The organism is Noviherbaspirillum suwonense, assembly GCF_900182955.1.
GTDB lineage: Bacteria > Pseudomonadota > Gammaproteobacteria > Burkholderiales > Burkholderiaceae_D > Noviherbaspirillum_A > Noviherbaspirillum_A suwonense.
This window is the reverse complement of sequence record NZ_FXUL01000021.1, coordinates 57,302-111,427: the sequence shown is the minus strand read 5'-3', so window position 1 is coordinate 111,427 and position 54,126 is coordinate 57,302. Positions and strand designations below refer to the sequence as shown.

At 65.5% G+C, this 54,126-nt stretch carries 53 protein-coding genes and 1 pseudogene (1 of these 54 running past the window's edge); 35 read left to right on the top strand and 19 right to left on the bottom strand.

What is annotated here, in order from left to right:
- Positions 1 to 1,249: 1,249 nt before the first annotated feature.
- From QOL82_RS22375 to fliP, 20 genes are all read left to right on the top strand, one after another.
- Positions 1,250 to 1,975 carry a flagellar hook-basal body protein gene (locus QOL82_RS22375; RefSeq protein ID WP_283444536.1) on the top strand — a complete coding sequence of 242 codons (726 nt, stop codon included), beginning with the start codon at positions 1,250 to 1,252 and terminating at the stop codon, positions 1,973 to 1,975.
- A 77-nt stretch (positions 1,976 to 2,052) separates the two neighbouring features.
- The gene (flgG, locus tag QOL82_RS22370) at positions 2,053 to 2,829 is read left to right on the top strand and encodes a flagellar basal-body rod protein FlgG (protein WP_283444535.1); all 777 of its coding nucleotides are present in this window, start codon (positions 2,053 to 2,055) and stop codon (positions 2,827 to 2,829) included.
- A 106-nt stretch (positions 2,830 to 2,935) separates the two neighbouring features.
- The gene (flgA, locus tag QOL82_RS22365) at positions 2,936 to 3,793 is read left to right on the top strand and encodes a flagellar basal body P-ring formation chaperone FlgA (RefSeq protein ID WP_283444534.1); all 858 of its coding nucleotides are present in this window, start codon (positions 2,936 to 2,938) and stop codon (positions 3,791 to 3,793) included.
- Between the two features lie 10 nt (positions 3,794 to 3,803).
- Positions 3,804 to 4,457, top strand: a complete 654-nt coding sequence (locus tag QOL82_RS22360; RefSeq protein ID WP_283444533.1) for a flagellar basal body L-ring protein FlgH — start codon at positions 3,804 to 3,806, stop codon at positions 4,455 to 4,457.
- Positions 4,454 to 5,617, top strand: coding sequence for a flagellar basal body P-ring protein FlgI (locus QOL82_RS22355; RefSeq protein ID WP_283444532.1), 1,164 nt, complete (start codon positions 4,454 to 4,456; stop codon positions 5,615 to 5,617). The genes QOL82_RS22360 and QOL82_RS22355 overlap by 4 nt, the downstream gene beginning before the upstream one ends.
- Positions 5,618 to 5,659: 42 nt before the next feature.
- Entirely contained in the window at positions 5,660 to 6,019 is a 360-nt protein-coding gene (locus QOL82_RS22350; protein WP_283444531.1) for a flagellar basal body protein, read from the top strand.
- Between the two features lie 2 nt (positions 6,020 to 6,021).
- Entirely contained in the window at positions 6,022 to 6,456 is a 435-nt protein-coding gene (flgC, locus tag QOL82_RS22345; protein WP_283444530.1) for a flagellar basal body rod protein FlgC, read from the top strand.
- Positions 6,453 to 6,785 carry a flagellar hook-basal body complex protein FliE gene (fliE, locus tag QOL82_RS22340; RefSeq protein WP_283444529.1) on the top strand — a complete coding sequence of 111 codons (333 nt, stop codon included), beginning with the start codon at positions 6,453 to 6,455 and terminating at the stop codon, positions 6,783 to 6,785. Before flgC ends, fliE begins: the two co-directional genes overlap by 4 nt.
- 10 nt (positions 6,786 to 6,795) lie before the next feature.
- Positions 6,796 to 8,277: a flagellar basal-body MS-ring/collar protein FliF gene (gene fliF / locus QOL82_RS22335; protein WP_283444528.1), complete on the top strand. Its 1,482-nt coding sequence runs from the start codon at positions 6,796 to 6,798 to the stop codon at positions 8,275 to 8,277.
- Complete coding sequence (locus tag QOL82_RS22330) at positions 8,274 to 8,801, top strand: hypothetical protein (protein WP_283444527.1); 528 nt, start codon at positions 8,274 to 8,276, stop codon at positions 8,799 to 8,801. The genes fliF and QOL82_RS22330 overlap by 4 nt, the downstream gene beginning before the upstream one ends.
- A complete protein-coding gene (locus QOL82_RS22325; protein WP_283444526.1) occupies positions 8,798 to 9,580 on the top strand; it encodes a FliH/SctL family protein in 783 nt (260 codons plus the stop codon). The genes QOL82_RS22330 and QOL82_RS22325 overlap by 4 nt, the downstream gene beginning before the upstream one ends.
- Positions 9,577 to 10,893: a FliI/YscN family ATPase gene (locus QOL82_RS22320; RefSeq protein WP_283444525.1), complete on the top strand. Its 1,317-nt coding sequence runs from the start codon at positions 9,577 to 9,579 to the stop codon at positions 10,891 to 10,893. The genes QOL82_RS22325 and QOL82_RS22320 overlap by 4 nt, the downstream gene beginning before the upstream one ends.
- A 4-nt stretch (positions 10,894 to 10,897) precedes the next feature.
- Positions 10,898 to 11,356 (top strand): hypothetical protein, encoded by a 459-nt coding sequence (locus QOL82_RS22315; protein WP_283444524.1) that lies wholly within the window; start codon positions 10,898 to 10,900, stop codon positions 11,354 to 11,356.
- On the top strand, positions 11,353 to 12,021 hold the full coding sequence (locus tag QOL82_RS22310; RefSeq protein WP_283444523.1) for a hypothetical protein: 669 nt from the start codon (positions 11,353 to 11,355) through the stop codon (positions 12,019 to 12,021). Before QOL82_RS22315 ends, QOL82_RS22310 begins: the two co-directional genes overlap by 4 nt.
- Positions 12,022 to 12,032: 11 nt before the next feature.
- Positions 12,033 to 12,449, top strand: coding sequence for a flagellar hook assembly protein FlgD (locus QOL82_RS22305; RefSeq protein ID WP_283444522.1), 417 nt, complete (start codon positions 12,033 to 12,035; stop codon positions 12,447 to 12,449).
- 28 nt (positions 12,450 to 12,477) lie between these two features.
- Positions 12,478 to 13,686: a flagellar basal-body rod protein FlgF gene (gene flgF, locus QOL82_RS22300; RefSeq protein WP_283444521.1), complete on the top strand. Its 1,209-nt coding sequence runs from the start codon at positions 12,478 to 12,480 to the stop codon at positions 13,684 to 13,686.
- Positions 13,683 to 14,471, top strand: coding sequence for a FliM/FliN family flagellar motor switch protein (locus tag QOL82_RS22295; protein ID WP_283444520.1), 789 nt, complete (start codon positions 13,683 to 13,685; stop codon positions 14,469 to 14,471). Before flgF ends, QOL82_RS22295 begins: the two co-directional genes overlap by 4 nt.
- Positions 14,472 to 14,487: 16 nt before the next feature.
- Positions 14,488 to 14,838 (top strand): FliM/FliN family flagellar motor C-terminal domain-containing protein, encoded by a 351-nt coding sequence (locus QOL82_RS22290; protein WP_283444519.1) that lies wholly within the window; start codon positions 14,488 to 14,490, stop codon positions 14,836 to 14,838.
- Positions 14,825 to 15,205, top strand: coding sequence for a hypothetical protein (locus QOL82_RS22285; protein ID WP_283444518.1), 381 nt, complete (start codon positions 14,825 to 14,827; stop codon positions 15,203 to 15,205). Before QOL82_RS22290 ends, QOL82_RS22285 begins: the two co-directional genes overlap by 14 nt.
- On the top strand, positions 15,202 to 15,948 hold the full coding sequence (gene fliP, locus QOL82_RS22280) for a flagellar type III secretion system pore protein FliP (RefSeq protein WP_283444517.1): 747 nt from the start codon (positions 15,202 to 15,204) through the stop codon (positions 15,946 to 15,948). The genes QOL82_RS22285 and fliP overlap by 4 nt, the downstream gene beginning before the upstream one ends.
- Before the next feature lie 767 nt (positions 15,949 to 16,715).
- Here fliP and QOL82_RS22275 read toward each other — a convergent pair.
- Positions 16,716 to 17,270, bottom strand: coding sequence for a tetratricopeptide repeat protein (locus QOL82_RS22275; protein WP_283444516.1), 555 nt, complete (start codon positions 17,268 to 17,270; stop codon positions 16,716 to 16,718).
- Complete coding sequence (locus tag QOL82_RS22270; protein ID WP_283444515.1) at positions 17,267 to 18,457, bottom strand: tetratricopeptide repeat protein; 1,191 nt, start codon at positions 18,455 to 18,457, stop codon at positions 17,267 to 17,269. The genes QOL82_RS22275 and QOL82_RS22270 overlap by 4 nt, the downstream gene beginning before the upstream one ends.
- A 432-nt stretch (positions 18,458 to 18,889) precedes the next feature.
- Between QOL82_RS22270 and fliQ the strand changes: the two genes are divergently transcribed.
- From fliQ to QOL82_RS22240, 6 genes are all read left to right on the top strand, one after another.
- Complete coding sequence (gene fliQ, locus QOL82_RS22265) at positions 18,890 to 19,156, top strand: flagellar biosynthesis protein FliQ (protein WP_283444514.1); 267 nt, start codon at positions 18,890 to 18,892, stop codon at positions 19,154 to 19,156.
- Between the two features lie 10 nt (positions 19,157 to 19,166).
- The gene (locus QOL82_RS22260) at positions 19,167 to 19,937 is read left to right on the top strand and encodes a flagellar biosynthetic protein FliR (protein ID WP_283444513.1); all 771 of its coding nucleotides are present in this window, start codon (positions 19,167 to 19,169) and stop codon (positions 19,935 to 19,937) included.
- 1 nt (position 19,938) lies between these two features.
- The gene (locus tag QOL82_RS22255; protein WP_283444512.1) at positions 19,939 to 21,015 is read left to right on the top strand and encodes an EscU/YscU/HrcU family type III secretion system export apparatus switch protein; all 1,077 of its coding nucleotides are present in this window, start codon (positions 19,939 to 19,941) and stop codon (positions 21,013 to 21,015) included.
- Positions 21,012 to 23,048: a flagellar biosynthesis protein FlhA gene (locus QOL82_RS22250; RefSeq protein ID WP_283444511.1), complete on the top strand. Its 2,037-nt coding sequence runs from the start codon at positions 21,012 to 21,014 to the stop codon at positions 23,046 to 23,048. Before QOL82_RS22255 ends, QOL82_RS22250 begins: the two co-directional genes overlap by 4 nt.
- A 961-nt stretch (positions 23,049 to 24,009) precedes the next feature.
- A complete protein-coding gene (locus QOL82_RS22245) occupies positions 24,010 to 24,150 on the top strand; it encodes a hypothetical protein (protein WP_283444510.1) in 141 nt (46 codons plus the stop codon).
- Positions 24,147 to 24,437 carry a hypothetical protein gene (locus tag QOL82_RS22240; protein WP_283444509.1) on the top strand — a complete coding sequence of 97 codons (291 nt, stop codon included), beginning with the start codon at positions 24,147 to 24,149 and terminating at the stop codon, positions 24,435 to 24,437. The genes QOL82_RS22245 and QOL82_RS22240 overlap by 4 nt, the downstream gene beginning before the upstream one ends.
- Here QOL82_RS22240 and QOL82_RS22235 read toward each other — a convergent pair.
- Positions 24,434 to 25,072 (bottom strand): hypothetical protein, encoded by a 639-nt coding sequence (locus tag QOL82_RS22235; RefSeq protein WP_283444508.1) that lies wholly within the window; start codon positions 25,070 to 25,072, stop codon positions 24,434 to 24,436. The two genes, QOL82_RS22240 and QOL82_RS22235, sit on opposite strands and share 4 nt — an antisense overlap.
- A 326-nt stretch (positions 25,073 to 25,398) precedes the next feature.
- On the opposite strand from QOL82_RS22235, the gene QOL82_RS22230 reads away from it, so the two are divergent.
- Positions 25,399 to 25,878, top strand: a complete 480-nt coding sequence (locus QOL82_RS22230) for a cupin domain-containing protein (RefSeq protein WP_283444507.1) — start codon at positions 25,399 to 25,401, stop codon at positions 25,876 to 25,878.
- Positions 25,879 to 25,992: 114 nt separating this feature from the next.
- On the opposite strand, the gene QOL82_RS22225 is transcribed toward QOL82_RS22230, so the two are convergent.
- Together QOL82_RS22225 and QOL82_RS22220 are read right to left on the bottom strand one after the other, a co-directional pair.
- Positions 25,993 to 28,161 carry a carboxy terminal-processing peptidase gene (locus QOL82_RS22225; RefSeq protein WP_283444506.1) on the bottom strand — a complete coding sequence of 723 codons (2,169 nt, stop codon included), beginning with the start codon at positions 28,159 to 28,161 and terminating at the stop codon, positions 25,993 to 25,995.
- A 422-nt stretch (positions 28,162 to 28,583) separates the two neighbouring features.
- On the bottom strand, positions 28,584 to 28,862 hold the full coding sequence (locus QOL82_RS22220) for an H-NS histone family protein (RefSeq protein ID WP_283444505.1): 279 nt from the start codon (positions 28,860 to 28,862) through the stop codon (positions 28,584 to 28,586).
- Between the two features lie 672 nt (positions 28,863 to 29,534).
- Between QOL82_RS22220 and QOL82_RS22215 the strand changes: the two genes are divergently transcribed.
- The 4 genes and pseudogenes from QOL82_RS22215 (at position 29,535) to QOL82_RS22200 (ending at position 34,554) form a co-directional block, all read left to right on the top strand.
- Positions 29,535 to 30,965, top strand: a complete 1,431-nt coding sequence (locus QOL82_RS22215) for an NAD-dependent succinate-semialdehyde dehydrogenase (protein ID WP_283444504.1) — start codon at positions 29,535 to 29,537, stop codon at positions 30,963 to 30,965.
- Positions 30,966 to 31,095: 130 nt separating this feature from the next.
- Positions 31,096 to 31,902: pseudogene (locus QOL82_RS22210) on the top strand (alpha/beta hydrolase); the annotation flags it as partial.
- 45 nt (positions 31,903 to 31,947) lie between these two features.
- Positions 31,948 to 33,468: a flavin-containing monooxygenase gene (locus QOL82_RS22205; protein WP_283444537.1), complete on the top strand. Its 1,521-nt coding sequence runs from the start codon at positions 31,948 to 31,950 to the stop codon at positions 33,466 to 33,468.
- 171 nt (positions 33,469 to 33,639) lie between these two features.
- On the top strand, positions 33,640 to 34,554 hold the full coding sequence (locus QOL82_RS22200; protein WP_283444503.1) for a hypothetical protein: 915 nt from the start codon (positions 33,640 to 33,642) through the stop codon (positions 34,552 to 34,554).
- A 172-nt stretch (positions 34,555 to 34,726) separates the two neighbouring features.
- Here the strand turns inward: QOL82_RS22200 and QOL82_RS22195 are convergent, their stop codons facing one another.
- The 8 genes from QOL82_RS22195 to QOL82_RS22160 all read right to left on the bottom strand — a co-directional run bounded on the left by QOL82_RS22195 (position 34,727) and on the right by QOL82_RS22160 (position 43,019).
- Complete coding sequence (locus tag QOL82_RS22195) at positions 34,727 to 34,936, bottom strand: hypothetical protein (protein ID WP_283444502.1); 210 nt, start codon at positions 34,934 to 34,936, stop codon at positions 34,727 to 34,729.
- Positions 34,937 to 35,011: 75 nt separating this feature from the next.
- Complete coding sequence (locus QOL82_RS22190) at positions 35,012 to 35,473, bottom strand: DUF2501 domain-containing protein (RefSeq protein ID WP_283444501.1); 462 nt, start codon at positions 35,471 to 35,473, stop codon at positions 35,012 to 35,014.
- Between the two features lie 32 nt (positions 35,474 to 35,505).
- Positions 35,506 to 37,152, bottom strand: a complete 1,647-nt coding sequence (locus QOL82_RS22185) for an NYN domain-containing protein (RefSeq protein ID WP_283444500.1) — start codon at positions 37,150 to 37,152, stop codon at positions 35,506 to 35,508.
- Positions 37,153 to 37,453: 301 nt separating this feature from the next.
- Positions 37,454 to 39,181, bottom strand: a complete 1,728-nt coding sequence (locus QOL82_RS22180) for an SPOR domain-containing protein (RefSeq protein WP_283444499.1) — start codon at positions 39,179 to 39,181, stop codon at positions 37,454 to 37,456.
- Between the two features lie 157 nt (positions 39,182 to 39,338).
- Positions 39,339 to 40,559 carry an RNA helicase RhlE1 gene (rhlE1, locus tag QOL82_RS22175; protein ID WP_283444498.1) on the bottom strand — a complete coding sequence of 407 codons (1,221 nt, stop codon included), beginning with the start codon at positions 40,557 to 40,559 and terminating at the stop codon, positions 39,339 to 39,341.
- 120 nt (positions 40,560 to 40,679) lie between these two features.
- Positions 40,680 to 41,300 carry a class I SAM-dependent methyltransferase gene (locus tag QOL82_RS22170; protein WP_283444497.1) on the bottom strand — a complete coding sequence of 207 codons (621 nt, stop codon included), beginning with the start codon at positions 41,298 to 41,300 and terminating at the stop codon, positions 40,680 to 40,682.
- 136 nt (positions 41,301 to 41,436) lie between these two features.
- Entirely contained in the window at positions 41,437 to 42,507 is a 1,071-nt protein-coding gene (locus QOL82_RS22165) for an AI-2E family transporter (protein WP_283444496.1), read from the bottom strand.
- Positions 42,508 to 42,617: 110 nt separating this feature from the next.
- Positions 42,618 to 43,019 (bottom strand): FKBP-type peptidyl-prolyl cis-trans isomerase, encoded by a 402-nt coding sequence (locus tag QOL82_RS22160; protein WP_283444495.1) that lies wholly within the window; start codon positions 43,017 to 43,019, stop codon positions 42,618 to 42,620.
- 201 nt (positions 43,020 to 43,220) lie between these two features.
- Between QOL82_RS22160 and QOL82_RS22155 the strand changes: the two genes are divergently transcribed.
- Positions 43,221 to 45,644, top strand: coding sequence for a penicillin-binding protein 1A (locus tag QOL82_RS22155; RefSeq protein WP_283444494.1), 2,424 nt, complete (start codon positions 43,221 to 43,223; stop codon positions 45,642 to 45,644).
- A 234-nt stretch (positions 45,645 to 45,878) separates the two neighbouring features.
- Here QOL82_RS22155 and QOL82_RS22150 read toward each other — a convergent pair whose 3' ends face one another.
- On the bottom strand, positions 45,879 to 46,055 hold the full coding sequence (locus QOL82_RS22150; RefSeq protein WP_283444493.1) for a hypothetical protein: 177 nt from the start codon (positions 46,053 to 46,055) through the stop codon (positions 45,879 to 45,881).
- A 52-nt stretch (positions 46,056 to 46,107) separates the two neighbouring features.
- On the opposite strand from QOL82_RS22150, the gene QOL82_RS22145 reads away from it, so the two are divergent.
- Positions 46,108 to 47,658, top strand: a complete 1,551-nt coding sequence (locus QOL82_RS22145; protein ID WP_283444492.1) for a right-handed parallel beta-helix repeat-containing protein — start codon at positions 46,108 to 46,110, stop codon at positions 47,656 to 47,658.
- 102 nt (positions 47,659 to 47,760) lie between these two features.
- Here QOL82_RS22145 and QOL82_RS22140 read toward each other — a convergent pair whose 3' ends face one another.
- Together QOL82_RS22140 and QOL82_RS22135 are read right to left on the bottom strand one after the other, a co-directional pair.
- Entirely contained in the window at positions 47,761 to 48,561 is an 801-nt protein-coding gene (locus QOL82_RS22140; RefSeq protein ID WP_283444491.1) for a class I SAM-dependent methyltransferase, read from the bottom strand.
- A gap of 189 nt (positions 48,562 to 48,750) precedes the next feature.
- Positions 48,751 to 51,627 (bottom strand): bifunctional diguanylate cyclase/phosphodiesterase, encoded by a 2,877-nt coding sequence (locus QOL82_RS22135; RefSeq protein WP_283444490.1) that lies wholly within the window; start codon positions 51,625 to 51,627, stop codon positions 48,751 to 48,753.
- A 279-nt stretch (positions 51,628 to 51,906) separates the two neighbouring features.
- On the opposite strand from QOL82_RS22135, the gene hfq reads away from it, so the two are divergent.
- Entirely contained in the window at positions 51,907 to 52,197 is a 291-nt protein-coding gene (gene hfq, locus QOL82_RS22130) for an RNA chaperone Hfq (protein ID WP_283444489.1), read from the top strand.
- An 87-nt stretch (positions 52,198 to 52,284) separates the two neighbouring features.
- On the opposite strand, the gene QOL82_RS22125 is transcribed toward hfq, so the two are convergent.
- The 3 genes from QOL82_RS22125 to QOL82_RS22115 form a co-directional block, all read right to left on the bottom strand.
- Entirely contained in the window at positions 52,285 to 52,488 is a 204-nt protein-coding gene (locus tag QOL82_RS22125; protein WP_283444488.1) for a cold-shock protein, read from the bottom strand.
- A gap of 282 nt (positions 52,489 to 52,770) precedes the next feature.
- The gene (locus tag QOL82_RS22120) at positions 52,771 to 52,974 is read right to left on the bottom strand and encodes a hypothetical protein (RefSeq protein WP_283444487.1); all 204 of its coding nucleotides are present in this window, start codon (positions 52,972 to 52,974) and stop codon (positions 52,771 to 52,773) included.
- A gap of 74 nt (positions 52,975 to 53,048) precedes the next feature.
- Positions 53,049 to 53,330, bottom strand: coding sequence for a hypothetical protein (locus tag QOL82_RS22115; RefSeq protein WP_283444486.1), 282 nt, complete (start codon positions 53,328 to 53,330; stop codon positions 53,049 to 53,051).
- Positions 53,331 to 53,600: 270 nt separating this feature from the next.
- Here QOL82_RS22115 and glf point away from each other — a divergent pair, with 270 nt between their 5' ends.
- Positions 53,601 to 54,126, top strand: the 5' portion of a protein-coding gene (gene glf / locus QOL82_RS22110) for a UDP-galactopyranose mutase (protein ID WP_283444485.1). The gene runs 629 nt beyond the window's last position; the window shows 526 of its 1,155 coding nt (coding positions 1–526); its start codon is at positions 53,601 to 53,603; its stop codon lies beyond the right edge, outside the window.

Below are 54,126 nucleotides of genomic sequence, written 5' to 3'. Positions count from 1 at the left end.
AAGCCCGAAGCCCGAAGCCCGAAGCCCGAAGCCCGAAGCCCGAAGCCCAAAGCCCAAAGCCCAAAGCCCAAAGCCCAAAGCCCGAAGCCCGAAGCCCAAAGCCCAGCCCGAAGCACAAAGCCCAGCCTAGCCCAAAGCCCAAAGCCCAAAGCCCGAAACCCGAAACCCGAAACCCGAAACCCGAAACCCGAAACCCGAAACCCGAAACCCGAAACCCGAAACCCGAAACCCGAAACCCAAAGCAGGATGCCTTTCCGCATGCAGGCGCATGTCGTTGCCGAAGCGCGAAGCAGGTTTCGCGAAACTCCTATTGCACTTCTTTCAGCAAGCAATCCGCCTCGGACTCACCCAAACCTGTCAGGGCAAACGCGCCCCAGGCCAGTGCACGACCGATGCCAAAGATCGTGGGCGCGAATCTGCTTTCAGTTTCGTCAGCGACTTGCGCGTCGTTTTTCGACGTCCATCGAATACGCTGTCACTGCGACTTTTGCGTCTCGCAGTATCGGGACATGCGCTGCACATGCAGCGCATGTCCCGGGCATTTAGTATGGAGGAAAGAACTGCGTCCGTGATGTCCCATGGGCAGGGTGTCAAATTCATAGAAATATGCAGACGCCGGACGCGACTTCCAGCGCTCGCGGCATGAGCACATCGGTAAGCGCGATGAAAAGTGGTCGCTCCCATGATTGCTTGTAACGCGAATTATTTCGAAGTCCTTTCCATTTCAGGCCCGGGTTGCACGCGTCCGCACGACGCAATTTCAACGGTGTAAAAGGGTGGCTGGTCAGATCCTGGAATTCCATCGTCGTGGCTGCTGGAGTTTGGATAGGAAGTCAGCAAGGATGCTTCCTCGGCTCTGCGTGCACGTTTCGATCGCGCGCCAAAGCGGTCCTCGTAATTCCCATCTCCTGACTAAAAAAATTCTGGCATTGGTACTGCTCGTTCCGCGTTCGCCGGATGCTGGATGCTGGACTGTAAAGGAAGACAAGTGTGGATGGCATGTAAATCGCTGCTGCCCTCTACCAACCCAGTGAGTGCCAGTCCATTTCAGCTTTTCCGTTCGATTAAGGATCTCTCGTCCGCCATTCCGCTCACGCAAGACTAACGTTTGATTTGTGCCCCTAATAAAGAAGCAGATATCTTTATTAACTTTATAAACTCCAGGCATTGAAGTTCAACGCAGTCTGATTCAGACGGGCCAGTTCGTAATGGCGAACGCCAGCCCGGTCCGAGAATAGAGGAATAGCGTATGGCAGATGGCGCATCAATCGCAGCCGCGAGCATGAGTAGCGATATACAACGCATTAATATCATCAGCCAGAATCTGGCAAATGCATTGACGCCTGCCTACAAGCGCATGTTGCCCGTCTCGTCCGGTTTCGACACATTCATGACGCCAGCGGGCATGCATGAAGTGCAGGGTAATTCAGGGGGACTAGGCACCATCCGGGATTTTCGCGCCGCACCGCTTCGTCATACCGGGAACCCGCTGGATCTGGCGATAGAAGGGGATGCGTTTTTCGTGCTGCAGGATGCGGCGGGCGCGACTACTTACACTAGGCAAGGCAGCCTCGCCCTGGACGCAGGCGGCCGGCTGGTCGCCCCTGGCGGCGCCGCTGTAATGGGCATCAACAGCGATATCCGCCTGGAATCGGGCCAGGCCAGCATCGACCGCGCCGGGCGCGTAGTTGAAAAGGACACGGTCGTCGGCCAAATCAAGCTGGTGCGTTTCGACGACGCCCGCAAGCTTGAAGCGGCGGGAGTGGGCGTCTACAGGCAGGGTAGCGCGCTGCTGGAGCCAGCCGGCGAAACTGCCGCGCTCAGGCAGGGTCACGTCGAGGCGTCCAATGTTGTGCCGGCAGACGAGATGGTGCGCATGATCGAGACGATGCGCCATTTTGAAGGTGGACAAAAAGTCATCCGGTGGTACGACGACATGCTTGAACAGGCGTTATCGCGCCTGGGCCAGTACTAGCCGATGCCCCTAGCCTGCATGAACATCCGCGTACCTCTTCTCGCTTCTTCCACATGACCTACTATTAAAGACATTGCATGCAGAACTCCCTGTACGTGGGCGCCAACGGCATGGCGGCGCAGCAAACCTACATCAATACCATCTCCAACAACCTGGCCAACGTTAACACGCCGGCATACAAGAAGTCGCGCGTCAGCTTTCAGGACATGGTGCTGCAGCTCCAGGACCGCGCCGACGCCAGCGCCAGCAGCGACCTGCAGCGCAGCAGCGGCGCGGGCAGCGTCGCGCTGATGCTGGGCAAGCAGTTCACCGTAGGCCAGTTGAAGAAGACCGATGTCCCGACCGACCTGGCGATCAATGGCGATGGCCTGGTGGAGCTGGTCATGCCGGATGGCTCGACTGCCTACACCCGCAACCTGTCGCTGCAGGTGACGCGGGACGGCTTGCTGGCAAATGCCGACGGTTACCCCCTGCATCAGCAGATACAGGTGCCGCTGGAAGCGACTGCCATGCAGATCGATGCCACCGGCAAGGTCATGGTTACCGTTCCCAACGAGAAAGCCGCGGTGGAAGCAGGGCAGATCGAGTTGGTGCGCTTCGTCAATCCAGCAGGGTTGGCGCCCATGGGCGACAGCTTGTACGGCGGCAGCGAGAAAGCTGGAGACCCGCTGCGCGGCAAGCCTGGGGAAGCCGGCTTCGGCTTGCTGAGCCAGGGCTATGTCGAAGCCTCGAACGTGCAGCTCGTCGAAGAAATGGTAGGGCTGATGCTGGCCCAGCGCGCCTATGAAATCAACGGCAAGGTGATTCAGGCGTCGGACGAAATGCTTGGCATCGTCAATGGCCTGCGACGCTAGTTCCGCCATGCGCGCGGCGATCCTGCTAATGGCGATAGCTGCCGGCGTTTGCCGGGCAGCGCCGGTATCCGTGGACTTGCGCGATAGCGCGACGCTGGAAACGCGCATGGTTCGGCTGGCGGATATCGCCAGCGTGCAGTCCGACGACCAGGTCCTCGCCAGGCGCTTCGGCGATACGCAGATACTGATGCTGGGCCAGCGTGGACAGCCGGTGCGGCTCACCCGGGAGCGCATACGCCATGCGCTGGACAAGCGCCTGCCCGGCTTACAGGACGCTTACCAGCTTTCGGGGGCGCCCGCGGTCCATTTGATCTGGTCGGGACGCATGCTCGATAGCGGGGCGCTGCAGGCCTGGTCGGCATCGGCGCTAAGCGCTTTGCTGAGCGAGAGCGCGCCGCATGCCGACGTCAGCATCACACCCTATCCGCTGTCTTCGGCCACGCAGCTCTACGTCGCACCCGGCCGGATCGACTATGCGGCACGGCAGGTGCATCAGGGCTTGACTGAGCGCATGCATATGCTGGTCGATGTGCTGGTGGACGGCACGGTGGCGCTGTCGGTCCCGGTCTGGTTCAGAGTGCAGGGGACCCAGCTCGCGTGGCGTGTCCGGCAGGATGCGCAGGCGGGCGCCGCGCTGGACGCGTCCATGCTGGAGCCAGTGAGGGCGCCCCTGTCGCACCAGCAGCTCGCCGCGCATGAATCGCATGCGCTGGACAGCGCGCGTCTCAGGCGTGCAAAGCAAGCGGGCAGCCTGCTGCTTGCCGACGACATCGACCAGAAAAAGCCGGTGGAACGCGGCAGCGAAATACTCGTCCGGGTCGTGCGAGGCGGCATTGCGGTAGAGGACCGGGCGCTGGCTCTCAACGAGGCGGCGCACGGTGCGTCGGTGCGCGTTGTCAATCCCCGGACCCAGGCCAGCTATCTTGCGACCGTCGTTGGCGATGGCGTGGCCGAAGTCAGATGAGAGGGCAGCCATGACCGATCGCAATAAGCAACGTCAAGCCGGTTGGCCGCATACCTGCGCGGCGACGGTTTTCAATACGGTGCTGGCGGCTGCGTTAATCACGGCAATGGTAATGGCGCTGACGCCTGCCGCACCGGTCCGCGCCGCCAGCCTCTACCAGGGTGAAGGATCCTATCGTTCGCTGACGTCGGACAAGCGTGCCTACCGGGTTGGCGACATGCTCACTGTGCTGGTCGTCGAAAATTCCAGCGCCAGCGCAAATGCCAATACCAGCACCGAAAAGAGCGGCGGCCTGACCTTCGGAATGAAGACCAGCACCAGGGGCGAGACCGGCAGCCTGCAGCTCGGCGACACGTTCGGCGGCAAGGGCCAGATCCAGCGTTCCGGCCGGCTGCTCGCGCAGCTGAGCGTGATCGTGCGCGAGGTCGACGCGGCCAGCGGCACGCTCAGCGTGGCTGGCGAACAGCAGATACTGGTCAATGACGAAAAGCAGGAGATCAAGCTGTATGGCAAGGTGCGTCCGATCGATATCCTCGACAACAATACCGTGCTGTCGACCCGGCTGGCCGAAGCGCACATCAGCTACATCGGCGATGGCATCCTGAGCGAGAAGCAGCATCCGGGATTGCTGACCCGCCTGCTCGGCTGGCTGGGCATACTATGACCCGCTATCCGAAGAACATGGCGATGCTGCACCGTGCGCTTTCCGTGCTGCCGCTGCCGCTGCTGCTTCTGGTGCTGCTGCTCATGCCACCGATGGCCGGCGCCGCCGTCGACAGCGTACGGCTCAAGGATATTGGCCGCTTCGGCGGCTGGCGCGACAACATGCTGGTCGGCTACGGCGTGGCGACGGGCCTGGCGGGTACCGGCGACTCTGCGCGCAGCCGCACCGCCCGGCAGTCGATTGCGAATTTACTGAGCCAGTTCGACATCGTGGTGCCGGCCGACCAGATACAGAGCCGCAACGTGGCGACCGTGATGATTACCGCGACGCTGCCGCCATTCGCCCGCAGTGGCGACAAGCTCGACATTACCGTGACATCGATGGGCGACGCCCGCAGCCTGCTGGGCGGCATCCTGCTGATGACGCCGCTCAAGGGGCCGGACGGACGCACCTATGCGCTGGCGCAGGGCGCCTTGTCGGTCGGCGGGTACAAGTACGACCTCAATGGCAACGTGGTGCAGAAGAACCATCCGACCGTTGGCAGCATTCCGGGCGGGGCATCGGTCGAGGTGGCCGTCGGCAGCGACATGCTGCACGACGGCCGGCTGGAATTCGTGCTGTCCGACCCGGACTACACAACGGCAAGCCGTATCGCCAGCGCCATCAATGCCGGGCTCGGCAGCGCGCTGGCAGCCGCGGTGGACGCCGCCACCGTCAGCATCGTGGTCCCTCCCGACTATCGCAACAGCCTGGTCGGGTTCATGACGCTGGTGGAAGGCGTCAGCGTGCAGCCGGACAAGCGCGCGCGCGTCGTCGTCAACGAGCGCACCGGCACGGTCGTCTCCGGCGCCGACGTCACCATTTCGCGGGTCACGGTGAGCCATGGCGACCTGCGGGTTGCGGTCGTCACCGACTACCTGGTGTCGCAGCCCATGCCGGCGCGGATCAACGGACCGGGGGTGCGCACGGAGGTGGTGCCGCAGACGCGCATCGACGTCAGCGAACCGAGGGTCGAGGCGGTGCAGCTGGGCGTGGGCAGCACGGTAGCCGACCTGGTGCAGGCGCTGAACCGGATCAAGGCCAGCCCGCGCGACATGATATCCATCCTGCAGGGCATCAAGGCAGCGGGCGCACTGCGGGCCGAACTCATCATCCAGTAGCGCTTACCAAGGTCTCGCATCATTTTCCAGGAAGGCTGAAGCATGGCACCGATACTCCCCCTACCATCCGCGGCACTGCAGGTCGTCTCGCTGGCGCTGGACGCGGCCGGCCTGCGGCATCAGGCCATCGCCGCCAATATCGCCAACGCCGGCAACCCGACCTACCAGCGCCGCGGCGTCAGTTTCGAAGCCCGGCTGCGGGAGCTGGCGGACGGCGCGTCGCTGGCAGGCGCCAGCACCGCGTCGCTGCAGCCGCGCCTGGTCAACGACAATGGTGCGGCGGCGCTGGACCAGGACGTTGCCGCAATGGCCGCCAACGCGCTGCATTTCCAGACGCTGCTGAAGGCGCTCAATGCCGAACTCGAGCTGATGGGAATGGCAGCCAGCGACGGGAGGCGCTAGGCATGGATTACCAGGCTGCTTTCGCCATCGGCGCCGCCGGCATGGCTGTGGAAAAAATGCGCGCCGACCTGGCTTCCCTGAACCTCGCCAATGCCAATACCACGCGCACGGCCAATGGCGGCTATTACCGCGCCGGCCGGCTCGTGACGCAGTCCGCGCCCGGCTTCGATGCGCTGATGCAGGCCGGCGCCGCTGCGGCGCTGCCGCTGCCCCATGCCAGCGGCGTCGTCACCGTCGAGGCGCCGCCGCGCCTGCTGCTCGAACCCGGCCATCCTCACGCGGATAGCCGCGGTTTCGTCGCCTATCCGCAAATCGACACACTGGCCGAGATGGTCACCATCATGAATGCAACGCGTGCCTACCAGGCCAATATTGCATCGATCAGCGCTGCGCGCAGCATGGCGCAGGAAGCGCTGAAGATCGGCGGCGGGCGATGACGGCGCCGATCGCATTCATCCCGCCGGGCGCCGACCTGCAGGCGCTCGCAAGTGCCGGCATGGCGGCGCCGGGTGCTGCCGGGTCCGGCCTGCTGGATGGCCCCGGCGGCACCGCGTTCGGCAACGTGCTGCAGGCGCAGCTGGCCGAACTGGACCGCAGCCTGAAGTCCGCGGGAACGCAGTCAATCAGGCTGGCCGCCGGACAGGTCGACAGCCTGCACCAGCTGATGCTGGAGATCGAGCAGGCGCGCATTGCGTTTCAGCTTGCGCTGCAGGTGCGAAACCGCTTGATGGAAAGCTGGCAGGACGTCCAGCGTATGCAATTGTAAGGACATGAACATGCTGGAAAAAATCAGGCAGCAAACCCTTGCTCTCGGCGCACTCGCCCGCGTCGCCGTCGCCGCCATGCTCTTCCTGCTGCTTGCCGGCGCCGTTGCGCTCGCATGGCGCCTGATGGCGCCCGAGTACCAGGTGCTGTTCTCCGAACTCGACGCCCAGGACGCCAGCGCCATCATCAGCGAGCTGGAACGGATGAAAGTCATGCACCGGCTGCAGGACGAAGGCCGCACCATCCTGGTGGAGAGCCACGATGTCTACCCGGTCCGGCTCAAGCTGATGAGCAAGGGCGTCAACCTGCGCGGGACGGTCGGCTTCGAACTTTTCAGCGATTCGGACTTCGGCATGACCGAGTTTGCGCAGAAGATCAATTACCAGCGGGCGATGCAGGGCGAACTGGCGCGCACCATCATGGCGCTGGAAGAAGTGCGCGCAGCACGCGTGCATCTGGTCATACCGGACTCCGGCCTGCTGCGCCGGGGCGACAGCCATGGGAAAGCGTCAATCACCATCACCACCCGGCCCGGCAGGCAGTTGCAGCCGGCCCAGGTGCTGGGCATACAGCGCCTGGTCGCAGCCGCCGTGCCGCAGATCGAGCCGGCCGCGGTGACGATACTGGACAACCGCGGCGTGGCGCTCAACGCCGCGGCCGACGCGGACAGCGGCACTGCGCTGGCGGGCGGCGACGCCCGGCTCGACATCAAGCGCCAGACCGAGGCGTATTTCATCGAGAAGGCGGGCAAGGTGCTGGACCGCGCAGTCGGTCCCGGCCGGGCCATCGTCACGGTCGATGCGCTGCTCAATCACGAAGCCTTGAAAGTCACGCAGGAGCAGGTGCTGGTCGCGGCCGGTAATGGCGGCGAAGGCGCGGTGGTGCGCAGCAAGCAGACCAGCCAGAGCGAAGGCAGGCCGCGGGCGGCCGCTGGCGCGCAGACGTCGGATGCCGGCGCGGCGGCGCGCAGCGATTCCAGCATCAACGAAGTCGAGTTCCAGCATGGCAAGCGCATCGAGCAGATCGTCACCGCGCCCGGCGCGATCCGCCGCCTCAGCGTCGGCGTGGTGTTGCCCGAGACCTTGCCGCCGGCGCGTGCGCAGAAACTGACCGAGGTGGTGTCCATGGCGGTGGGCCTGAACCAGGCGCGCGGTGATGCCATTGCCGTCTACAGCCTGGAAACCCTCGCCGGTGCGCGGCATGAAAGTCAGGCGGCCGAGGCGCCGGCGACGGATGCGCCGCCGGCCGGCACAGACGCCTTCGCCCGCATCGCGAGGCCGGGAGGCGCAGGCGCGACGCCGGTCTCGCGCGATGAACTGGGCCATGCCTACGCGCTGCCGGCGGCCTTGCTGATCCTGGCCTTGTCGCTGGCCATGCTGTTCCTGCGGCGGCGCCGGGCGGACGCGGTCCGTCTGTCCGACAGCGAACGGGTCCGGATGCTGCATGAACTGCAGGAATGGCTGGCGCCGCGCTCTCCCGGGGGCATGCGATGACGGCGCCGGGGTCTGAACGCTTGCGCAAGGCCGCGCTGGCGTTGCATGCGCTGTCGCGCGATGACCGCAGCTGGCTGTTGCGGCGGTTGATGCCGTCGATGCGCATGCCCCTGCAGTCCCTGCTCAAGCAGCTGCAGGCACTGGGTATCGCGCCCGGCTTGCGGCCCGGGGAGTCGCTGCTGCCGCCGGTCGATGAGGACCCGGCGCTGGATGCTGACGAGGTGGTGCTGGTCGATACGGCCGACGTCCGGCAAATAGCGGAGGTGCTGGCGCTTCAGCCCGAGCAGTTGCGGGTGGCGCTGCTCGACATGCGACCGTGGCGTTGGCGTGCCGGCTACTGGGATTCACTGTCGGCCTTCCAGCGCAGCCGCCTGGCCGAACTGTCGGCTGCGGCTCCCGTGCTACGTGCGGCAATGCGCGCGGCGCTGCTCCACGGATTTTCAATGGCGCTGGCGCCAGCCGACAAGGCTGCCCGCGCTGGCGCCGGGTCGAAGCCGGCCGCAGCAACCGGGATGCGCGGATGACACCGGTCATCAAGGCGAGCCGCGTGGCCGCGACCGGCGTGCCGCTGCGGCAGCATCCGCGCGTCGCGCATGCTGCTGAACGCTTGCCGGCCCAGCAGCTTGCGGATGTGCCCGATCTGGCCGGCGGCCGCGCGCCGATGTCGGGACCGGAGTCGATGCCGGGAACGCCCGCCGCCGGTGCGGCCGTAGCCGCGGCCGCCCCCGGCGACGATGGCCGGTTCACCCAGGACGATCTGCACGCGCAGGCTTACGACGCCGGGTTTGCGGCCGGACGGCAGGAGGGCTGGGACGCAGGCCGCGAAATGGGCATGCTTGACGGCATGCAGCAAGGTCGCCAGGACGCCGACGCGGCGGCCACGGCCCAGGCCGCTGCGCTCGCCGCACTGGGCGCCGCTATCGCCGAAGCCTGCACCCGGCGCAGCGCCGCCATCGAAGCGATGGCGATCGAGATCGCGTTCGCCGCGCTGTCGAAATTGATCGGCCAGAGCGCAGGCGACCCTGCCGTCGTCACCGCCACCGTGCAGCGGGTGCTGGAACAGCTGCCTGACCGTGCATTGCGGGCCATCCGGGTGTCGCCCGCCCACCATGCGCTGCTGACGCAAAACGGCCATGCGCTCAAGTCCGGCAGCGCGATCCTGGTCGCGGACGAACGGGTGCTTATCGGCGGCTGCATCGTCGACACCGACGCCGGCAGCCTCGACGGCCGGCTTGAAACCCAGCTGCTCGAACTCAAGACCCTGCTGGTCGGCCTGCAGCGCGCGCATGGGGCACCGGCATGAGTGGCCAGCGCTACGCCGACGCGGTGGCCCAGGCCGAACTGGTGCGGCGCATCGGCCGCGTCACCCAATTCTATGGCCTGGTGCTGGAAGCGAGCGGTCCGGACGCGTTCCTCGGGGAAGTCTGTGAAGTGTATTCCCGCGGCCAGGCGGCGCCCGTGCTGGCCGAGGTGGTGGGCATACGCGACGGTCGGGTGCTGCTCATGCCTTACGGCGAATTGCGCGGCATCGGCATGGGCGGCGAAGTCATCGCGCGCGGCCGGCCCTTGCAGGTGCCGACCGGCTCCGGCTTCCTGGGACGTGTGGTGGATGCGTTCGGCCATCCGATCGACGGCATGCCCGCGCCGCCGGCGCATGCCATGGTCTCGCTGCGCAAGGACGCGATCAACCCGCTGGCCCGGCCGCCCATCAGGCAGGTGCTGGAGAGCGGGGTGCGGGCCATCGATGCGTTGCTGACCCTGGGGAAAGGCCAGCGGGTCGGTATTTTCTCGGGCAGCGGGGTGGGCAAGAGCACGCTGCTGGGCATGCTGGCGCGCAATGTGAAGGCGGATGTGAATGTGATCGCCATGGTCGGCGAACGCGGACGCGAGGTCCGGGAGTTCATCGACTGCAGTCTGGGTCCGGAGGGGCTGAAGCGGTCCATCGTGCTCGCCTCCACCTCCGACCAGCCGGCCCTGATGCGCTGCAACGCCGCTTACGCTGCCACGGCCATGGCCGAATACTTCCGGGAGCAGGGCGCCGACGTCGCGCTGATCATGGATTCGGTGTCGCGCTTCGCCATGGCGCAGCGCGAGATCGGCCTGGCGGTCGGCGAGCCGCCCACCGCGCGCGGCTACACGCCATCGGTGTTCGCAAGCCTGCCGCGCCTGCTCGAGCGCTGCGGCACCGGCCCCGAAGGCGGTTCCATCACGGCGTTTTATACGGTGCTGGCGGAGGGGGACGACCTGTCCGGCGACCCGGTGGTCGACGCCGTGCGTTCGGTGCTGGACGGGCACATCGTCCTTTCGCGCGCGCTGGCCGACCAGCGCCATTTCCCGGCGATCGACATCCTCAGGAGCATCAGCCGCCTGATGCCGGCCTTGATCGGCAAGGCGGAACAGGACCTGGCGCGGCGCACCGTGAGCCTGCTGCACCGGCTCGAACGCAGCCGCGACCTGATCGACATCGGCGCCTACAAGAGCGGCTCGAATCCCGAGCTGGACCGGGCGCTTGCGCTGGCTCCCGAGCTGGACCGCTTCTTAACGCAGGACGTCGCCGAGGCCGTGCCGCGCGCCCGGGCGCTGCAGGCGCTGCAGGCCATCGTCGAGGAGAACTGATCCGATGTCATCCGCCTACCGTTATCCGCTGCAGACCTTGCAGGACCTGCGCGAGGCCGAGCTCCTGCCCGCCCGCGCCGCGCTGGCGGCGGTCGAACAGCGCATCCGGCACATCGAGCACGAGACCGCGTGCTGCCGGGCCAGCATCGGCGACACGGAACAGTCGCTGCGGCGCAGCCAGGCCGACGGCATCCTGGACATCGAGCGGCAACGCGTCACCAGGCTCTACCTGGGCAGCCTGCAGCGGGACGCGGGCCGGCTGGCGGCCTGCGCTGCGTCGCTGCAGTCGGAACGGGCGCAGTGCATGGAATGCCTGGCAAGGGCCAGGAGCGCGCTGCGGATGCTGGAACTGCATCGCGCGCGCCTGGCCGGCGAACATGCGATCCGCACTGCGCGCCGCCAGCAGAGCGCGTTCGACGATGGCTGGCTCAGCCGCATGCGGCGACGCGGCGGGCAGGCATGAGCGCGATCGACGCGCTGCCGGCGCCGCATGCCGCACCGGCCCGTGACGGCAGGCGTGCGCCCGATAGCCTGTCTGCATGGCGCCAGGCGTTCGACCGGGAGCAAATGGCCGCGCTGGACAAGTTTCGGTCGGTGAAGGCGCCGGGCTTCGCGGCGGTATCGTCCCGCGGGGGCGCAGCGCCGGTCGCCGCCAGCGATGTCAATTCCTCCCTGGCGACGGCCGGGACCGCCGCTGCGAGCAGACCGGCTTCCGGGCCTGCCGCCAACAGCGTTCGCGGCCAACAAGCGCAGGCTGCGTGGCTGCCTGCGGCGCGCTCGTCGTCGCGGCAGTTGCCGCCGCCACCGTCCCAAGCGTTGTCCGGACGCTCTTCCGCCGGTCCCGCGCCGCTTGCCGTCCAGACGGAGTCGAAATCCGGCGTCGCCAATGACATCCGCACCGCGCTGCCTGCCGGCATGCTGGCGAGATGGCCGTGGCGCAAGCTCCACTGCATGGCTGACGCCGACGGCCTGCACCTGTGGCTGCGGGACGCCGACGCCACGCAGCATGACCCGGCGCTGCAGCGCTGGCTGCGGGAACTGGGCGGCGCGCTGGCCGCCGCCGGAACGCCGCTGCGCAGTTTTACCCTGAACGGCAGGGACTTCCCGCTTCCGTCCATCGTCTTGTAAAGGAAATGGCAATGGCAATCGAATCGATAGGCGGGCTGGCCGCTCCGAGCGCACCGGCGGCCCAGGCCAGCAGCCTGGGGCTGGAAGATTTCCTCAAGGTGCTGCTGACCCAGCTTACCTACCAGGACCCGCTGAAGCCGCTGGACAACCAGGAATTCATCGCCCAGCTGGCGCAATTCACCTCGCTGGAACAAAGCCGCCAGGTCAACGACAGGCTGCAGCTGCTGCTGACCATCCAGTCGGCGACGCAGTCCGTGGGCCTCCTGGGCCGCACGGTCGAGGTCCAGTCGGCCACCGGCGGCCCGACCACCACCGGCGAGGTCACCGCCCTGCGGTTCCAGCAGGGCGAGCCGCGCGTCACGATCAAGGCCGGCAATGGCGGCATCCTGACCGACCTGCCGCTGTCGCAGGTCATGCTGGTGCGCTGAACCGTTTAATTCCAGTACAGGACAAGCAATGTTCGAATCCATCTACACCGGGCTTACCGGCCTGTCGACATTCTCGCGGGGACTTTCCAATATCAGCAACAATGTCGCCAACCTCAACACGGTGGGCTACAAGCGCTCGGTGCTGCAGTTCCAGGACCTGATGCCGGCGCGGGACAGCGTCACCGGCCAGCGCGGCAATGGCGTCGCCGCCGGCCAGCCCCATGTCGTCTACAAGCAGGGCGAACTGCGCCAGACCGGCAACGTCCTCGACGCCGCGGTCGACGGCGCCGGCTATTTCGTGCTGCGCGACGGCGAGGGCCAGACCTTCTACACCCGCGCCGGCCAGTTCGAATTCGATCGCGAGGACAAGCTGGTCTCGCGCGACACCGGGCACGAGGTGATGCTGCTGGGCAGCGACGGCGCACTGTCGGCATTCAGCCTGGCGCCGTATCGGAGCATGGCGGGAAGCGCCACGGCCAGCATCAGCTTCGATGGGACGCTTTCCACCGGCGACGCCGACCGCAGCCACACGATCACCGATATCAGGGTCTACGACAGCGCAGGCGTCCTGCATGCGCTGACCATGCGCTTCACCGACCAGTCCGATCCGCAAATCGGCACTGCCGACCGTGCATGGCGCTACAGCCTCAGCGACGACCGGCAGAATGTGCTGGGTTCGGGCACGCTGCGCTTCGGCGCCGACGGTGCGCCGGCGCCCGACGCCGTGCCGGCCAGCTTCGCATTGACCCTGCCGGACGGTGCCACGCAGCAGGTAGCGCTGAACTTCGGCACGCCGGGCAGATTCGACGGCATCACCAGCTTCAGCCTGGGCAGCGACTCCACCGCCAGGGTGGCGGCTTCCGACGGCGCAGCCAGCGGCACGCTGACGGAGAGCAGCTTCGAAGCCGACGGCGCGATCCGCCTCCGGTACGGCAATGGCATCACGAAAACCGCCGGGAGCCTGGCGCTTGCCTGGTTCGGCCATCCGCAGGATCTCGAGGCGGAGGGCCGCAGCCTGTGGCGCGTGGCTGCCGGCGGCAAGCCGGTGCTCGGCGCCGCCCGGAGCACCCTGTTCGGCAGCATCGCGGGCGGACAGGTCGAGGCGTCCAATGTCGACCTGACCGCGCAGTTTTCCGAACTGATCGTCACCCAGCGCGGGTACCAGGCGTCGTCCCAGGTCATCAGCACCGCCAACGAAATGATGCAGCAGCTGTTCGACATGCGGGGCCGCCGTTGAAGGCCGTCCACGCGTGGCGGCTGCTGGGCGCTGCGGATATCGAGGCCATTGCGTGCAGCTTGCGGCCTTTGGTCCAGGCCTGGGCGGACGAATGGTTGCCGGAGGCGGCCGTCGCGCTCAGCGTGGCCGGGGCCGATGGCCATCCGCTGCTCCGTGTCGCGGACGGCGAGCAGGTCCTGGCAATGAGGGACGGGCAGGGCGAGCCTGGCGTCGCCGTCATCTACGGCAGCGGGCTGGTCGGCGCGCTGCAGCAGCAGGCACTGGCCATCCTGGGCGTGCCGCCCTGCGAGCGCGCTTCCAGCGGCGGCCTCCCGGCGGCGCTGGCGCATTACCAGTTGCGGGACCTGCCGGCGCGGCTGGCCCGGCTGCCAGCCGGCAGCGCGCGCCAGGAAGACCTCTACAGCCACGGTCATCGGCTGCATGCTCCCGCCCGCAAGGGCAGCGGCGCCGTGCTGCTGCGACTGGCATTCGACCAGCACGCGGTGCGCATCTGGCTGCCGCATGCCTCGGTGGCCCCCTGGTGCCGGCGCCCGGTCCGCGGCATGCAGGCGCCGCTGCGGGCACGCGCAGAGGCGCTGGCCGGATGCAGGTTGCCGGTCAGGGTGCAGGCCGGATCGGCGACGCTGGCGCTGGCCGACCTGCTCGCACTCCGGCCGGGCAACGTGATCCGGCTCGACACCCGGCCCGATCAGCCGCTGGCGCTGGTTTCGGGCAGCGGCCCTGGCTTTGGGCGCTGCTACCTGGGCCTGCAGGACGGCCGGCCGGTCATTCAACTTTGCAGCTGAACACGAAGGAAGCAACATGAACACAAGTAATCCGGCCAGCGAGTCCTTGCAGGATGCAACGGAAGTCAGCCCGATCGAACTGCCGGCGCTATCGGCGCTGCCGATGGAGGGGCCGCCCTTGTTTGGCGGCAGGCTCGACCTTGTCGGCGGGCTGAAGGTGCGCATCCGCGCGCTTGTCGGCGAAGGCGAAATCTCGGTGACCGAGCTGTTCGGCCTGAAAGACGGGTCGGTCGTGCCGCTGGCATGCGACGTCAACCCCTTGGTCGACGTACAGCTGGACGACCGGACCATTGCACGCGGTGAGCTCGTGGTCGTGGATGACATGCTCGGCGTACGCATCACGGAGCTGGGCCATGGACTGGCGTAAGGTCGTCTATCCGGCATTCGGTCTTGCCGGCCCGGCCAGCGCAGCGGATGGCGGCATTCCTTACCGCGCGGATGCAGCTGGAACGGGGCTGCAGGCAGGCCTCGCCTACGCCGCTGTGGTCATTCTGCTGGCGCTGACCGTGGCAGCACTGTTCATGCTGCGCAAGCGGCTGGCGGCGCGCCTGGCCGGCGGGCTGACGCCTGCCGCAGGCTTGCACAGCATCGCCACACTGCGGCTGCCGCAGCAGACAATGGTGCATGTGGTCGGCTACCGTGACCAGGAAATCCTGTTCGTGCAATCCGGCGACAAGCTGCTGCGGCTGGGCCAGTTCGCGCGCAGCGCCGATGCCGCGGAACGCGACGCATGAGGGCGCTGCTGCGCTGCCTGATCGCCCTCGGCCTGACCGGCGCCAGCGCCTGCGCCTGGGCGGCCGCGCCCGCGGCCATCGAACTGCGCCTGCCGGCAATCGCCGGGGACGGCGCCGACCTCGCCATGCCGATCCGGATCATGCTGCTGCTGACCCTGCTCAGCCTGGCCCCGGCGATGCTGGTGACAATGACCGCATTTACCCGGATCGTGGTCGTGCTGTCGATGCTGCGCCATGCGATCGGCATGCAGGAGACGCCGCCCAACCAGGTGCTGGTCAGCCTGGCGCTGTTCCTGTCGCTGTTTGCGATGATGCCGGTGATCACGCAAATCAACGAACAGGCATTCCAGCCCTATAGCACGGGCAAGATGGGCAGCGAGCAGGCAGTCTCCATTGCCGCAGGCCACCTGCGCGACTTCATGGTGCGCCAGACCCGGGAAGCCGACCTGGCCCTGATGGTCGAACTGTCCCATGCCGCGCCGCCGGCCCGCGTCGAGGACATCAGCCTGGTCCAGCTGACGCCGGCGTTCATGCTCAGCGAGCTGCGCTCGGCATTCCAGATCGGCTTCATGATCTTCCTGCCTTTCATCATGATCGACCTGGTCGTGTCCAGCGTGCTGATGTCGCTGGGGATGCTGATGGTGCCGCCGGTGATGATCGCGTTGCCGCTGAAGCTGCTGATGTTTATCCTGATCGATGGCTGGAATCTGGTGGCGCGTTCGCTCCTGGGGAGTTTTCACTGAGAAGTATCAGCCATACAGGCTGCGTGCCAGCTCAACCCCGGCGCATCCATCGCCGTCAGGTCATGCATGACATCGATCGATGCCCGCTCGCAGCACAGCGGGCCGCGCACTGAAGCCGCAAGCGGCCTCAACCGGAGCGCGCGTCCTTGCCTTGCCTTCGACGACGCCACGCGTGTCCGAGGGCTTATACCAATCCCAGGCTATGGCGTAACGGACGAGACCGACGGCGCCGATTCGTAGGGTGTAATAAGCAAAGCGCATTACACCATTGGTTGCGAACAGGCGACGGTCGTTGATTGGCCAGTGGTGTAATGCGCTTTCGCTTATTACACCCTACGGACTTGCATGGCTCCTTTGAACCGGGATTGATATCAAACCCTTGAAACCTGTGCCTGCCGCCTGCACGCCGGCCGGCATGCAAACGCCCTATGTGCGATCTGGCTGGTTCGCCGAGGCCATGGCGTTGTCGGGCATCTGCTGCAGTTCGCATGCGCGGGCGATGTAAAGATTGTCGGCAGGTGCGGTCTGCAGCAGCGCGTCGATGTGCCGGCTTGCATCGGCCGGGCGATTGCGGCTGGCCAGCAGCCGCGCCGCGTTGAACAGGGCCGGCGGCAGCAGCGGCTGGCATTCTAGGCGCTCCCGGCCAGGTCATGTGGATCAGGCATCTGGATGCATCAACCCGGCGGACAAACGCCATGCGGCGCAAGCTCGCCGCATGATGCCGCTTTCCGCAACCGGTCGGGCAGGCAGGCGAAGCATCGCGGTGGCTAGTTCGGGGCGTCGTCCTGCTTGTAGGCGGACAGCCAGACATTGCTGTCGGCGGACGCCGCATCCACCGCCGGGGCCGGCAGCGCATCCAGTATTTTCCGCATGTCGCCATTGAGCGCGTCATTTTGCGCCTTGAGCGCGATGCCTTGCGCGAGCGCTGCGCGGCACTCGGGGAAGCGGTCGTGCATCAGGTGCAGCAGGCCGAACGCGAAAGAACGGAAGCAGCTGCCTTCGTCCAATGCGCATAGCGGCTCGAGCGTCCTGCCGCTGGCATCCACGTTGGCCTGTGTCAGGTACAACAGGCCGAGCTGGAGGCGGGCGGCATGCAGGCCGGGCGCAAGCCTGAGCGCATGTTCCATTTCTTCCGCGGCACGGTCGTACATGCCCATTTGCGCATGTTCCGCAGCCATCAGGTAGTGGAGTTCGCCGTCCAGCGGCGCTTGCCCGATCGCCTGCTTCAGATAGCCCAGCGCACGCTCGGCCTGCCTGCCGCGGCTGGCCTCGATGGCCAGGAATTTCAGTTCCTGCGAGTCGAGCCCGATATTGGAATTCATGGCGATTCCCTGTCCGTGGTTGAAGCGGCGGAAGCGTCCTTCCTTGCCGCGGGATTGCGCAGCAGGTAGCGGCGCACGACGTCGGCCAGGTTGCCGCCGGCCGGCGCCTGGAAGCTGCCCATTGCCTGTTCCAGGAGCTGGCGCGCCTTGTCAGGCCGGCCGCGATGTTCGAGCACCAGCGTCTGCGCAAAGCGTCCGGCGAACGAGTCGGGCTGGAGCCGCACCGCGGTGTCGGCATGCTGCTTCGCTTCCGCCCAGCGTTGTTCGAATGCGCGCAGGACGGCAATGGTGCCGTGGGTTTCGCCGAAATTGTGGTTGATCCGCAGCGCGGCTTGCAGCATGGCCTCGGCAGCGGCATGGTCCTTCTGCAGCATCGCGATCCATGCCAGCGTATTCCATGAGCCGAGATGGGAAGGCATCAGCCTGACGGTGTTTTCAAATGCCGTGCGCGCAGCGGGGAAGTCCTGGCAGGACAGGCGCGCCAGCCCGATGCCCATCCACGCGCGGCCATTGTCGGCATGCGAGCGCATGGCGCGCTCGAAGTGCGGCAGCGCATCGCCGGCCTCTTCCATCGCCAGCGACACCGTGCCGGCGCTGATGAGCGCGTCGATGTTGTCCGGATGCGTTGCCAGCACGCCGGCAGCGAGCCGGCCGCCTTCCTCGAGCCTGTCGGCGTCCGTGTACAGCAGGCTCAGCATGCCCTGCGCAAGCGGCTCCGCGCCCAGGCCCTCGGCAATGCGGATCGCGTCCTCGATCCGCCCGGCGCCGTGCAGCGCCCGCACGTACAGGTGGTTGAATTCGGGCAGGTCGCCGGCACGCGGCAGCAAGCCCTCGAGCACGGGTTCCGCCTCGGCATGGCGGTTGGCAAGGATCAGCGCGCGCGCATGCTGGAACAGCACCGCATCCTGCTGCAGGCCCTCGTCCAGCAGCGCTTGAGTCAGCGCCAGGCTGCCGGCCGCATCGCCGTCCTGCGTCAGGATCACCGCCCGGCGGTAGCGGCTTACCGGGTCATGCGGCATCAGTGCGAGCATGCGGTCGACCAGGGCCCTGGCCTCGCCCCAACAGCCTTCCTGCAGCGCCAGGTCGGATGCATCGCGCAGCAGCGCAATGTTGTCCGGGTCATGTTCCAGGTAGCCCAGCAGGCGTGCAAGCCGGCTCGATTGGCAGGACGGTGACAAGCCATGCATCGAAAGTCCCTATGGTTGTTGGACGAAAGCGCGGCATGCCGCCGGACGGGGTGTTGGAGTAAACGGCATTGCAGACATGCGCGATGCGCCGAGCATAGCAGAGCAGATGACCGTCGCAACAGCTAAAACGCGTTAAACGGCAAGGCTTGCATGCTAATAAATCTCGCGATGTTCGAATACCAGTTAAGTGAAAACGATGTGTCACAAGTCCGCAAGAATTCGGTTTTTCCATGCCATTCAATGAACTGGAGAAACCTTGCAGGCACTCATGGCGCGAGGACGGACGGGGAGATGCGGTCCCTGCCCACGCCCCTGCCCATGCTTCGCGAGCAGTCCCTGCCATGCGGTTGAACGGCTGCGCGCTGCTGCCGGTGGCCCCTGCGCTGGCTGTCCTCTCACGGGCTTTTTTTGTCAAGGTTCTGGAAAGAGTTCATGTCGATCGATCTCGCGGTAATGCTTACCTCGAAAACCCTGTGGGCTGCCCTTCTCGTCGCCGCCCCGGTGCTGCTCGCGGCCTTGCTGGTGGGGCTGCTGGTCAGCGTGTTCCAGGTGGTCACCCAGATCCAGGAAATGTCGCTGAGCTTCGTGCCCAAGCTGCTGTCGGTCGTGGCGGTGCTGGTGATTGCCGGTTCATGGATGCTGCGCCAGATCGTGTCCTTCGCCGCATGGGTGTTCAACGCCATTCCTTCCTACCTGTAAAGCGCCGCCGATGACAGCATTGCATATCGATGCGCAAAGCCTGCTGGCCGGACTGCTGCTGTCGATACGGCTGGGCATGGTGCTGTTCATGACGCCGGTGCTGGGCGGTGCCGGCGTGCCCGCGCGCATCCGGGTGCTGGCGCTGCTTGCACTGACCTCCTGCCTGACGCTGGCGCTCGCGCCTTCAATCGCCGTCGACATGCGCTCGACACCCGCCGTGCTGATGGCCATGGTTCACGAGGCGCTATGGGGCGGCCTGATGGGCTTCGGCCTCAACACGGCTTTCGCGGCCTTCCTTGTGGGCGGGCGCCTGCTGGACCTGCAGATGGGATTCGGCGTGGCGACGCTGTTCGACCCGGGCACGCGCACCCAGGTGCCGCTGCTCGGACTGCTGCTGCAGATGACCGGCATCGCCGCCTTCCTCGGCGTCGACGGCCATCACATGGCATTGCGCGGGCTTGCCCTTTCGGTGCGGGCCGCACCGCTGGGCTCGAGTCCGCTGGGCGTTTCGCCGGCAGTGGTCCTGCAGCAGTTCGGGCTGATGTTCAGCCTGGGCATGATGCTGGTGAGCGCGGCGGTGTTGTGCGTGTTCCTGGCCGATGCCGGCATGAGCGTGGTTGCCCGCGTGCTGCCGCAGGCGAATGTCTTTCTGCTGTCGATACCGGTCAAGATCGTCGCCGGTCTGTCCGTGCTGGCAATGTCGGCGCCGCTGATGGGACCGGTGCTGTTACGCATTTTTGAATCGGTGTTCCGCTATTGGGACGCCTTGCCGGGGAGATGAGATGGCGGAAGAGGAACAGTCGCGCAGCGAGAAGGCCACGCCCTGGAAGCTGAGGCAGGCGCGCGCCAAGGGCTCGGTGCCCAAGGGCGTGGAGCTTGGTTCCTTCCTGGCGCTGACGGTGCTGGCCTGCATGCTCTACTGGAACGGGCCGGCGCTGTTCAGCGGCATGCTGCGGCTGTTCGCCGCCGGCCTCGGGCAATCCGGCGCGATGCTGTCGCCGCGCGCCGCCCAGGTGCTGGCAACGTCGATGCTGAGCGCCGGGCTGCGCCTATGGGCCGGCCTGGCGGTCCTGCTGATGCTGGCCGGGGCCGCCGGCTGCCTGATGCAGACGGGGCCGGTACTGAGCTTTACGCCGATCACGCCGGATTTCAAACGCCTGAACCCGGTGGATGGACTCAAGCGCTTCTTCAACAGCAAGCTGCTGTTCGACACGCTGCGGGCCGTGGCCAAGGCCTTGCTGCTGGCCGCGGCGATCTGGACTGTCCTCAGGCATTCGATCCCGCAGCTGCTTGCCCTGATCCAGAGCGATGTGCGGACCTACCCGATGGCTGCGCTGAGCCTGGTGCTGCGCCTGCTGGCCTGGTGCCTGCTCGCGCTGATACCCATCGTGCTCTTCGACATCGCCGCATCGCGCCGCCACTTCGGCAAGCAGATGATGATGAGCCGGCGCGAGGTGCGCGACGAGCACAAGCAGCAGGAAGGCGACCCGCGGATCCGTTCGCGCCGCCGGGCATTGCAGGGCGAGGCGCGCCAGCGCAGCGCGTCGCTTCGGCGTGTCAGGGATGCCGATGTGCTGATCACCAATCCGACTTGGCTGGCCGTGGCGCTGAAGTATGACGATGCCGGCATGCCGGCGCCCGTGGTGCTGGCGAAAGGCGCCGGCAAGCTCGCGTCGCTGATGCGCGAAATGGCCTGGCGCCATCGGGTGCCGGTGGTGCAGAACCGGCGCCTGGCGCGCGCGCTGTTTCGCGGCAGCGCGATCGACCAGCCGATTGCCGCTGACAGTTATGTCGACGTCGCGCGCGTGCTGATCTGGCTGCGCACGATGGCCAGGACCGGCGCCGGAGCGCGCGCATGAACCCGCTGCGCAAGGTGCTGGGCGAGCAGGCCGATGTCGCGCTGGTGCTGCTGACCATCGGCATCCTGGTGGTGTTGTTTACGCCCATCCCGTCGCGGCTGCTCGACTTCCTTATCCTCGCCAATGTCAGCCTGGCGCTGCTCGTGCTGCTGCTGACCTTCTACACCCGCACGCCGGTGCAGTTTTCGACGTTTCCCTCGCTGCTGCTGATCGCCACGCTGTTCCGGCTTTCGCTGAACATCGCCGCCACCCGGCTGATCCTGTCCAGCGCCGACGGCGGGCGGGTCATCGGCGCCATCGGCAGCTATGTCGTCGGCGGCAATTACGTGATCGGCCTGCTGGTGTTCCTGATCCTCATCATCGTGCAGTACGTGGTGATCACCAGCGGCGCGCAGCGCGTCGCAGAAGTCGCGGCCCGGTTCACGCTGGACAGCATGCCGGGCCAGCAGATGAGCATCGACGCCGACCTGAACATGGGCTTCATCGACCAGGCCGAGGCGCAGCAGCGGCGCAGGAACATCGAGAAGGAAGCGAGCTTCTACGGGGCGATGGACGGCGCGTCCAAGTTCGTGAAGGGCGACGCGATCGCGGGCATCGTGATCCTGCTTATCAACATCGTCGGCGGCTGGGCGATCGGCGTCATGCAGATGGGCATGAAGTGGGACGAGGCGCTGCGCACCTATACCTTGCTGACCATAGGCGACGGCATCGTCACCCAGGTGCCGGCGCTGGTGATTGCGCTGGGCACCGGCATCATCGTGACCCGTTCGGCGTCGGACGAGAACCTGAGCACGGAAGTGTACCGGCAACTGATGCTGTTTCCGAAGACGCTGGGCATCGTCGTCGTCGCGTTGACCGTCATGCTGCTGCTGCCGGGCTTGCCCATGCTGCCGCTGGCCTCGCTGATCATGCTGTTTGCGCTGGCCTGGTGGTTCGCGCGCCGCGCGGCGTCGAATCCGCCGGCGACAGCCACGGACACGGCCGCGGCGGCGAAGGAGGAAGACCTGTACGACCTGCTCGCGGTCGATGCGATCGAGGTCCGTATCGGGCAGGCGCTGGCGCCGCTGATCGGCGATGCCAATGCCGGGCTGATGGAACGCATCAGCGGTTTTCGCAGGAGTTTTGCGCTGGAGGACGGCTTCGTGCTGCCGAAGGTGCGCATCCGCGACGAACGCAAGCTGGCAGCCGGCGCCTATGACGTGCAGCTGTATGGCAACCGGGTCGCCGACGGTGAACTGATGCCGGACCATATCCTCGCGCTGCGGTCCGGCAGCGAGCCCCACGCGCTGCGCGGCATCGAGACCCGCGACCCGAGCTATGGCTTGCCGGCGGTCTGGGTGCTGGAGGCGCAGCGCAACGAGGCGCGGCAGGCCGGCTACACGCTGGTCGATCCGGCCACGGTTTTCCTGACCCACCTGGGCGAAGTGCTGCGCAAGCATGCGGCGCTGCTGCTGTCCCGCAGCGAGGTGGAACGGCTGGTCGGCACGGTGCGCAAGACCAATGCCGGCCTGGTCGAGGAACTGGTGCCCACCGTGCTGGCGCTGTCCGAAGTGCAGAAGGTCCTGCAGAACCTGCTGGAGGAGAAAGTATCGATCCGCAACCTGGCGCTGATCCTGGAAGTGCTGGCGGACGGCGCCCGCCAGACCCGCGACGCGGCGCAGCTGACCGAACTCGTGCGGCAGCGGCTGGGCGCCACCATTTGCCAGGCGCTGCTGAACAAGGGCAGCGAGCTGGCTGTGCTGACGCTGGACCCGTCGATCGAGCAGTCGATCGCCGCCAGCCTGCGCAGCGTCGACGACAAGGCCACGCTGATTCTCGAGCCGCGCTATGCGGAACAGGTGCTGGCCCGGCTGGCGGCGCAGGTGGAAAAAATGGTCAAGAGCAACCTGATGCCGGTGCTGGTCTGCGCGCCCCAGCTGCGCCGCCACCTGCGCATCCTGACCGAACGGGTATTGCCGCAATTGTCCATCGTGTCGATGGCCGAGGTGCCGCCGTACCTTGCGCTGCGCGCATTCGGCACGGTGACCTTGTGACGTTGCGCGGCATCGCCGGACGCGGTGTGTGGCTGGCGGGGTGCAGCGCGCAGGAGTGGCAAGCCGGCAGGCAGCACCGGGGGCCAGCGGGCAGGGGACGGGCAGGCATGATGCCCGGATGTGCGGCCTGCTTTTGCGTGGACATGGATTTTGATGCTGTGCCGACCGCACCTTATACCAATCCCAATCCATAACGGACCGGATGAAATCGATGGGTTTTTTCGCCTGGCAAGGCGTAGGAGGAATGAACAGCAGGCTATTAATAGCAGGCTGTTCACGACGGGTGCAACGCGGCCAGGCGGAAAAAAGACCCGATTTCCCGATGCGTTTATGGGTTGGGATTGGTATGACTGCACAATCCCGGTTCCGGCCTGTCCAACGTGGATTCATCCTGCCTGCGGGCCCAGCATCCCGAACCGATTACGGACATTCTAGGAGTTTTCAATGACTTCGCTGAAATTGCATCGAACGCCGGACGACCCGATCATTCCGGAAGGCATCCCGATACCGGGTCCCCGCCCCGGCCGCTCCGACCATCCTCCGGTCACGGAACCGGACAGGCCGCCACCGCCGCCAGCCCGGGAACCGCCGGCTCCCGCCAGACGGGACCAGCTGGCCCGCTGAATCTGCCGCCGATCTGCCCGGCAGCACAGGTTACGGCGCCCGTGCCGGTAGGTCATGCCGACGCATGGTTCGGCGGATCGTGCGCGGACTGTCGCTTCTTCCGGCGTTTATCCGCCGGATGCACACCGGGTATGCGTATTAGAGATTCCTGGCCGAACCGATGCGCGGCCCGGCGAAGCCTGCCGGGACAGTAGCGATTTCCGGGGCTCATTCACCGCATGGATAGCGGGTATCCGCAATGGAAATTGGTAGTCCAGCCCAGCCGCCCCATATCCTTACCATGAAAGAGCCATCGGGAAAGATGGCTGCGTTATCGGTCCAACTTCAAGGAGTCATCATGTTTGCATCAATCGATACATTGTTCGTCAGTCTCGGAATCGCCGCCTATGTGAGCGCCCACGCGTACGTGTTGCTGGTATTGAAAGCGCCAGCCGCCAGGCAGGCGTACGAACAATCCCGCCAGCGCGGCCAGGCTTGAACGGCTGGACGCCTGCGCATCACGCGACCAGGAATATTGAAATGCGTATTGCAGAAAAACCCAAGTCGCTGCCATGGCTGGCGCGCCGGGCCGGTGTGCCCGACCAATTGATCGATTCACTGTGGAACAAGGCGCTTGCGCTGGCTGGTCTCTGCAAGTCGCAGGCCGCCGATCCGCGCCGCCAGGCCGAGGCCATGCAGTACCTGTTGCTGATGTTTGGGCAGGCGAACGGTAGAACCGCTGGCGCCGCCAGCCGGTCCGCAGCGCCGCAGGCTGCCGTGCTCTAGTAGAAAATCAGGTAGCCCAGGCCTTTTTCACGGGCTTCGGCAAGCATCGGCTGCAGCCTTGCCGGCGCATCCGAAAGCGCTATGCCCAGATCCAGCACGAACCCGCCTGCCAGTGCTTCGGCGCCAGCCGCCTGCGCCAGTCCGCCATGGCGGCGCACCCATTCCCACTCCTCCCCATTGTTCTCCGGCTTTTGCTGACCGACCAGGTCGGAAAGCGGGAACGATGCCGACTTGCGTATTTCCGACGCCGGAAAGAAGCCGCCACTGATGCTGTTGTCATCCGGGTCGAGGCCCAGCAGGTCTTCGGCAATCTCGGCCTGCTCGGGCTCCAGGTTGTATATGACCTGGGGCAGCATGGCCATGACTTCATTCAGGCGCAGAAACTGGCGGATTTCATGGAGTGTCGTATCCTCGTCCAGAAACGGGTTGCCGTTTATTTCAATTCCCGCCCGCACAAGCAAATTAAGCATCGTTGAAATATGCGCGATCAACGGCTCGACTGCATGAATGGCTGCCAGTGTATTCTGGGCTTCCGTTCCTGGCAGCGTCGCCTGCAGCCGACTTTGTTCGAGGCAGGCATGCAGCAGGCTCAGCAGGGTATTGATCTGGACTTGCAGCGCATTTTTCTGGGTCATTGCCTGCTCGCCGCGGGATTGAAGCAAAATGCTGTCGAACAACTTTGAAACGTCGGAAATGCCATGGAAAACGTCGCTGGAACGGTTATTCATTTTACGATTTCTACATCAGGATTTTACTTTCGGGGTCAGTCCATCATGCACTTCTTTTGTTAAAGCTGCCAGAGGAAGCGAGGGAAAAATTGTCATTCCTGTCTCGTTTTTACCGCATGCAAGACAGGTCGAACGCCACACTTAATGTTTCCTTTACGAACCAGCCCGTACGGACGAGAAAAGATTCGGTAAGCTGATCATTCCGGCAACAGCACGCGACAGGAGGAAATGCGATGGACAGGGAAGAACCGCAGAAAGATTGGCGCAGCGATGGCGTCCGCGTGGTCAGGCACGATGCGCTCGACAGCAACACCGCGCAGACGCCCGGCATGAACCGCGCAGCGGCGATCGACCATGCCCGGGTCGGCGCCCAGAAAATATGGGCAGGGACCGTGACCATCCATCCGAACGCCAAGACAGGCGCGCATCATCACGGCGCGCTGGAAAGCGTCATCTACATAGTCAGGGGACATGCGCGGATGCGCTGGGGCGAGCGGCTGGAATTCGTGGCCGAAGCCGGGCCGGGGGATTTCATTTACGTGCCGCCGTATGTGCCGCACCAGGAGATCAACGCCAGCACCGACGAGCCGCTGGAATGCGTGCTGGTGCGCAGCGATAACGAGGCGGTGGTGGTGAATCTCGACATTGCCGCGGTCGAGGCGCCCGAGGAGGTGGCCTGGGTGGACCCGATACACCGGCATCCGCATTCCTGAAGCAGGCGGTAGCGCGCCCGCCCGGGCCGCTCAACGTGGTCCAGGCGGGCTTTCGCGGATAGGCCGGAAAGCGCAGCCGGCGTCAGGCCTCGGCGGCCGGCCGCCGGTGCAGCCCTAGCGCCGCGGTTCCGCCGGAACGGGCGCCGGGACCGGGCTGCTGCGTGCGGCCAGGCGCGGCTCCGACTTGCGCAGCGCCGCTTCGTCGCCGACGATGCGGGCCGCTTCGTCCAGCCAGATGTCCTTGGCTTCCTTTTGCGCCTTTTCTTCGGCCAGCTCTTCGCTCAGGCTGCGTTCGCCGGCTTGCAGGCCGGCGTCCTGCGGCACGATCTTGCGCGCTGCCGCGGCTTGCTTGTTCGGCTTCCCGCCCTTTGCGGCATCCGCTTCATTGCCGGCTTCCCGCTGCTTGAGGCGGGCTTCGCGCTGGTCGCGCTCGCGGCGGCGCTCGGCTTCGTTCAGCGACAGCTGGCGCTTCGCGCGCTGCTGCTGCACCTCGCGCAGGTCCTCCAGCAGGTACTGGAAATCCTTGTCCTTGGCGATGCGGCTCGCATGCCGGTCCTCGAGCAGCGGCAGCAGGCGCGTCAGGTCGTTCGACGGCATGAAGTTGGCCGCCTTGATCTGCGTCCACGGCAGCGCGTTGTCATAGCTGGATTCGCCGAACTGATCGGTGTCGGACACCGTCGGGAAGCGGATGTCCGGCACGACGCCGCGCAGCTGCGTGGTGCCGCCATTGATCCGGAAGAACTGCGCGATCGTCATCTTCAGTTCGCCGAACTGCGGCTTCTCGTTGCGCGCCATCTGGTCCAGGTTGATCACGGTTTGCACCGTGCCCTTGCCGAAGCTGGGTTCGCCGATGACCACGCCGCGCCCGTAGTCCTGTATGGCCGCGGCGAAGATCTCGGAGGCGGACGCCGACCCGCGGTTGATCAGCACGCCCAGCGTGCCGTTCCAGGTCGCACGCGGCGCCTTCGCGCTGTCGACCTTGACGTTCCCGCGCGAGTCGCGCTCCTGCAGCACCGGACCGGCGCCGGTGAAGATGCTGGTCAGTTCGATGGCCTCGTCGAGCGAGCCGCCGCCGTTGTTGCGCAGGTCGATCAGCAGGGTGTCGACCTTGTCCTTCTTGAGTTCCTCGACCAGGCGGGCGACGTCGCGCGCGGCGCTCTTGAATTCCTTGTCGCCGCGCCGGCGCGCCTCGATATCCTGATAGAACATCGGCACGGTGATGACGCCGACGGGGCGGGTCGCGCCGCCTTCCTTGACCTGGATGATCGACTTCTTGGCCGCCTGCCGTTCCAGGTTGATCTTGTCGCGCACCAGCGAGATGCGCCGGGTCTTGGCATCCGGTCCGGCGTCGCCGGACAGCACGTCCAGCCGCACCGTAGTGTCCTTGGCGCCGCGGATCAGCCCGACCACGTCGTTGACGCGCCAGCCGACGATGTCGGTCATCGGACCTTCCGCGCCCTGGCCGACGGCAATCAGGCGGTCGCCAACCTTGAGCCTGGTGGAGAGCGCTGCCGGGCCGCCTGGCACCAGGTCGCGGATGGTCGTGTACTCATCGCGCTCCTGCAGCACCGCGCCGATGCCGACCAGCGACAGGCTCATCGCGATATCGAAATCGGCCGATGCGGTTGGGCTCATATAGTCGGTATGCGGCTCGATGGCGGTCGCATAGGCGTCCATGAATACCTGGAACGCATCCTCGGACTTGTACTTCTCGACCCGCGCCAGGGTGCTCGCGTAACGCTTGTCCAGCGTCGTGCGGATGAACTTGTCGTCCTTGCCCGCCAGTTTCAGGCGCAGCCAGTCGCTCTTGACGCGCTTGCGCCAGACATCGCGCACCTCGTCCAGCGACGCCGGCCACGGCTCCTTGTCGCGCTGGTACTGGTAACTTTCATTTTGCGTGAAGTCGAAATCCTGCTTCAGCAATTCGCGCGCGTAGCCGAGCCGTTCGGCGGCGCGCTGCTGGTACAGGTTGAAAATCTCGAACGGCACCCGCAGGTCTTCCTGGGCGATGGCGTCGTCCAACCGGGTTCGCGCGGCGGAAAACTGCGTGATGTCGCTTTGCAGGAAGAACAGCCGTTCCGGGTCCAGCGTCTTCAGGTAGCGGTCGAATATCTTTTGCGACATCGCGTCGTCCAGCGGAAGCGCCCGGTAATGATGCCGGGTCAGGATCTGCGCGGACAGGTTGGCTGCCTGCGCCTGCTGTGGTGCAGGCGCCAGCGGCACGGCGGCTTGCACGGCGGCGCTCAAGCCGACCAGTGCCGTCAATAGCAGTTGCTTGTTCATGCGTTTCCCCAATTTGAATCCTGAAGTATAACGAGCTATGCAAAATAGCACTTGATCGCAAAGAAGCTGGCCGTCGAGGAACGGGTGGCGGTCATCATCCGATATGCGGGCATGCTGCCGCAATGAAATGGGAATCTGGAAATCTGCGGGGATGGAAGGCATCGCGCCGGGGGCACGCATTGCGTGGCCGGAGAAACTGCGGGTCTGCGGGTCCGTTTTCGCCTTGAGGGGCAGCTCGCCCTTCCTGGTCCGGCCCGTGCCGGCAGCCATTCCCTGCTGTCATCCGTTTCCGGGAAAGAAGGTCGGAATGGAGGACCGCGGGAAAGTCGTGCCATCGACGATATGGCACGGTGGCCATGTCGAAGGTTGGTGTTGCCAGCCAGGCAGCTCCGGTGCGAAGCCGCTCGGCCTGCTGAACGAACTCAGACGCGGAATTGTTCCTTGTCCTTGCCGGAAAGCCAGTTTGGCATTCTGCCGCGTCCGCTCCAGGTATCGCCGGTTTCGGTATTCCGGAATTGCACGGTACCCGATTTTTTATTTGCACCTTTTTTGGGCGTTTGCAGGTCATTTACCGTAATGCCGTATTCCGACATCATTTCGCGGATACGCTGAACGGCGGCGCCTAATTCATTTTCGCGCTGGGCAGCGGCCTGACGTTGCAGGTCCTCGATTTTTGCCTGAATTTCTTTATAGGTAGCCATATTAAACACCCTGAAGTATTAGTTGAGAAAAGCCAAATTTCATTGGCGACGGAAGCGTATCTTATTTGATAGACTATTTCAATGCGTAAGCTGACGCAGCTTGATTATTCTCAGTGTGAAACGTTGGTGGCTCACCTTCCACGTTTAATCGGGTTGGCGAAATTCACGCGAACAATGTTAATAAAGTTTCACATTCGACGCCTGCTGCGGTTTAGCGCCGTGGCGGATTGCCATTCCCGGACTTGGTGCCGGACGATAGGAACGGTTCCGCTCAATTGGTCGGTCCGTTCGCAAACCGCCATTTTTTACGAAAAATATACCCCAATCCGTATCGGAATTGGTTAGCAAATCGCAATAAAAAAATTCCGTTTGAAAAGGTGAAAATTGATCCGGATTCTTTCGCTAATCGTTTGATTTTGTTCGATTATAAAACTATTTATCCTGAAAACACTTATTTGCAAGGCAGGCTGCAGTTCTGTGCTACGGCATGTCTGCATTAAGCGAAAGCTTGTTACCTTTTTTCAATCAACGCGCGGCCTTGAAAGGACAGTGACGCGTATTTGTTCCAATAATTAGAACGGGTTTTCCGCGGGAACGATTTGCCATTTCTTGCGGTCGTAACATTCCCGTGAATTTGTAGCGTTTAACAGTTGGTTTCCCTAAATTTCGCACATGCCGTTTTCGGTAGCCCGATATAAATCAAAAGGTCGACACATGGAAAGCATCAACCCGCAATCAGGAAAAGTCATCCAAACCTATTCGTCCGCAACCGACGAGGCCTTGCAGACGCGCCTGCGCGCGGCCGCCGACGAATTCCAGCACTGGAAGCTGAACTCCTTTCCCGAGCGGGCGAAGCTGATGCACGCCGCCGCCACGCTGCTGCGAGCGAGGAAAGCGGAATTGGCGGAGCTGATGGCCGATGAAATGGGCAAGGTGATACGGGATGGGATTGCCGAAATCGAGAAATGCGCGGGATGTTGCGACTATTACGCCGAACATGCGCACCAGTTTCTGCAGAAGCAATCAATTGCCAGCGACGCGCAGGAAAGTTACGTTGCCTACGATCCGCTGGGCGTGATCCTTGCGGTCATGCCGTGGAATTTTCCGTTCTGGCAGGTCTTCCGTTTCGCCGCGCCCGCCCTGATGGCCGGCAATGTCGGCGTGCTGAAACATGCGTCCAACGTCTCCGGGTGCGCGCTGGCGATCGAGGCGGTGTTCAAGGACGCAGGATTCCCGGCCCATGCATTTTCCACGCTGCTGGTCGAAAGCTCGCGGGTCGAGGCGCTGATACGCAACCCGCTGGTCAGCGCGGTCACGCTGACCGGCAGCACGCCGGCAGGAAGGTCGGTGGCTGGCATAGCCGGTTCGGAACTGAAGAAATGCGTGCTCGAACTGGGCGGCAGCGACGCCTACATCGTGCTGGAAGATGCGGACCTCGATCTCGCGGTCGACCTCTGCGTGAAGAGCCGGCTCATCAATGCGGGGCAAAGCTGCATCGCCGCAAAGCGCTTCATCGTGGTACGGCCCTTGCGCGCGGAATTCGAAGCCCGTTATGCGGAAAAATTCAAGGCGATCCGGTATGGCGACCCGCGGGACCCCGCCACCGACATCGGCCCGATGGCGCGCACCGACCTGCGCGACCAGGTGCATGCGCAGGTGATGAAAAGCGTGGAGCAGGGCGCCAGGCTGCTGGTGGGCGGCGTCGTTCCCGACGGGCCGGGCGCCTACTATCCGGCCACCGTGCTGGCGGGCGTCAAGCCCGGCATGACCGCGTTCGACGACGAAATCTTCGGCCCGGTGGCGGCGATCATCGAGGCTGATGACGAGGAGCATGCGATCGCTCTCGCGAACCAGTCGGTGTTCGGCCTGGGCGCGGCGCTCTTCACGCGCGACAGGGACAAGGCCGACCGCCTTGCCCGGCGCATCGAGGCCGGCTGCGTGTTCATCAATTCATTCGTCAAGTCCGACCCGCGGCTGCCGTTCGGCGGGATCAAGCAATCGGGGTTCGGCCGCGAGCTGTCCTGGTTCGGCATCCAGGAATTCGTCAATATCAAGACGGTCTACCATGCGGCGGCCGCCAAGCCTGCGCACGCAGTCGAATAACATCGCATACCATTGAACTACGGCGGCCGCCGTGCTTGAATGCAGGCCGGCGGCACGCGGTATGCGAAAAGAAATCGTTTGCGAAAAATAACAGCGCCGCTCACGGCGCACACAACGGGCGGGAACACGGATGGCGAGTTGGCAGGCCAGATTGGCGGCATACATGGTGCGGCGGCGGGTCAAGCCGGCACTGGGCGACATGAGCGACATCGGCAAGGTGCGCTCGGTATTTGCAACACGGCTGCCGTCGCCTTCCGGCGTGCGCTACCGGCCAGCCACGCTCGGCGGCGTGCCGGGCGAATGGGTCGAAGCCGATGCGCCGGGCACGGCGGCCTGCACCCTGCTGTACCTGCATGGCGGCGGATTCGTCGGCTGTTCGCCGCAAACCCACAGGCCGCTGACCGCGGCGCTCGCGCTGCAGGGCATGCGGCTGTTCGTCCCTGACTACCGGCTGGCGCCCGAACACCCGTTCCCCGCCGCGCTGGACGACGTGCGCGCTGCCTGGGACGCGCTGCGCGCTGACGTTGCCGCGGACGGCGCCGGCCGCCTGGCGGTGGCCGGCGACAGCGCCGGCGGCAACCTCGCGCTGGCGCTGATGCTCTCGCTGCGCGACGCCGGCCAGCCGCTGCCCGACGCGGCCGCGCTCTTTTCGCCGAGCACCGACCTGACCGGCGCCAGCCCGTCGCTGCTTGCCAATGCGGCGCGCGACGCGATGTTCGACGGCGCCGCGCTCGGCCGGCTGGCCGACGCCTACCTCGCCGGCGGCGACCCGGCGCAGGCGCTCGCGTCGCCGCTGCTGGCGGACCTCGCAGGCCTGCCGCCGCTCTTGGTGCATGTCGGCGAAAACGAAGTACTGCGGGACGATGGGCTGCGCCTGGCAGACAAGGCGCGCGCTGCCGGCGTGCAGATCGAGCTGGCGGTATTCGACGTGGTGCCCCATGTCTGGCAGCTGTTCTGGCGGCTGCCGGAAGCAAAGCGCTCGGTGCGCGAGGCTGCGCGCTTCCTGTGCAGCGCCGGCGGCCCGGACAACGTGCCCGTGGAAGACGTGATCATCGTCGGCGCCGGGTTGTCCGGCATCGGCGCGGCATGCCACCTGCAGACCCGTTGCCCCGGCAAGCGCGTGCTGATCCTGGAAGGGCGGGAAAGCATGGGCGGCACCTGGGACCTGTTCCGCTATCCGGGCGTGCGCTCGGACTCGGACATGTACACGCTGGGCTACGCATTCCGGCCGTGGACGCAGGGCAAGGCCATTGCCGACGGCCCGGCCATCCTCGACTACATCCGCGACACCGCGCGCGCTTACGGCGTGGACCGCAAGATACGCTATGGCCAGCAGGTGAAGGGCGCGCGCTGGTCGACTGCCGACGCCTGCTGGACGCTGGACGTGGCGCAGCCGGATGGCCGCGTCATCCAGATGCGCTGCAATTTCCTGTTCATGTGCGCCGGCTATTACCGGTACGCCGAAGGCTACCGGCCGGAATTTCCCGGCGAGGAGCGCTATGCCGGGCGCATCGTCCATCCGCAGCACTGGACGCCGGACATCGACACCGCGGGCAAGCGCGTGGTCGTCATCGGCAGCGGCGCGACCGCGATGACGCTGGTGCCCAGCATCGCGGCGCATGCCGCGCATGTGACCATGCTGCAGCGCTCGCCGACCTATGTGGTGGCCCGCCCCGCCAGCGACGCGCTCGCCAACCGGTTGCGCAGGCACCTGCCTGCAATGGCGGCATACCGGATCACCCGCTGGAAGAACGTGTTCCTCGGGATGTTTTTCTATCGGCTGAGCCGGCGCCGGCCGGAACTGGTCAAGCAGCGGATGATCGCCGGCGTCAGGCATGCGCTCGGGCCGGACTACGATGTCGCCACCCATTTCACGCCGTCGTACAAGCCCTGGGACCAGCGGGTATGCCTGGTGCCCGACGGCGACCTGTTCGACGCGTTGAACAGCGGCCGCGCCAGCGTCGTCACCGACCATATCGCCAGCTTCACCGAGAGCGGCCTGCTGCTGAAGTCCGGCGCGCGGCTCGATGCCGACATCGTCGTCACCGCGACCGGCCTCAACCTGGAAGTGCTGGGCGGCATCCGCGTTGCGGTCGATGGCGTCGACATCGACCTGTCCCGGACGATGAATTACAAGGGCATGATGTTCAGCGACGTGCCCAACCTCGCATCGTCATTCGGTTATACCAATGCGTCCTGGACGCTGAAGTCGGACCTGACCGCGATGTATGTCTGCCGGCTGCTCAAGCGGATGGACCGCACGGGAATGCGGCAGTGCACGCCGCGCCGCAGCGACCCGGCGATGGCCGAGGAGCCGGCGCTGGACTTCACGTCCGGCTACGTGCAGCGCGGGATAGGCCGTTTTCCGAAGCAGGGCGCGAAGGCGCCGTGGAAGCTGTACCAGAACTACCTGCGCGACCTGCTGAGCCTAAGGTGGGGCAAGGTCGACGACGGCGAAATGCATTTCGGGAATCCGGGCAAGGACCCGGTGCGTGGCCTGTAGCGCGGATCGGGCGGGGCGCTGCCTGCGCGGGCAGAGGCTGACGAGTGCGCTCATCCTCGGCATCGGCTGATGCCGAATAAGCTAATGTGAAACGCTTCGTTGGGTACGTCGGGCTAGCCGTTACAATCCGCCCAATACCAGAAGTCATGCTTCTTATCGAGAGGATTGCCGATGATTCCAGCACTGCAAACTGCCGCCGCTTTACAGCCGCCCTTGTTCCTGGCCGCGTCGCTGGCGCAAGCACAATCGTTCGCGCGTCCGCGTCTGCGCTCGCGATCGGCGCCGCCGCCGACCTTGCTGCACCATACGCCGCATGCGCCGCAGCGCGAGAAAATCCTGGGCCTGCCGCTGGTGCGCGGGCTGGGCGGCGATGCGCTGACATCGTCGGCGCTGCGGGCGCTGACGGCCGGCAGGACCGTGCATCTGGCGATGTTCTGGGGCTTTCGCAGCCTGCTCCCGGCCGAGCAGGGCCTGAATGCGGCCGAACGCAACACCCTGCGCGGCTTCCTCGACATGGCGCAGTCGCTGGGCGCGCATTGCAAGCCCGTGCTGCTGCTGGCGGACGCCCATGCCGCGCATAACGGCATTCCGGCCGCGCTCTCGGCGCCTTACTACGACGTCGTCGCCAGCCAGGCCAAAGGGCTGGGACTGCGCACGGTCATGCTGAGCAGCATCATGGCGTCGCTGGGCATGACGCCGCAGCAGCTGGCCGGGCAGGGCAAGGCGCTGGTGCTGCGTCCCGGGCAGGCCGGCGGGCCTGGCGCCACCGCGCTGACGCCGGATGAATGGCGGCAGCTCAAGCTGCAGTCCAGGCACCTGTGCGCGCGCTTTCCGCAAGTCTTTCCCAAGCCATCGGGCGAGAAAGCCAAGCGGGCCCTGCACGAGTCGCGGGCGCTGGCCTACGTCCAGCTGCGCGCGGCCGAAGGACGCCACCTGCTGCCTGCGTTGAAGGCTTGTTTCGGCGGGGAATCGGTGCTGCCGGTGCACCTGTCCGACCCGGCCACCGAGCGGCTGGGCGTGCATGGCCTGCATGTCTACGCAATGAATGCCGACAATGAGCGGCAGGTCGCCATCCCCTGGCGATAAGTCGCAACGGCTGTGGTGAAATTCATTTCCAGGGAATGGCGACTGTCGCTCCATCGAACGGGTTCTCGCAGGGCCAAGCGGAATCCGGAAGGCCGACCGCGAAGGCTCAGCGCGCCAGCCGGCGTCGCGGCCACGATGGCTGCCCCGTGAGCGGCGTCATGCCGGACCGGGTTCAGGCATCGTCCATCTGGTTGATCCACTGCAGCGCCCGCAACAGCGCCGCATGTTCGGCGGCGGAAACCGCGCAGTGGGAAAGGACGAAGCCGGCTTTCTGGACCAGCCGCCTATCCTTTTCGATCACGTAGCAGGCATGCCAGCGGCCTTCATGCTCGCGGGCCGCGCCGGAAACCGTATACCCCTTGAACAGCACTGTTTGCGGCATGGCGCACCCGCTGGAAGAGTGTTGGATGGTCCGAGATTGTGCTGGTTTCCCGCGTTGGCGGGAAGACCCGTGACGCTACAGCAGCGACTTTGCCTGCGACAGCACGGTGTCGCAAACCTGCTTGGTGACCTGGGCCTTCAGGCCGCCGCCGCCCAGGTCCAGCTTGTTACCGCTGGCGCTGTTCAGGATGCCCTTGGCGCCGTCGCCATAGCCGCTGTCCGACTTTGCCGAACCGCCGGGCAGCTTGCCCATCAGCGCATCCTTGACGCCGGAAGCGGCATTGCCGTTGAGGTAGTTGTTCCTGATGCAGAATTCCAGGATGCCGGCGACATTGCCGGTGCTGCCGGCCGTCATCGACTGGCCGGACAGCGCGCCGCCCAGTCCACCCAGGGCGCCGGACGCGCCGGACCCGCTGGAGGCGCCAGCTCCCTTGGCCTTGTCGAGCAGGTCCCCCAGCTGCGCGTGGGCGCTGGCGGCCGGAAACAATGCAGCCGCCAGCAGGCTGGCGGCGACGAGGCGTGGCAGGGTGGCTTTCATGACGCTTCCTTTCCTGGTTCTGAACCGTGGGTTTACTCGCCGCTCGCGGCGGCCCTGGGCTTGCGCCCGCGGCCGGAACGCGCGCCGGTGCGCTTTTGCGGCGCGGCAGCGGCGTCGCCGTCGGCGTCCATCGGCGCCGGCGGCGCAGCTTCCTCCGCATCCATTACCGGCGCGACTGCGACCGGTTCGGCTGGCGCATCCGCCTTCGGCTTGCCGCGCGCCGGCTTGCGGGCGCTGCTGCGCATTGCGCGGCGCTGCGCGTTGCTGATCGGCAGGTCGATTTCGCGGGACGGGGTCGGCGTCGGCATTTCGACCGCTTCGTCCTGCGGCTCCGGTGCGGCGGTCAATTCTTCCGCTTCTGCCGGCCGTGGGGCCGGGATCGGCTCGTCGGCGGGCTGTGGCGCAGGCATCACGGCATTGCGGCGCTGGGAAGCGGTCTTGCGACCGCCGCGCCTGCCACGGCCATCTTCACGCGCCGGCGCGGCCGGCGTCTCGTCGTCCGCGGAACGGTCGTCTTGCGGCAGTTCTTCTGCATCCGCATTCGTTTCCGCGTCGACTGCGCTGTGCAATGCCTGCACGGATACGTCTTCCGGCGCGGCATGGCTGTCGACTGGCGCAGCGGCGTCATCCTGGGCGGGCGATGTGTCGGCAATGGCGCCTTCGAGCGGCGCGGCGCGGCCATTGCGGCGACCGCGGCCCCGTGGGCGTTCGGCCGCTTCCGGCGCGGCAGGTGCGGCGGCGGGTGCGCTCGTCGCAGTTTCAGCGGCCGGCGCGGTTGGCGTCACGGCGGCGGCCGGGGCTGCGCTGGCTTGCGCCTGCTGCGCCGCCAGCGCCGCTTCGGCGGCCAGCGCCCGGCTGCTGCGGTAGACATAGGAACCGGACTTGTCGTCGCGGCCGATCTCGAGCAGGCCGCGTCCCTGCGCCTCTTCCAGCAGGTTGCCGAAGGTGCGGAAACCGAAATACACCTCGTTGAAGTCGGGCTTGCGGCGCTTGATTGCCTGCTTCAGCGCCGACGCCCAGATCTTTCCGTTGTCGCCGCGCTCGGCCATCAGCGCCTCGAAGGTTTCCGATGCCAGGTCGATTGCGCGGTTCTTGCGCACTTCCAGGCTTTCCTTGGGCTTCAGTTCTTCTTCCACCTGCGCCGGGCGGCGCGCGGCGGCCGGGGTCTGGCGGGTTTCGCGGCTGGCCGCGGCCCGGCGGCTTTCGCGGACCAGGTCGTCGATGAAGATGAATTCGTCGCAGTTGGCCACCAGCAGGTCGGACGTGGAGTCCTTGACGCCGACGCCGATCACGTATTTCGCGTTCTCGCGCAGCTTGGACACCAGCGGCGAAAAGTCGGAATCGCCGCTGATGATGACGAAGGTGTTGACGTGGGACTTGGTGTAGCAGAGGTCCAGCGCATCGACCACCAGGCGGATGTCGGCCGAGTTCTTGCCGGACATCCGCACGTGCGGGATCTCGATCAGCTCGAACGAGGCCTCATGCATCTGCGGCTTGAATTCCTTGTAACGGTCCCAGTCGCAATAGGCCTTCTTGACCACGATGCTGCCCTTGAGCAGAAGCCGCTCCAGCACGGGCTTGATGTTGAACTTGTCGTATTTCGCGTCGCGCACGCCGAGCGCGACATTCTCGAAATCGCAGTACAGGGCCATGCTGATGTTGTCGTTGGGTGCAGCCATAAAATGTAAATCTCCGATAAGTGTTGTTGTCCGGAGCAGTGCCGCGGGTAGGGCATGCGTGGCTGCGTCATGCGCAACCGGGAGTCAAGGCTCCGGATGATGTGTCTGGCGTGCCGGCGTTCGCTGCCGCGTCGTACCTGCGCAGCCTTTTCAGGCGCATGCCGGATGGTACGCCCGCGCCATTATAGAGAGCAATGGGTTTCGCCACCGGAAAGTGGCTGCCGGAAGCGAATCGGCGGCGGGTATTGCCGCCCTAAAATGCGCACCGATGCGCGGTTCGCTGCGCAGCGGCGGACAGGAATCAGCGGCGCCGGACCGGGTCGGGCGTGTAGTCGCTGCCCAGCCAGGCCTCGAAATGGCCGGGGCGGGTGCTGTTCTCGAAACCGTTCATCCGGCTCAGCCGGGGCACCGGGACGCCGGCCGCCGACAGCGCCTTCTGGACGGTCAGCGCCGCTTCCCTGTCCTCGTCCCGGAAATACCGCACGTCGGCCACGCTCGGGCCCTTGTTCATGACCTTGACGTCCACCACCTTGATGCCCTGTCCCGCCAGCTTGCGCGCCATTGCCTGGAGCCGGTCGCGCTCGCGCTGGCTGCGCACGTGGATATATACGGTCGGTGTGCCGCGGGCCGCGATCGGGCCGGATGCGGCGGGTGCTGTGGGCGCTGTGGGCGCAGCGGATGCGGTGGGCGCTGCGGGCGCTGCGGCTGGCGCTTCGGATGCCGGCGCCGGAGCCGGTGCTGTTGCAGCCATCGACGGCGCCGCCATTAACGGCGGCGCAGGGTTTGCCGGCTTCGGCTGGGGTGCGGCGGTTTCCGCTTCCCTTGCGGCTGCGGCATCCTTGCCCGGGCTGGCGATGCTTGCCGCTGCCGTAGCTTCCGGTTTGGCCGGCGCCTGGTGCCGGTAGGCGTAGAAACCGGCGGCTGCCGCCAGCACGACGGCCAGCAGCGCCATCGGGGCCTTGCTGCGCGGCGCGGCTGCGGCCGGCTCCGGGGTCCGGGCCGGCGGGTCGGCCGGCGTCGGCAGCACGGCGGACGGCTCCGGCGCTGCCGGCGGCGCGAGGTCGGCTTCCCGGTATGCCGAGAACGACGGCTCGCGCCTGGTGATGACGGGTTCGGGTTTGGGAGCCGGCGATGTCTGCGACTGCGACTGCGACTGCCATTGCGACTGCGGTTCCGGTTCCGGTTCCGGTTCCGAGGCCGGCTGGTCCTGGATGGCGCGATCGGCCAGCGTGTCGTTCACGATGGTGTCGTTGCCTGCCGGCTGCACGCGCTGCACGGGTTCGACATCGGCAGGCGGCTGGCCGCTCTCGGCGGGCCGCGGCGGGGCCGGCGGGATCGCTTCCCGGGGTTGGCCCGGCGCTGCTTCATCGCCCGGCGCGATCGCGGTCAGCCGTTCCAGCAGCATCCCGAACGAGCGGTCGCGCCGCGACGCCCGGCCGGCATCCGGCGCCGCTGTTGGCGTCTCGTCGCGGCTGTCGCCGATGCCGCCGGCCGGCATGCGCAGGCAACCGTCGCCGATGCCCGGAATCCCGTCCTGGAAACGGCCGAGCAGGGATTCGGCCGCTTCGTCCTGCACCAGCAGGAAATGCACGTCGAGTTCGTCGTCGTTCGCCATCTGCACGAACGCCTGGTCGAACGCGGCATTCCGGGGATCGTCGGCCGGCTGCGCCAGGTAGTCGTCGAAGCGGTCGAAGATCACCAGCAGCGAACGGCGTTCGCGCGACTGCAGCCGGCGCAGCCCTTGCGCCAGGCTCTCGCCCGGTGCGGGGGCGACGTCCGGGTGTGCGCTGAACAGGGCTGCGGCCAGGTCGGCGAGCGGGTCGCCGCGCCAGCGGTCGAACAGCACGCTGGTTTCCGCATGCGCGGTCAATTTCGCCGCCTCCTGCAGCGCCGGTCCGGCGCGATGGCCGGATTCCAGCGCGACAGTCACCCGCGAAATGCGTGACAGCGCCAGCACGCCGGCCAGGAATTCACCAGTGCGCGGCGCGAGTTCGCCGGTGCCGGTGTCGAAACTATCGCTGTTGCCCATAAGCCCTGCCTCGTATGAAGGTCTGGCTTGCTGCCAGTTTTGTTGGAATGTCATCAGTTTAAGGCTGTGACATTATGCTATGCATCAATTCTCAACCGATTAACGCACGTGTGACCGAAATCAAACAGCGCGGCAGTTCGGAAACCCAGTTACGGCCTCAGAAACGGCGCGCCGCTTTCGGTTTTTTCGGCTTCTTCGGTTTTTTAACCACCTGGCCGGCCGCATCGGTCATCGGCACACGGTGCTCGGGCACGAAGCCGGGTTCCTCGATGCGCTGCAGCGGCGTTTTGGTCAGCATCTCGATTGCGGCCAGCTGCGGCACTTCGTCCGCGGCCACCAGCGACAGCGCCTCGCCCTGGGCGCCGGCGCGGCCGGTGCGGCCGATGCGGTGGATATAGTCTTCGGCCACCGTGGGCAGGTCGAAGTTGATCACGTGCGGCAGGTCGTCGATATCCAGGCCGCGGGCCGCGACATCGGTTGCCGCCAGCACCTGCACCTCGGCCGCCTTGAAGCGTTCCAGCGCGCGCAGCCGGGCCGGCTGCGGCTTGTCGCCGTGGATCGCGTCGGCCCGTATGCCGTGCGCCAGCAGCGCCTCGACCAGCAGGTCGGTGCCCTTGCGGGTCTTGACGAAGACCAGCACCTGCTTCCAGCGCTTCTTTTTCAGCAGGTGCAGGAACAGCTCGGTCTTGCGTTTCTTGTCGACCGGGATCATCCACTGCTTCACGCCTTTGGCGGTGGTGTTGCGCGGCGTCGCCTCGATCGACAGCGGCTGCCGCAGCAGCGTGTTGGCCAGGCCGCGGATCGCGTCCGAAAACGTCGCCGAGAACAGCAGCGTCTGCCGCTGCGCCGGCAGCAGCGCGAAGATGTCGTTGAGTTCGCGCGAGAAACCCAGGTCCAGCATCCGGTCGGCCTCGTCCAGCACCAGCGCTTCGAGCTGGCCGAACTTCAGCGCATTCTGCCGGTGCAGGTCCAGCAGCCTGCCCGGCGTGGCCACCAGCAGGTCGGCGCCGCGGCGCAGCTTCATCATCTGCGGATTGATGCTGACGCCGCCGTAGGCCAGCGCCATGCGCAGCGGCAGGTTCTGCCCGTACGCGCAGAAGCTGTCGTAGACCTGGACCGCCAGTTCGCGGGTCGGCACCAGCACCAGCAGGCGCACCGAGTTGGCCGCCACCTGCGGGCCCTGCATCGTCAGGCGCTGCAGCAGCGGCAGCGCGAAGCCGGCGGTCTTGCCGGTGCCGGTCTGCGCAGCCGCCATCAGGTCGCGCCCGGCCAGTACCGCCGGGATCGCCTGCGCCTGGACCGGGGTGGGCTTTTCATAGCCCAGCGTGTCGAGCGCGCGCAGCAGGGGGTCGATCAGGCCGAGTGTAGGGAAGGTCATCGTGGGTCGGGGCAAAGCCGCCATTATCGGCGAAGCGGCCGCCCGCGGCCGGGGATTCTTCCGGCGCCGCGCCGCTGCCGGCGCAGGCATGACTTCCGGGCCGATCACGTCCTGCCGCGGCTATACGTTCCGAATCGTCACCAGCTTCGACAGCCCGAGGAAATTCACATTCCGGGCCGACACGACTTCCCAGTCGTGCCGCAGCACCTGCTCGTTGTAGCAGAAGTCGGAGCGGAAACCGATGCGGTCGGCCAGCGATCGAACCGCGCGTTCCAGGAGCCACCAGAATCGGCTGCCGCTGAAATGGTTGAGGATCAGGATGGTGCCGCCCTTGCGGCAGACCCGGCGGATTTCCGCGACCAGCTTCTCGGGATTGGGCGTGACCGACAGCACATAGGGCAGCGCGACGCAGTCGAAGTAGCCGTCCGGGAAATCCATGTGCTCCGCATTCATCTCGCTGAGCTGGATATTGTGGTCGGGAAGCTGTTCGGCGCGCCAGCGGGCGATGTCGAGCATCTCGCTGGATACGTCGATGCCGACGATCTCGGCATTGCCCGGGTATTGCGACAGCGTGAGGCCGGTGCCCACGCCGACTTCGAGCAGGGACTCGGGGCGGACGGAGCAGGCCGCTTCGGCCAGCGCCCGCCTGCCGGGCTCGAATATGGCGCCGAACATGCGGTCGTAGAGGGGCGCATAGAAGCGGTAGGTGCTGACGACATTGTCGACGGAGACTTGTTTCATACGGTCACAATTCTAATTGTCAAATTGGAATCAGAGCAGTTTGAAATTCAGAAAGTTCTCGGAATTTTGCGGGAATATGCAAATTTCCGGCGCGGCGGCTGCCAGGCGGCACTGCAACGCGGTTGCCGGCGCCGTCTCAGACGGCGACATTGTCCTTGGCGGCCGCCTTTTCCGCCGCAACCATCGCATCGACCTTGCCGCCGCGCAGCCACCAGAACAGCACGGCCATCATGAACGGGCCGATGAAGAGCCCGATGACGCCCATGGTCGAGACGCCGCCCAGCAGGCCGAACAGCACCGCCAGGAAGGGCAGCTCGACGCGCCGCCCGATCAGCTTTGGCCGCACGAACTTGTCGACCAGGAACAGCTCGAACGCGCCCCAGCAGAACAGCCCGAGCGCCGCGCCGGCATGGCCCTGTCCAAGCAGCAGCAGCGACACCAGCGTGAACGACAGCGGCGCGCCGCCCGGGATCAGCGCCATGTAGCCGGTGACGACGCCCAGCAGCACCGGCGCCGGCGCCCCCGCTATCGCATAGGCGATGCCCAGCACGATGCCTTCGAGCAGCGCCACCGAGCACAGGCCCAGCGCGGTGCCGCGCACCGACAGCGGGAACAGCCGGCGCAGCACCGCGTAGTAATTGGGAACGATGCGCAGGCCGGCGCGGTCCACGTACTTGACGACCGCCGGCCCCTGCACGTAGAGCACGAACAGGGTCAGCATCGCCAGGAACAGGTAGAGCGCATTGGCCAGGATGGTCGGTCCCAGCGTGCTCACCGTGCTCGTCAGGTGCGGCACCAGGTCGCCGGCCGTGGTGCGCAGCAGCGTATTGAGCCCGCCGGGCACGGCCAGGTGTTCCTGCCACCAGGCCAGCACCGGCTTGGCGACCAGCGGCAGGCTGGCCAGCCATTCGGGCGGCGGCACCCCGGTCTGGTTGAGCTGTCCCAGCAGCCGTTCGACGGTCGACACCTCGTTGCTCAGCGTGTTGAACAGGAAGATCGACGGCCCGCTGAACGACAGCAGCAGCGCGCCCAGCAGCGTGGCGGCGCTGCCGACCGGCGACCAGCCGCGGCGCAGCAGCTTCTCATGCAGCGGCCAGGTGATCACGGCCAGCAGGCAGGCCCATGCGAGCGAACCCAGGAAATGCCTGAGCAGCATCATCAGCGTGACGACGAACAGCACGGGCAGTAAGGCGGAGAGTGGGAACATCGCGCAATGATTGTGTAAAAGAGATCGGGTCGTCAATCACGCCGGCGACAGGCGGCAAATGGCGTCAGGCGGCAGGCAGCGATGCAGGACGGCTGCGCGCCGCCGCCGGTTTACTCAATGGCGATCAGCTCGACCTCGAAGTTGAGCGTGCTGTTGGGCGGTATGACGCCGCGGATGCCGGCCTCGCCGTATGCGGTGCTGGCCGGGCAGACCAGCCGCGCCTTCTCGCCGACATGCAGTTTCTGCACGCCCTGGGTCCAGCACGGAATCACCCGCGACAGCGGGAACTTGGCCGGCTCGCCGCGCTTGTACGAACTGTCGAACTCGGTGCCATTTTCCAGCGTGCCGCGGTAATGCACCTTGACCTGGTCGGACGCCTTGGGCTGGGCGCCGCCGGTCTTGTTGAGCTTTTGCACGGTCACGCCGGAAGGCAGGGTCTCTACCGCGTCGGCCGCCTGGGCCAGCGGCGCGGCGAGGAAGGCGATGACGAGCAGGGGAATCGATAAGCGCATGGAAATCCTCGATAGATGGGTGGCGGCTAGTATAGCCGGTGGGCAGGCCATTTCATCTGCTTAATCCAGCGGCGCCAGGCCCGCGGACGGCAGGCTCTCCGGTTGAAACCACGCAAGCCCGCCCGCCGCCCGGCCGTTATGCTCGGTCTTTGGCCCGGACGGTTGGGGCCGGTGCCGCTTAACCGGAAGGCAGGACTGGATTTGGACAACACGAACACATCGCCGGCGCTGGCGCGGCGCATCCTGCAGCGCATCCTCGGCTGGTGCCGCGCGCTGGTGCAGCCGGGACTGGGATGGCGGCAGCGGGCCGCGGCCGCGGCGAAACTCTGCCTGCTGCTCGGCACGGCCGGCTTCGTGCTGCTGTGCGCCTATGCGGTTGCGCTGATCCCGCTGACGCCCAGCGTCGCCGACCTGCGCAAGACGCGCAACGAGCAGCCCAGCGTGCTGATCTCGGTCGATGGCCAGCGGCTGGCGACCTACCGCCGCTTCAACCGCGAATGGGTGCCGCTGAACCGGATCGCGCCGCATGTGCCCAGCGCGCTGATCGCGACCGAGGACCACCGCTTCTACCAGCATCACGGCATCGATTTTTACCGCACCGCCGGCGCGCTGGTGCGCACGCTGGGCGGCAATGTCCAGGGCGGCTCCACCATCACCCAGCAGCTGGCGCGCAACCTGTATCCGGAAGAGATCGGCCGCGAGCGCTCCATTACCCGCAAGCTCAAGGAAACGATCACCGCGCTGAAGATCGAACATACCTTCACCAAGAAGGAGATCCTGGAAAACTACCTGAACACGGTGCCCTTCCTGTTCAACGCCTTCGGCATCGAGATGGCGGCCCGCACCTACTTCGACAAGCCGGCGTCGAAGCTCACGGTGCTCGAAAGCGCGACGCTGATCGGCATGTTGAAGGGCAACAGCTATTACAACCCGGTGCTCAACGCCGAACGCGCGACCGCCCGCCGCAACGTGGTGCTGTCCCAGATGGTCAGGCGCGGCGTGCTGAGCCAGGCCAGTTATGCATCGCTGAAGGACAAGCCCATCCAGCTGGACTTCGAGCGCCAGCTCGAAGCGCGCGGCAATGCGCCGCATTTCGCCGAACATATCCGCAAGTGGCTGGTGGACTGGGCCGACCGCAATGACTACAACATCTACGCGGACGGACTGAAGGTCTACACCACGATCGATTCGCGGCTGCAGGCCGCCGCCAACCAGGCCGTGAAACGGCAGGTCGATGCATTGCAGGCGGTTGCCGATGTCGAATGGTCGAACGGCCCGGAACGGCCGCTGTCCACCTCCACCGCATCCTATGTGAGCGCCCAGCGCCAGGGGCGGGCCTTCGATTATTTCTGGCGCTCAAAGAGCGGCCTGGTCGATGCCTTCGTGCGGGAATCGGCCCAGTACCGGAAGGCGGTCGCCGGCGGCGCGCAGCCGGCGGACGCGCTGGCCGCGCTGCGCCGCGACGACGACTTCATGGGCAAGCTGCGCGCCGAGAAAACCCGGCTCCAGGCCGGCATGGTGGCGATCGACCCGACCACGGGCGACGTCAAGGCCTGGGTCGGCAGCACCGACTTCGACACCGACCAGTACGACCACGTGGGCCGTGCGCAGCGCCAGCCAGGCTCCACGTTCAAGCCCTTCGTCTACGGCGCGGCGCTGGAGCAGGGAATGCGGCCGGACCGCCAGTTCGTGGACAAGGTGCAGGACATCCCGATGCCGGACGGCACGGTCTGGCGGCCCGAGGATGTCGGCACGCCCAGCGGCCGGCCGACCAGCATGCGGGACGGGCTGGTGTATTCGAAGAACACGATCACCGCGCAGGTGATGTCGCAGGTCGGCCCGGCGCGGGCGGCGGATTTCGCGCGGCGTGCCGGCGTGCGCCAGAGTGAGCTGAAGCCGGTGCCTTCGCTGGCGCTGGGCACCAGCCCGGTGACGCTGCTGGAAATGACCGCGGCCTACGGCACCATCGCCAGCGGCGGCCTGCACCGCGCGCCGATGATGGTGACCCGCGTCGAAGACCGGAACGGGCGGGTGCTGGTCGAATTCACCCTGCGCGGCGACCGCGTGCTGTCGCGCGGGACCGCCGAGGAACTGACCGACATGATGCGCGGCGCCATCGACCAGGGCACCGGCCAGGCCATACGCAGCCAGTTCGGCATACGTTCCGACGTCGCCGGCAAGACCGGCACCACCCAGGACAACACCGACGGCTGGTTCATCCTGATGCACCCGCGGCTGGTGACCGGCGCATGGGTCGGATTCAACGACGCCCGGGTCACGATGCGCAGCGACTACTGGGGGCAGGGCGGCCACAATGCGCTGCTGCTGGTCGGCGACTTTTTCCGGCAGGCGTCGACCCGCCGGATGATAGACACGGCCGCGGTGTTCCCGCGCGCTCGCGACGGCCTGCCTGGCGCCGCCATCTGGGGGCCGCCGCTGGACTGGCTGCGCAGGCTGATCGGCGACGACCCGGCGCCGCGCAAGGCCGCGCCGGCCAATAACGTTTCGTCACTGGAAAAAATGGAACAACTGATCCGGGACGCGTTCGAAACCGGCGAGGCGGTACAGCGGGAATGGCGTCGCCTACGCGACTTTTTAGACCGGGTCTTACAATTTTTCGGTTAATTGCGCTTCGCTTTTCCCAATAAAAATTACCTTAATGAAATTTTCGATGTTGCAATGGCATCGAAACCGGTAATTTTTACAAAAAAACTGCTCTGCAAATTTTGCCGGCATGTCAGCGCTTTCTTACAGCATGCCGGACACATCCATCTATTCTTTGCACGATTTCCCGCCCGTGCGTTCAATTGATAATTCGCTTTCCGCGAGGAAAAACTTTATTTCCGCATGGATATGAACTTAGCCAAGTTTGTAATGGTCAGTGTTCAGGAGTTTTAACTGCTGGTACCTGCGCCAGCCCATGTGATGAAAGAAGCTATTACCCATGATCAGTTCCGCATTGTCTTTTCGCCATTCCACACTCATTGCCGGTGTTATTCTTGCATTGCCAGTTGCAGCGCCAGCTTTTTCGGCCACGCTGTCCGCCGGGCCCGGAAAGGCTTATTCCACCCCGTGCCGCGCGCTGACCGTGGCTGCCGACGGCGATACGATCGAGATCGACGCCGCGACCTATGACGGCGACGTCTGCGTGATCAAGGCCAATAACCTGACCATACGCGGCGTCAACGGCCGTCCGAAGATCAATGCAAATGGCCAGAACGCGGTCGGCAAAGGTACCTGGGTGCTGTACGGCGCCAACACCACGATCGACAATGTCGAAATGTACGGAGCCGCCGTTCCCGACGAGAACGGCGCGTCGCTGCGGCTGGATGCGCCCAACCTGACGCTGCGCAACAGCTATATCCACCACAATGAAAACGGCATCCTGACGGACAACAACCCGCAGTCCAATGTCGTGATCGAGAACACCGAGTTTTCGGACAATGGCCGCGGCACCGGTTATACGCATAACCTATACATCGGCAATATCAACAGCCTGGTCTTCCGCGGCAGCTATTCCCACGACGCCAACGTCGGCCATAACCTGAAGTCGCGCGCCCGCACCAACACCATCGTGTACAGCCGCTTTTCCAGCTCCTACAACCAGCCCAGCTACGAGATCGACCTGCCCAATGCAGGCACGTCCTACATCATCGGCAACGTGATCCAGCAGCCGTCGGCGAACCAGGCGGCCACCATGGTCGGCTACGGCTGGGAAGGCGCGACCAACCCGGGCCGCGACCTGTACGTGGTCAACAATACCTTCATCAACCAGGACAGCGTGCGCGGCACCTTCGTCTCGGTGTCGGACAGCGTCGGCACGCCGGTGCTGATGCAGAACAACGTGTTTTCCGGCACCGGCAGCGCGAGCAACCAGACCAATGCCATCGACCGCAACAACTACCGCACGCTGTCGCCGGCATTCCTCAACCTCGCCGCGTTCGACCTGCATCCGGCGGGCGGATCGCCGATGATCAACGCCGGCGCCGCGCCGGGCGGTGCGTCGTCCGGCGTGTCGCTCGCGCCGACCGCGCAGTACAAGTTCCCGGTCGGCACCGAGCCGCGGCCTTCGAACGGCATCATCGATATCGGCGCCTATGAAGCGCTTGGCGCCGTCGCCGGGGTCGTCGGCGCGGTGCCCGCACCGGCCGCGCCCGTCGCCACCCCGGCGCCTGCGCCGGCTCCGGCCCCGGCCCCGGCCCCGGCAAACGCCGGCGGCTGGACCGATTGCGCCAGCGAAGGCGGCACCTGCTCGTTCAGCGGGACCCGCCAGGTCCGGTACGGTGCGAACGGCAGCTATAAATACCAGTCGGCGACAGGGTCGATCGACTGCAGCAACGGGACGTTCGGCGACCCGATCTACGGCGTGGTGAAGAGCTGCGGCTACTCGGGATCGGCGTCGGCTGCAGCGCCTGCACCGGCGCCGGCGCCTGCGCCCGCGCCTGCCCAGGCAGCGGCCGGCTGGACCCAGTGCGCAGTCGAAAATGGCAGCTGCTCGTTCAGCGGCACGCGCCAGGTGCGCTACGGGGCGAACAACGTCTATACCTACAAGACCGTCACCGGCCCCGTCACCTGCGACAACAGCTATTTCGGCGATCCGCTGTTCGGCGTCGTGAAGACCTGCTCGTACAGCAGCTGAGCAGGCGCGGCGGCGCGCCGGATGGCGGCCGCCGTTCCGGGCGCATGACGCTCGCCGTTCCGCGGTTCGTCAGGCGCCGATGCCGGCATGCGTCGTCCCGATTCAGGGCTTGACGAATTTCAGCACGAACTCATCCTTGGGCTGGCCGCCTTCGGGCGTCTCGCGGTCGCGCGGGTCGGCCGGATTGCGCAGGAAGCTGCCTTCTTCCGCAAATTTGAATCCGGCGGCCTCGACCTCGCGCCGGACGAAGTCGGCCTCGATGCGATGCAGCGTCGAGCCCTCGCTGGCCCCGGTGCCGGGCCGGCCCGCATGGTCGGCCACCACGTAGACGCCGCCCGGCCTCAGCGCATTGAACACCGAGCGGTTCATCACGGTGCGGTCCACCCCCATCGCGCCGAGGTCGTGGTAGTTGAACATCAGCGTGGCGACATCCAGCGTCCGGGCCGGTATCTCGGCCGCGACCAGGTCGTCGTAGGGCAGCAGCACCGGCACGATATTGCCGCTGCTCAGGTTCTTTGCGCGTTCCGACAGCGTGGCGAAGGAGGGCGGCGCGCCGCCGTTGCGCGGCGCGACCTGCGCATAGACCCGGCCGCCCGGCCCGGCGGAGCGCGCCAGCAGTTCGCTGGTGTAGCCGCCGCCGGCGGAAATGTCGAGCGCGGTCATGCCGGGGCGCACGCCGATGAATGCCAGCATCTGCGCCGGCTTGCGCCGCATGTCATTGGTGCGGTCGGCCGCGCGCCGGTCCGGGCTGGCGATGACGGCGCTGATCCTGTCGGCGGCCAGTGGCGCGGCGGACGGCGCCGACGGACTGGTCGATGCGCAGCCGGCAAGCAGCATCGCCGCAGCCACAGCCATTGCGGAAAGACGGCGCGCAGTGCGCGCCCGGTATGTCAGAAGTCGCATTTTGCTGGCCTTTTCTTGCGGTTGGATTCGGGGTCGGACCGTCATCGGGGCAACCGGGCCGCCGGTCGCTGCCGGCGCCTGCGGCCCGACGGCGCGCCGTGGATTTTAACCCGCGCGGCCGGTCCGCCGACGCCGGGGCGCCGCGGCGCTTGATCCGGGGCAAGCGGTCATGGCGGCCGGCGTCGCCCTCTACGCGATGCGCGGCAGCCGCGACAGGTAGGCTTCGAAATCCGAGAGCGACAGCGGCTTGGCCAGAAAATAGCCCTGCGCTTCGTCGCAGTCCGCATTGCGCAGGAACTGCAGCGTGTCGCTGGTCTCCACCCCTTCCGCCACCACCGACAGTTTCAGCGCATGGGCCATGTCGACGAAGGCCTTGATGAAGTCGAAGTTATGGTCGTTCTCGTCCTGCTGCAGCACGAAGGACCGGTCCAGCTTCAGCACGTCGAGCGGGAAGCGGCGCAGGTAGGCCAGGCCCGAATAGCCGGTGCCGAAGTCGTCCACGGCCAGCCGGATGCCCAGTCCCTTCAATTCCTTCAGCAGCCGCGCCGAATGCTCGATGTCCTCGATCAGCGCGCTCTCGGTCAGTTCGAGTTCCAGCAGCGGCGCCGGCAGGCCCGAGCGGTCGAGCGCGTCGCGCACCTGGTCGACGATGTCCCGGCACTTGAGCTGCCGCGCCGACAGGTTGACCGAGATGCACAGCGGGCGGCCCGACCAGTCCATCAGGCGCCGGGTCTGCATGCACGCCTCCAGCAGCACCCATTGCCCGATCGCCTCGATCAGCCCGGTTTCCTCCGCGATCGGGATGAACTGCATCGGCGACACCTGGCCCAGTTCCGGGTGGTTCCAGCGGATCAGCGCTTCCATGCCGACGATGGCCATGGTGCCGAGGTCGATGCGGGGCTGGTAGTGCAGCACGAACTCCTCGCGCGCCAGCGCATGCCGCAGCGACAGCTCAAGCGTCATCCGGGTGCGCGCCTCCACCGTCATCTCGGCCGCGAAGAAGCAGTAGCCGTTGCGCCCGCCGGCCTTGGCCCGGTACATCGCGGTGTCGGCGCTCTGGAACAGCAGTTCCTTGGTGCGCGCATGCTCGGGAAACATGCTGATGCCGATCGACGCGCCGATCACCACTTCCTGGGCGCCGATGTCGATCGGCGACGCCAGCGTCGCGAGCAGTTTCTCGGCGATGCTGGCTGCCGAGACCGTGCCGTCGGAACAATACGCGGCCACCACGAATTCATCGCCGCCCAGGCGGGCGATCACGTCGCTCGGCCGCAGCGCGCGTCCGAGCCGGCGCGCGACCTCCCGCAGCAGCACATCGCCCGGCTCATGGCCGAACGAGTCATTGACTTCCTTGAACCGGTCGAGGTCGATGAACATGATGGCGACTGGCATGTTGCGCGGCCCGGCATCGAGCATCTGCTGGACCCGCTCGTTGAGCAGCGTCCGGTTCGGCAGGCCGGTCAGGGTGTCGTGGGTAGCCAGCCGCTGCAGCCGGCTTTCCGCTTCCTTGCGGGCGGTGATGTCGGTCAGCAGCCCGGTCATCAGCTGCGCCTTGCCGTCGGCGTCGCGCTTGACGCTGCCGTTGAACAGCACGTAGACCTCGTTGCCCTGCTTGTGCCGCAGCACCGATTCCATGCCATGGGTCGATGTCGGTCCGTGCGTCGCGGTCACAACGCCCAGCCACGGGCAGTAGGCGAACAGCCGCGCCACGCCCTGGCCGATCAGCTCTTCCCTGGCATAGCCGGAGATGGCGCACAGCGCCGGATTGACGTCGAGTATGGTCGCGCTGCCGTCGGCGAGCACGTAGCCGGCCGGCGTCATTTCGATCACTTCGCGGAAACGCTGCTCGCTGTCGCGCGTCCGTTTCTGGGCCTCGATGCGCTCGGTGACGTCGCGCGCGGTCGCATACATCAGCTGGTTTTCCTCGGACCAGCGCACCGCCAGCGACAGGTGGATGTATCGCCCGTCCTTGCGCCGCCAGCGGCTCTCGAAGTCCCTGATCGTGTTCTGGCCGCTGCGCAGGCCGGCGTTGACCGCACCGACCCGGTCCACTTCGTCGGCATGCAGCAGGTCGGCGTAGCGCCTGCCCAGCATTTCCTCGGGCAGGTAGCCCAGCACCGGCAGCGACGCCTCGTTGACCCGCAGGAAGCGCCCGTCCCGGTCCAGCAGCACGATGATGTCCAGCGAGTTCTCGACCAGCGCCTTGTTCTCGGCCGCCAGCTGCGCCAGTTTTTCGGCGGTCTGGACTTCGTGCGTGATGTCGCGCGACACGGCGACCGAGCCCAGCCTTTCGTTGGTCGTCGGGTTGACCAGCAGCTTGACGCTGGTGCCCATCCACACCATGTGCCCGTCCTTATGCCGGACGCGGAACTCGATCACGCGACTGTCGTCGGCGCGTTCGGCCTGGCGCTGCAGTTCCTCGCGGATCACGCGCACATCGTCCGGATGCACATGCGAATAGATGCTGATGCGATTCACCAGTTCGGACGGCGCATAGCCGAGCACGCGCTGGAAGGCTGGCGACGCGTACTGGAACATGCCGGTGTTGGCCGCGTGCTGGCTGATCAGGTCCTGGCTGTTCTCGGTCAGCATGCGATGGCTGGCCTCGCTCTTGGCCAGGCGTTCGAGCGCATCGTAATGGTCGGTGACGTCGATCAGCGCACCGGCATAGCCAAGAAACTCGCCGTCCGCGGAAAAGCGCGGCGCGCCCGAGCCGGTAACCCAGCGCAGGCTGCCGTCGGGCGCACAGACGCGGTAATCCGCCTGGCATTCCTCGCGCGCTGCCTTGGCCCGGTCGAAGATATCGGCCACCCGCGCCCTGTCGTCCGGATGGATGAAACTGGTGTACATGCCGACCGACAGCACATTGCCCAGCTCAAACAGGTGGGCGATGCTGCGCGACAGGTAGACGATCACGTCATTCACGTCGCTCATCCACACCAGGGTCTTCACCTGCTGCGGATGGGCGGCGGGCAGGTTGGCCGGCGCCGGCTGCGGCGCTTCGGGCGCGTCGGGTGCATCGGGCACGTCAGGCAGGCCGGGAAGATTCATCGTGGATCGCTGCATTGCCGCCTTGTGTGCAAGTTCAGGAAAGGTTATTCCGGTTAAAGATTCTTTTGGGAAAGATTGTATCAGCGGAATGGGCCTGGCGTTAACGAATCCAGCCATTGCTTTTGTTCCAGGCCGGCCATGTATTTCGCGCGCAACGCCTTCCCGCGCCAATTTCGCCCGCATTTGCGGAGAAGGCGTAGAACCTTGCCGGACTCTTGTGGACTAATCAGCATGCGCCGGACGCGTCGCTGCACAGATCTGTGCTACCTGGTGCCTTTTTGTGAAGGATTTGCCGTGGATCGTACTTCGCAGTTATTGCAAGCCACGTTTTTGCAGGCGCTATGCGACGAGAAAACGCCGGTGTTCATCTTCCTGGTCAACGGCATCAAGCTGCACGGGACCATACAGTCCTTCGACAATTACGTGCTTGCCGTGCAGGGCGACGTCACCCAGATCGTGTTCAAGCACGCGATATCGACGGTGATGCCGGCCAGCGGCGGCATCCCGCCGGGCAGTTCGTCCGGGCCATCCGGCGCGCGCAGCAGGCCGCCGCGGGGCGGGCCGTCGGGGCCGCGCCAGGGATAAAGCGTGCGGGCATTAAAAAAGCCCGCTAACCGGGACGGTGCAGGCTTTGATCGTCAACTAGCCGCGTGGTAACGCGACTGGCTTACTTTAGGCTGGCTGGATATTGGAAGCTTGCTTGCCTTTTGGACCCTGGGTAACTTCGAACGTTACCTTTTGGCCTTCTTGTAGAGATTTGAAGCCGCTCGCGTTGATAGCGGAAAAATGCGCAAACAAATCTTCGCCGCCTGCATCAGGGGTAATGAAGCCAAACCCTTTTGCGTCGTTGAACCACTTAACAGTACCTGTTGCCATAATTGCGTCCACATTCCTAAGATAGTAAATACGAAAATGCCGTAAGCCTGGGCCGACATGCATCTCCTTGCTTTACTGAAATTCCCAACGTGCCGGGTTAAGTCAGTAGTCAGCATAATGGCACATTCAAAGTAAATGGCAAATCACCAATTTGCATGTTTAGCATCGCAAACTGCAAATGATGGCGATTTAATTGCGGTTTATCAGTTAAAACCTAAACGTTTTGGCCTGCTGCGCCAAAAAAGTGCGGTTTTCTTCCGTTGCCCGCTGTTCCTGCCCGGCTTAATAACGATAAGGATTGCCCGGCGCGCGGTCATACCGGTTCGGCACACCGTCGGCATCGCGGTCGCGGTACACCCGCGGGGGCGGGCTGTAGCGCTCCCGCTCGTAGGAACGGTGATAGCCGGCGCCGGCATCGTACGGCACCGCGATACAGCCTGAAAGCAGCACGGTGGCTGCTGCCAGCGAGAAGATCACTTTTTTCATCGCATGCTCCTGTTCGATGGGCCGCGGCCCGGAAAACGCCGTTTCCCGGGCCGCGGCAGGTTCAGCGGGGATGATCAATAGCGACGCGGGTTGTTCGGACGCGCGTCGAAGCGGTTCGGCACGCCGTCGCCGTCACGGTCGCGGCGCACGCCTGCCGGCACCGGACGGCGATGGTGGCGGTCGTAGCGGCTGTAGTGGCCATAGTGGCGCGGCGCTGCATGGTAAGGGCGTCCGTGGTTGTAGCTCGGACGCTCGACGATGCGGACATCGACATCGCGCGCCATTGCGGCGGTGCCGGACATCATCAGGGTGGCGCCGGTAATCAGGCCAGCAGCAATTTGGATCAGCTTTTTCATATGCACCTCCGAGTGGGTATGGGCTCATTAAACCGAAAAAACGCACTTACAACTAGGCAAGAGTCGTAAGCCGCGTTACCAGATGTTTCGATGACAAACTGCGCAATTTACTGTGGTGCATGCCGGCAGAATGGCGGAAAGCCTGCATCCCCCGGGCGCGAAACACCCTCATGTTCGCAATCAACTTGCATCGGACGGTCTAAATCTAGAATGAGGAAACGTTGGGACACTTGCCATGCAGACAATTGAATTTCAGACCAAGGAAGACTAGTGAAGAAGAAAATTGCCGTAATCGGCGCAGGCTTTTCGGGCGCCGTGATTGCCCACGAGGCCGCCAAGGCCGGATACGAACTCGACGTGTTCGACGCCCGCAGCCATGTCGCCGGGAACTGCCATACCGAGCGCGATGCGGAAACCGATGTGATGGTGCATGCGTACGGCCCGCATATTTTTCACACCAGCAATGAAAAAGTCTGGGATTACATACGCCAGTTCGGCGAGTTCATGCCATTCGTCAACCGTGTCAAGACGGTAACCGGCGGACGGGTGTTTTCATTGCCGATCAACCTGCTGACGATCAACCAGTTTTTCGGCAAGACCTTCAATCCGCAGGAAGCCGAGGCCTTCCTCGCGTCGATCGGCGACCAGGGCATCGCGGACCCGCAGACCTTCGAGGAGCAGGCATTGCGCTTCGTCGGCCGCGAACTGTATGAAGCGTTCTTCAAGGGCTACACGACCAAGCAGTGGGGCATGCATCCGTCGGAACTGCCGGCCAGCATACTGCGCCGGTTGCCGG

What these genes read in the sequence shown, in the direction of transcription:
- fliE (WP_283444529.1), top strand. Translation starts at nt 6,453, where the DNA reads ATGACGGCGCCGATCGCATTCATCCCGCCGGGCGCCGACCTGCAGGCG.
- QOL82_RS22285 (WP_283444518.1), top strand. Translation starts at nt 14,825, where the DNA reads ATGGACTGGCGTAAGGTCGTCTATCCGGCATTCGGTCTTGCCGGCCCG.
- QOL82_RS22195 (WP_283444502.1), bottom strand. Translation starts at nt 34,936, where the DNA reads ATGCCGCAAACAGTGCTGTTCAAGGGGTATACGGTTTCCGGCGCGGCC.
- QOL82_RS22165 (WP_283444496.1), bottom strand. Translation starts at nt 42,507, where the DNA reads ATGTTCCCACTCTCCGCCTTACTGCCCGTGCTGTTCGTCGTCACGCTG.
- QOL82_RS22220 (WP_283444505.1), bottom strand. Translation starts at nt 28,862, where the DNA reads ATGGCTACCTATAAAGAAATTCAGGCAAAAATCGAGGACCTGCAACGT.
- QOL82_RS22255 (WP_283444512.1), top strand. Translation starts at nt 19,939, where the DNA reads ATGGCGGAAGAGGAACAGTCGCGCAGCGAGAAGGCCACGCCCTGGAAG.
- QOL82_RS22185 (WP_283444500.1), bottom strand. Translation starts at nt 37,152, where the DNA reads ATGGCTGCACCCAACGACAACATCAGCATGGCCCTGTACTGCGATTTC.
- QOL82_RS22125 (WP_283444488.1), bottom strand. Translation starts at nt 52,488, where the DNA reads ATGGCAACAGGTACTGTTAAGTGGTTCAACGACGCAAAAGGGTTTGGC.
- QOL82_RS22225 (WP_283444506.1), bottom strand. Translation starts at nt 28,161, where the DNA reads ATGAACAAGCAACTGCTATTGACGGCACTGGTCGGCTTGAGCGCCGCC.
- QOL82_RS22290 (WP_283444519.1), top strand. Translation starts at nt 14,488, where the DNA reads ATGAACACAAGTAATCCGGCCAGCGAGTCCTTGCAGGATGCAACGGAA.
- QOL82_RS22170 (WP_283444497.1), bottom strand. Translation starts at nt 41,300, where the DNA reads ATGAAACAAGTCTCCGTCGACAATGTCGTCAGCACCTACCGCTTCTAT.
- QOL82_RS22375 (WP_283444536.1), top strand. Translation starts at nt 1,250, where the DNA reads ATGGCAGATGGCGCATCAATCGCAGCCGCGAGCATGAGTAGCGATATA.
- QOL82_RS22190 (WP_283444501.1), bottom strand. Translation starts at nt 35,473, where the DNA reads ATGAAAGCCACCCTGCCACGCCTCGTCGCCGCCAGCCTGCTGGCGGCT.
- QOL82_RS22140 (WP_283444491.1), bottom strand. Translation starts at nt 48,561, where the DNA reads ATGCGACTTCTGACATACCGGGCGCGCACTGCGCGCCGTCTTTCCGCA.
- fliQ (WP_283444514.1), top strand. Translation starts at nt 18,890, where the DNA reads ATGTCGATCGATCTCGCGGTAATGCTTACCTCGAAAACCCTGTGGGCT.
- QOL82_RS22275 (WP_283444516.1), bottom strand. Translation starts at nt 17,270, where the DNA reads ATGAATTCCAATATCGGGCTCGACTCGCAGGAACTGAAATTCCTGGCC.
- QOL82_RS22355 (WP_283444532.1), top strand. Translation starts at nt 4,454, where the DNA reads ATGACCCGCTATCCGAAGAACATGGCGATGCTGCACCGTGCGCTTTCC.
- QOL82_RS22305 (WP_283444522.1), top strand. Translation starts at nt 12,033, where the DNA reads ATGGCAATCGAATCGATAGGCGGGCTGGCCGCTCCGAGCGCACCGGCG.
- QOL82_RS22160 (WP_283444495.1), bottom strand. Translation starts at nt 43,019, where the DNA reads ATGCGCTTATCGATTCCCCTGCTCGTCATCGCCTTCCTCGCCGCGCCG.
- QOL82_RS22115 (WP_283444486.1), bottom strand. Translation starts at nt 53,330, where the DNA reads ATGAAAAAGCTGATCCAAATTGCTGCTGGCCTGATTACCGGCGCCACC.
- QOL82_RS22215 (WP_283444504.1), top strand. Translation starts at nt 29,535, where the DNA reads ATGCCGTTTTCGGTAGCCCGATATAAATCAAAAGGTCGACACATGGAA.
- QOL82_RS22235 (WP_283444508.1), bottom strand. Translation starts at nt 25,072, where the DNA reads ATGACCCAGAAAAATGCGCTGCAAGTCCAGATCAATACCCTGCTGAGC.
- QOL82_RS22320 (WP_283444525.1), top strand. Translation starts at nt 9,577, where the DNA reads ATGAGTGGCCAGCGCTACGCCGACGCGGTGGCCCAGGCCGAACTGGTG.
- QOL82_RS22350 (WP_283444531.1), top strand. Translation starts at nt 5,660, where the DNA reads ATGGCACCGATACTCCCCCTACCATCCGCGGCACTGCAGGTCGTCTCG.
- QOL82_RS22315 (WP_283444524.1), top strand. Translation starts at nt 10,898, where the DNA reads ATGTCATCCGCCTACCGTTATCCGCTGCAGACCTTGCAGGACCTGCGC.
- QOL82_RS22180 (WP_283444499.1), bottom strand. Translation starts at nt 39,181, where the DNA reads ATGGGCAACAGCGATAGTTTCGACACCGGCACCGGCGAACTCGCGCCG.
- rhlE1 (WP_283444498.1), bottom strand. Translation starts at nt 40,559, where the DNA reads ATGACCTTCCCTACACTCGGCCTGATCGACCCCCTGCTGCGCGCGCTC.
- QOL82_RS22200 (WP_283444503.1), top strand. Translation starts at nt 33,640, where the DNA reads ATGATTCCAGCACTGCAAACTGCCGCCGCTTTACAGCCGCCCTTGTTC.
- flgC (WP_283444530.1), top strand. Translation starts at nt 6,022, where the DNA reads ATGGATTACCAGGCTGCTTTCGCCATCGGCGCCGCCGGCATGGCTGTG.
- QOL82_RS22310 (WP_283444523.1), top strand. Translation starts at nt 11,353, where the DNA reads ATGAGCGCGATCGACGCGCTGCCGGCGCCGCATGCCGCACCGGCCCGT.
- QOL82_RS22330 (WP_283444527.1), top strand. Translation starts at nt 8,274, where the DNA reads ATGACGGCGCCGGGGTCTGAACGCTTGCGCAAGGCCGCGCTGGCGTTG.
- QOL82_RS22360 (WP_283444533.1), top strand. Translation starts at nt 3,804, where the DNA reads ATGACCGATCGCAATAAGCAACGTCAAGCCGGTTGGCCGCATACCTGC.
- QOL82_RS22270 (WP_283444515.1), bottom strand. Translation starts at nt 18,457, where the DNA reads ATGCATGGCTTGTCACCGTCCTGCCAATCGAGCCGGCTTGCACGCCTG.
- QOL82_RS22325 (WP_283444526.1), top strand. Translation starts at nt 8,798, where the DNA reads ATGACACCGGTCATCAAGGCGAGCCGCGTGGCCGCGACCGGCGTGCCG.
- QOL82_RS22245 (WP_283444510.1), top strand. Translation starts at nt 24,010, where the DNA reads ATGTTTGCATCAATCGATACATTGTTCGTCAGTCTCGGAATCGCCGCC.
- QOL82_RS22120 (WP_283444487.1), bottom strand. Translation starts at nt 52,974, where the DNA reads ATGAAAAAAGTGATCTTCTCGCTGGCAGCAGCCACCGTGCTGCTTTCA.
- flgA (WP_283444534.1), top strand. Translation starts at nt 2,936, where the DNA reads ATGGTTCGGCTGGCGGATATCGCCAGCGTGCAGTCCGACGACCAGGTC.
- fliF (WP_283444528.1), top strand. Translation starts at nt 6,796, where the DNA reads ATGCTGGAAAAAATCAGGCAGCAAACCCTTGCTCTCGGCGCACTCGCC.
- fliP (WP_283444517.1), top strand. Translation starts at nt 15,202, where the DNA reads ATGAGGGCGCTGCTGCGCTGCCTGATCGCCCTCGGCCTGACCGGCGCC.
- QOL82_RS22260 (WP_283444513.1), top strand. Translation starts at nt 19,167, where the DNA reads ATGACAGCATTGCATATCGATGCGCAAAGCCTGCTGGCCGGACTGCTG.
- flgG (WP_283444535.1), top strand. Translation starts at nt 2,053, where the DNA reads ATGCAGAACTCCCTGTACGTGGGCGCCAACGGCATGGCGGCGCAGCAA.
- QOL82_RS22230 (WP_283444507.1), top strand. Translation starts at nt 25,399, where the DNA reads ATGGACAGGGAAGAACCGCAGAAAGATTGGCGCAGCGATGGCGTCCGC.
- QOL82_RS22250 (WP_283444511.1), top strand. Translation starts at nt 21,012, where the DNA reads ATGAACCCGCTGCGCAAGGTGCTGGGCGAGCAGGCCGATGTCGCGCTG.
- QOL82_RS22135 (WP_283444490.1), bottom strand. Translation starts at nt 51,627, where the DNA reads ATGCAGCGATCCACGATGAATCTTCCCGGCCTGCCTGACGTGCCCGAT.
- flgF (WP_283444521.1), top strand. Translation starts at nt 12,478, where the DNA reads ATGTTCGAATCCATCTACACCGGGCTTACCGGCCTGTCGACATTCTCG.